Source organism: Pantoea cypripedii, from assembly GCF_011395035.1.
Lineage (GTDB): Bacteria > Pseudomonadota > Gammaproteobacteria > Enterobacterales > Enterobacteriaceae > Pantoea > Pantoea cypripedii_A.
This window is the reverse complement of record NZ_CP024768.1, coordinates 1,405,599-1,463,269: the sequence shown is the minus strand read 5'-3', so window position 1 is coordinate 1,463,269 and position 57,671 is coordinate 1,405,599. Positions and strand designations below refer to the sequence as shown.

Genomic DNA, 57,671 nt, shown 5'->3' with positions numbered 1-57,671 from the left:
CAATGGGTACAATCCAGACCGGCGACCAGCGTTTAATCTGATCGACGTTAGCAATGCCCTGATGATTGTCCGTCAAGACGCGGCTCCTTACGTTCGGTTTTCCGTACACGATCCCAGGTCAGACGCGGATCAAAAGTCAGCGCTGCAAACATGGTGAGAATCACCACCATGGCAAACAGCAGCGCGCCTGGCGCCGGGTAAACACTCATCAACCGTCCCATGCGCACCAGCGCGGAGAGAACGGCAATAACAAACACATCAATCATTGACCAGCGGCCAACAAACTCCACCACCTCATAAACCAGGTGCATCTTCTCGCTGTCATGCTGCCCGCGTCCACTGGCATCCCAGCACAGCCAGCCAATTGCCAGCATTTTGAGCGAAGGCACCATGATACTGGCGATAAAAATCACCAACGCCACCGGCCAGGATCCGTCACTCCACAGCAAAATCACCCCCGCCATGATGTTGGAGGGATACGCCGTGCCCAACGTCTCCGTCACCATGATCGGCATAATATTTGATGGGAGGTACAACATCAGGGAGGTCACCAGCAGCGCCAGCGTCCATTGCAGGCTATGAGGCCGTCGGGCATGAGCCACCACACCACAACGGCTGCACGCCTTTTGTTCGACGGGCATGATGGCAGTACAGCACGGGCAGCGGCGCATCCCCTGTTGGATACCGCTGATACCCGCCCTGGGTGCGTGCGGTAACGCAGGCAACGGCGCGATACGCTGCCAGACCCAACGCCGATCCACGCACTGGAAGGCGCGCAGTTGCAGCACGCAAAACAGGCACCACGCCCAGAAACTGCTGCCGAAACCAATCTCGCCATAGGCCATCAGTTTGACAAAACTGACCAGCACGCCCGCCATGAAGATTTCCGCCATGCCCCAGTTACGCAACTGGAACAAAATGCGCGCCAGCACCAACCGCAGGTGGTGTGGCATCCTGACCTTATTCACCATCAGAATGATGGTCACCATGCAAAACGCCGGAATGCCCTGCACAAACAACAGGAACAGGGTCGCGAGACTGCTGTAGTCCTCGCGTACCATGACATTCGGAATTTCCGGCAGTGAGATTTCACTGCTCAGGCCAGCAACATGCATGTTGACGAAAGGAAACAGATTGGCCAGCACCAGCATAAACAAAGCCGCGATCGCATAGCCGGTAGGCCGCTTACGCGGCTCATGCCAGTTAGCCGTTAATGTGGTGTGGCAGCGCGGGCAACGCGCCCGGCTGCCAACCGGGACAACGGGCAGTTTTACCGTTAAATCGCACTGTGGACAGAGTATCCACGACTGCGCATCATCCGCTGCACACATGCCGGTTTCCTTCTGCATTAAGCGCCGTTTTTCAGCGCTTCCAGTTCTTCCCAGCGTTCAAACGCCGTTTCCAGTTCCTGCTCGGTCTGCGCCAGCGCATCCAGCACCGGCTGCGTTTTGTCATGTGGCTGGCTGAAGAAATCCGGATGACTCATCTGCGCCTGCAACTCGCCAATACGCGTTTCCAGCTGTTCCAGTTTTTGCGGTAACTGCTCCAGCTCACGCGTCAGGTTAAAGCTTAGCTTGCCTGAACCACGTTTGTTGGCCTCATTTTTCTCAGCGGATTTTTCGGCTGACGCAGTGGTTTTCGCCACCGGCGCGCTTTTCTGCTGCTTATAGGCCGCACGCTGTTGCTGGGCATCATGATAACCGCCCACAAAGGCACCAATCTCACCGTTACCTTCAAAGATCCAGCATTCAGTGACCGTGTTATCCACGAACTGACGATCGTGGCTGACCAGCAGTACGGTGCCCTGATAGCCGTCAATCAACTCTTCCAGCAACTCCAGCGTTTCCACATCGAGGTCGTTGGTCGGTTCATCGAGAATCATCAGGTTACTGGGCTTGAGGAACAGCCGAGCCAGCAGCAGGCGGTTACGTTCACCGCCCGACAGCGCACGAACCGGTGTCATGGCGCGTTTCGGGTGGAACAGGAAGTCCTGCAAATAACCCAGCACATGGCGCGGCTTGCCGTTCACCAGCACTTCCTGCTTGCCTTCTGCCAGGTTATCCATCACGGTCCGGTCCGGATCGAGTTCCGCGCGGTGCTGGTCGAAGTAGGCCACTTCCAGCTTGGTACCTGAATGCACGCGACCACTGTCTGCTTTCAGTTGTTGCAGCATCAGGCGCAGCAGCGTGGTTTTGCCACAGCCGTTAGGGCCAATCAGCGCAATCTTGTCGCCACGCTGCACCTGCGAAGAGAAATCCTTCACCAGCACTTTGCCATCGACCGCGTAATCGACATTTTCCAGTTCGAAGACAATTTTGCCGGAACGCGAGGCTTCACCCACCTGCATATTGGCTTTGCCCATCACATCACGACGCTCGGAACGCTCACGACGCAACGCTTTCAGGGCGCGTACACGGCCTTCGTTACGGGTACGACGCGCTTTGATGCCCTGACGGATCCACACTTCTTCCTGCGCCAGTTTGCGGTCAAATTCGGCGTTTTGCATTTCTTCCACGCGCAACGCTTCTTCTTTGCCCAGCAGATACTGATCGTAATCTCCCGGCCACGAAACCAGCTTGCCACGGTCAAGATCGACAATGCGCGTCGCCATGTTACGAATGAAGGAACGGTCATGCGAAATAAACACGATGCTGCCGGTGAAGGTTTTGAGGAAGCCTTCCAGCCAGTCGATGGTTTCAATATCGAGGTGGTTGGTGGGTTCATCCAGCATCAGTACGCGCGGGTTGCTGACCAGCGCGCGACCCAGCGCCGCTTTACGCAGCCAGCCGCCGGACAGCGACGACAGTTCGGTATCGGCCTGCAAACCAATTTTTTCCAGCACATCGTTGATACGGCTTTCCAGCTGCCACAGGTTCTGGTGGTCAAGAATGCCCTGCAAACGCGCCATCTCGTTGAGGTTTTTCTCGCTGGGATCTTCCATCACAACATGGGAAATGGCGTGGTAAGCCTTCAGATGCTCGGCCTGTTCTTCCACCCCTTCTGCGACAAAGTCATATACCGAGCCGGTAATATTGCGCGGCGGATCCTGTTGCAAACGCGCCACCACCAGGTCGGTTTCATAAATAATGCGGCCATCATCCAGCGGTTGTTCACCGTTGATGATTTTCATCAGCGTGGATTTACCGGCGCCGTTGCGCCCCACCAGACAGACGCGCTCACCTTCTTCAATGTGCAGTTCGGTATTATCCAACAGCGGCGCATCGCTGAATGAAAGGTAAGCGCCATGGATACTGATCAGTGACATAAAACTTATTCCTTACCGGCGTGGCTTACCAGCCAGCAGTTGTGTATGTGACGGTTGCGGGCAAAATCCTGCGATTGGGTTTTTTGGGTAATATCCTGAGCCTGTAAGCCCAGACGTTGCAACCCGTCGAGATCCATTTTGAAGCCACGCTTGTTGTTAGAAAACATAATGGTACCGCCGCGACGCAGCAAACGCTTCAGGTTCTGCATCAACATCAAATGATCGCGCTGCACGTCAAAATCGTCTTCCATCCGTTTCGAGTTGGAGAAAGTGGGCGGATCAATAAAGATCAGGTCAAACTGTTCGTCGCTTTCGCGCAGCCAGCTCAGGCAATCCGCCTGCATCAGACGGTGCTGACGCCCCGTCAGGCCGTTGAGCCGCAAATTGCGCTCAGCCCACTCCAGATAGGTACGGGACATATCCACCGTGGTAGTGGATTTTGCCCCCCCCAGACCGGCATGTACACTGGCGCTTCCGGTGTAGGAGAACAGATTGAGGAAATCTTTACCCTGGCTCATTTTGCCCAGCATCTGACGAGCGATACGGTGATCGAGGAACAGACCCGTATCGAGGTAATCCGTCAGGTTAACCAGGAAGCGCGCGTTAAATTCCTGCACTTCGAAGAAGTCGCCCTTCTCACCCAGTTTCTGATACTGATTTTTGCCTTTCTGACGTTCGCGGGTTTTCAGCACCAGACGATTTGCCGGAATCTCCAGCACGCTGAGCGTGGCGCTGATTACATCGAACAGGCGCTGACGCGCTTTGTTCGCATCAACCGTTTTCGGCGGCGCATATTCCTGAATCACCACCCACTCGCCGTAGCGATCCACCGCAACGTTATATTCCGGCAGATCAGCATCGTACAGGCGATAGCAATCAATATTGGACTGACGCGCCCACTTCTCCAGTTTTTTCAGATTCTTGCGCAGGCGGTTGGCGTAGTCATCTGCAATCTGTGCTGCGCCTTCGCCACTGCTGGCAGCCAGTTGATAATTTTTCTGCACACATTCCAGCGGACCGTTTTTCGCTTTGAACTGACGATCGGCACGCAGCGACAGACAACTGAGCAGCTCTGGTGAGGCACTGAACAACGACAGATTCCAGCCGCCAAACTGCTGCTTCATGATGCGGCCCAGCTGGCTGTGCAGCGCAATCAGCGCAGGCTCGCTTTCCAGACGCTCGCCATACGGCGGGTTACTCAGCACCGTGCCAGTCACATCGCCAGACAGCGGATTTTGCAGCTTCAGCACGTCCTGCTGGGCAAAGGTAAAGAGATCGGCCACACCTGCGCGGCGCGCATTGGCCCGCGCCCACTCCAGCACGCGGCCGTCGTTATCGTAGCCAAAGAAACGGGCGCTGGTCGCTTCCGTTCCCAGACGCGCACGTTGCATCGCTTCGCTACGCAATTCCTGCCATAGCGTTTGATTGTGTTTTTTCCAGCGGTTAAAGCCCCAGCGTGAACGCAGCAGGCCAGGTGCGCGATCGCAGGCGATCAATGCCGCTTCAATCAACAAGGTACCGGAACCACACATCGGGTCGACAAGCGGGGTGCCATTTTGCCAGCCAGAACGCAGCACAATCGCCGCCGCCAGATTCTCTTTCAGCGGCGCCTGGCCGGTTTGCTGGCGATAACCACGCTGATGCAGGGCATCGCCACTGAGATCCAGTGCAATGCTGACGCGATCTTTATTCAGCCAGGCGTTAATACGAATCCCTGGCTGCTCGCGATCAACATTCGGACGCGGCAAATTCTGGCGGGTGAAGCTGTCCACGATGGCATCTTTAATACGCAGCGCACCAAACTGACTATTACGGATCACCTCGTTGGTGCCGCTGAAATGGATGGCGAAACTGGTATCGCTGTCAAAGATGTCGCACCACGGAATGCTCTGGGCGCCGACGTAAAGATCGAGATCGCTCCAGACGCCGAATTCTCCCAGCGGCAGTAAAATACGTGAAGCCAGGCGGCTCCACAGCAGGCTTTGGTACATCACGCGGTCGTCGGCCTCAAAATGGACACCGCCCTGCACCACCTGCAAATCCTGCGCACCCAGCGCGTCCAGCTCAGTTTTAAGCAGTTCTTCAAGCCCGCGCGCCGTACTGGCAAACAGAGAATTCATATCGTCACTTCTACTCCTGATAAAATTGTTGCGCATTATAGCGAATCAGCGTCCTATGTCATAAAGTTAGCTTCTTTTTGTCCTGTATGACGGCTTTCAGGGAGTGGTGATGATTACGTTGTCCCGTCTGTTTATCCATCCGGTAAAATCGATGCGCGGCCTGCAACTGTCGCATGCCCAGGTGCTGGAGAGTGGCCTGGCCTTCGACCGCATCTTTATGGTTACCGAAACCGATGGCACTTTTATCACTGCCCGGCAGTATCCCGAAATGGTGCGCTTCACCCCGGCGCTGCTGCCTGATGGCCTGTTTTTGCAGGCACCGGACGGCAGCCAGGCATTAATCCGTTTTGCTGATTTTGCTGCCGTTGACGCCCCCACCGAAGTCTGGGGTAACCACTTCACCTCACAGATCGCACCGGCCGCGATCAACCAATGGCTGAGTGGCTTTTTTCCTCGCCCGGTACAACTGCGCTGGACCGGATCGCAGCCGACCCGTCGGGTTAAACGTTTTGATCAGGTGCCGCTCGGTTTCGCCGATGGTTTTCCTTACCTGCTGGTCAATATGGCGTCCTTGCAGGATCTGCAACAACGTTGCCCCGCCAGCGTGCGCGTCGAACAGTTCCGCCCAAACCTGGTGGTCAGCGGTGCGCAGGCATGGGAAGAAGACAGCTGGAAGACATTAACCATTGGCGATATTACCTTCGAAATGCCGAAGCCCTGTAGCCGCTGCGTGTTTACCACCGTCGGCACGGAAAGCGGGCAGAAACATCCGCAGGGTGAACCGCTGGCCACGCTGCAACGCTTCCGTAGCGCCCAGGATGGCAGTGGCGATATTGATTTTGGCCTGAACCTGATCGCCCTGAACAGTGGGGTGATCCGCGTGGGCGATCAGGTCACGATCGTCGAAAAACAACCCGCGCGTGCCTACGGTGCCGGTCAGGTTGTGGAAACCCTGGCCCCCGCCAGCAGTAGCCTGAGCAATGTCACTATCGGCTATCAGGGAAGCGAATTTACCGGGGATAATCAGCAGGTACTGCTGGAGCAGCTTGAAATGCAGGGGTTTCGCATCCCCTACTCCTGCCGCGCGGGTATCTGTGGCAGTTGTAAGATGACGCTGATATCAGGTGAAGTGAAAGCCTTAAAGAAAAGCGCAGTACGCCAGGATGGCACCATCCTGAGCTGTAGTTGTATTCCGGCTGGCGATATCGAGCTGGCGTAACGCGTTATACCGCCCGGGCAAACTGGGCGGAAGATTCGGGCTGACAAGGTTGCAGACGATCGTTCATCACTTTGATCGCATCCCCCAGCACCATTCCTTTACCTGCTACGGTCAGCGCATATTGTGCCAGCAAACAAAGCGCGGCATTTTCTCCGCTTTCAACCACCAGCAATTGCGCCTGTTCGCCGCTATCTGCCAGGGTCACCGCCACCATATCACCCGCGACCGGTTGCCAGCTGTGGGCATGGCTGGTGAAGTGCCAGCTTTTCGGCATCAGTGGTTTGAGGAAACGGCTGGCGACCAGCGCATTTAATACCAGCTCAGCGCGTTGATCGCTTTTTAATCCACTCTGGCGACAACGTTCTTCAAAGGTAAAATAAAGCGCGGCGTCATCAACGCAAAAACCGCTTTCACTAAAGGCATCCGGAGTAAGCATTTTGCGTGAGAAGCGCGAGCGAAATAACATGCCATCAGCCAGATCAAGCATCATCCGGTCATGCTCCGCGTCAAAATACCAACGCCAGTTGTCATCGGGTTTGATTTTCATGATGTGCCCTGTGGTTTATCGCTGCGCAAAATTACGCTTCACAGCAAAAGGAAAATAACGCTACGGAAAAAGCTGAAAAAGTCACCAGCAGGACAAAATATAAACGAGCCAGAGGGATAAATAAACCCCCTGGCGCGGGAATGTGGGAAATGTCTTAGAGATGGGTCACGATATCTTTAATTAAGCCAGGTCCTTTATATATAAATCCGGAGTATATCTGGACCAGCGTGGCACCTGCGGCAATTTTTTCCCGTGCCGCCACCAGCGAATCAATCCCCCCCACACCAATAATGGGCAGACGTCCCTGCAACTCCTGTGACAGGCGGCGGATGATTTCGGTGCTGCGATTCTGCACCGGACGGCCACTTAAGCCACCTGCTTCTTCGCCGTATTTCAGACCGCTGACCAGCGAACGATCCAGCGTGGTATTGGTGGCGATCACGCCATCAATTTCATGGCGAACTAAACTGTCCGCAATCTGCAGCAACTCTTCTTCAGAAAGATCCGGCGCGATCTTCACTGCCACGGGAACATATTTAAGGTGCCGTTCCTGCAACTCTTTTTGTTTTAATTTGATGGCTGCCAGCAGATCATCCAGCGCTTCACCATATTGTAAGGTGCGTAATCCTGGGGTGTTCGGTGAGGAAATATTGATGGCAATATAACCGGCATGGGCATACACCTTTTCCATACAGGTCAGATAATCATCTTTCCCCTGCTCGACCGGCGTATCTTTATTTTTGCCAATATTGATACCAAGGATTCCTTTAAAATGCGCCTTTTTAACGTTCTCCACCAGGTGATCGACACCCAGATTATTAAATCCCATACGGTTGATAATGCCTTCCGCTTCCACCAGGCGGAACATACGCGGCTTATCATTACCCGGTTGCGGGCGTGGCGTGACGGTGCCCACTTCGACAAAACCAAAACCCATCGCACCAAAGGCATTAATACATTCTGCATTTTTGTCGAGGCCGGCTGCCAGTCCCAGGGCATTAGGAAACGTCAGCCCCATGCAGTTTACCGGACGCGCGGGTAACGACTGGCGGATAAATCCTTCCAGCGGGGTGCCGCTGATAAAACGCAGTTGATGCAAGGTGAGTTCGTGCGCACGCTCTGGATCGAGCTTAAACAGCGCCGGCCGGACGATAGGATATAACATGCACTCTCCTGAATGGCGGAAGCTTCGTGAAAGTCGGGGTGCACGGGAAATTGTGCGCCAGAATGGTAATGGCCTCTGGCACAAAAGTAAATTGCGGTGCGAGGAAACGCAGGCCGAATTGACCTGCATCATCATTAGCTTGCGGCGTCTTTAATCGGCGTGGTGGTGGAAGAGGGATTACGCAGATACTCACGCAGAATACCGTGGCGTGCCATCACCCAGAAAATCCCGACACAGACGAGGAATTCAGCAATCACCATCGACCATGCCGCGCCAATGGCACCGTATTTCCAGGCCAGGAAGGCACAGACCGGAATATTAATGACGCCCGGACCGAGCATCACCAGCATGCGCTGACGCGCCAGGCCATGCGGGATCAACACCTGCAAACCTGCCGGGTAAGCAATGTTGCCAAACAGGAAACACAGCACAAATACGCGTAACACGTCAGCCGAGGCGACAAATTGCGGGCCGAGCAGAATACGCACCACTTCATCAGCGAAGAAATACGTGAAGATCACAATACCGAAGCTGAGCAGAAACGAGATCAGCAAGCTCTTACGCGTTGCCGCAATGGCCGCTGCTTTATCACGCGCAAACAGATAACTGACGCGCGGAAAAAACGCGTTGCCAATCTGTTCCGGCACCGAGTTGGCAGCCTTACGCAGACGGTCGGCCCCGTTATAGATCCCGATGGCATAATGCGAGGTAAAGGCGGCCAGAATCACCACGTTGACGCTGTTAAACAGGTTAGCACCGGCGATAGCGATAAATACGTGCACGCTGTCTTTCAGACGCTGCATGATTTCACTGGGTTCGAAGCGGTAGCGACCAATCACCTTCATCTTCAGCACAAACCGCAGGGTAATCAGCGCGCTGATAAGCGACACCACACCCGGAATCATCGCCGCCAGCCAGGTATCATTCGGCGTTCTCACCAGCAGAAACGTCAGTGGGATGGCGCAGAAATTGCCGAAGGTGGCAATGACGGCCGTTTTACCGAGCTTCTCAAAGCCCTGCATCAGCCAGCCAAAGGAGAACAACGATCCCAGCAGCGTGGTACAGTTCGCCAGTACTATCCAGAACAGGTAGTGCCAGGACGGATTTAACCAGGTGGCGAGTAACAGCACACCGCTGGTTGGAAGCATCAGCATCAATTTAGCATTGAAGGTTGACCAGAATATCTGCGTCACCCGGACTTTATCCTCACGGTGGTGAGCAATGTCCCTGGTGGTATAAACGTTAAAACCCCAGTCAGAGATGGTGCTGCAATAAAGCACGCAGGCGATGGCCAACGCCAGTACCCCCATTTGGTTGACGCCGAGTATCCGCGCCAGATAGGGTAAGGTGACTAAAGGAAAGAGAAATGACGCTCCCCGATAGGCCAGCAAAGATAAAATATTAATCACTAAACTCTTATCGAGTGTTTTTGCCATGACGCAACAACCTTAATGCTCATACCAGTAATGACTTTCGCACTTATCCCTGATGCAATCAAACCACCGGAACACTTTTCGGAATAAGGCGGTTTTTCTTCAACTCTTTAATCACTTTGTAATTTTGCATGCGGATAAAAAGTTCGGGTTGATTCAGCAGCAACCATTCCTTTAAACCGGAGGGTTTGATTTCACGACCCAGGTAACGAATAGCATTAATCACGTAACAGGGCACTGGCGTGCGGTTATAAAGCGAGAGGTAAATCATTAAGCGGAAAGAATGTAACAAATATTCCTTTTGTAACTGACTACGCCATTTATTTTTTACCAGCGTGGTCATGAGATCGTGATATGCCTGCATAAACGCATGGTAACGCTGCTGGAAATAATCACTATTTTTCTCTCCATTGGTTAATGACCCCTGGCGAACGCGTTGCTGATAATAGCTTTTCTCGCTGACCCAGGCGTGACGACTTTTGAGAAAAGCACCCAGACTGAAACAGTGATCTTCATGCACCCGGTGCTGGAAACGCAGTTGATATTTATCGATCACCGAGCGTTTCAACAGGTAGTTCCATGCGGCGGAAGTATAAGTACCATTACGTAATAAAGAGGAAAAAACAAGGAGTGGTGATTGCAGACCGGTCAGTTCATGTCTCACTTTTGCCACGACGCGCTGGGGCTGGTCATGGTCGAACGCCACTGAATTAAAGCAGAACAGCTCCACCTGCGGATGCATTTGCACCACCTGCTGTAACTCGTTGACCAGCCCTTGCACCACGCGATCGTCCGGGTCACAGAAGAACAAATATTCCCCCTGTGCCAGCTCAACACCTTTATCACGCGCTGACCCAGCTCCCCCATTGGGCACGGTAATGATCTGCACCTGTGGCAGGTTGGCGTAATGTTGGTTAAGAAGATACAAGGTGTCATCAGTAGAACTGTCGTTAATGATAATGATCTCATTGGGTGCGGATATTTGCTGCAATAGTGAATCCACACATTCAACAATATATTTTTCTACGTTATAAGCCGGAATGATAACGGAAAGTAGTTTCTCTGACATAAGCACTCTCTTTTTTGACAACCTGGTAAAAAGAAAAACAGCAATCACATCCATGTGCGCCAGAACGCACGGAATGCATCATCAAAAAAATCATTTAGCGTTAGCTTAATCAGCGTGTTGTCGTTTTGACAGTTTTGTTTTTTTAACCTCGACTGACAACACCAGATAAAAATATTATTGATCGTGAAGAATGGTTTCTTTATTTTTACTCTGTTGAGTTGTGGTTTATTTTCCGGCTCACGCCTGAATTTTACCATTTGTAATTTAAGACGAGTATACGTAAAAAACTGGCCAGCATGGCTTTCTCCTGCACGCTGAAAAAATAATAAATTTGATACCACAGGATACAAATGGACATAACTGCAGCGCAGACGCCACCGGTTTGATGATTGTTTTTACGGGGAATTATCGCCCGTATATTAACATTGTCTCTCTTCATTCCGGTATGGTACTGACATCTGATCTGGATTGCGCAGATACATTTTTTATCCTTCCACATACTAATAAAATCACCTGCGCATCTTTTATTGCATAAAGGGAATAAATCATTTCTATTTTGTGACATCCGGCTTTTCGGATTAGTCGTAACCCTCCCCCTGCCATCTTATTATTGACGGCCCCACCCATTTGCAGATTCCGGCTTAACATTGCCGGATAAATCATTTAAGCCCCGCCCCCCGCTCTGTCAGGATTAAGCCATCGGTTCTCAATATCAGATAATCAATAACTTTCAGTTATAAGGAGTGACTATGCGGGTTATTACGCTGGCAGGCAGCCCACGATTTCCTTCCCGTTCCACCGCGTTGCTGAGCCTGTGCCAGCACGCACTGGAAGCGCGCGGTGTCGAAGTGATCCCCTGGAATATTCACAACTTTCAACCGGAAGATCTGCTCTATGCGCGTTTCGATTCTCCGGCGCTTCAGGCATTAAAAGAGGATTTGGCCAGTGCCGATGGCCTGATCGTCGCCACACCGATTTATAAAGCCTCCTTTTCGGGAGCACTGAAGACGCTGCTCGACCTGCTGCCAGAGCGTGCGCTGGAGCACAAAGTAGTGTTACCCCTGGCAAGCGGCGGTAGCGTGGCACATATGCTGGCGGTGGATTACGCCCTGAAACCGGTGCTGAACGCCCTGAAAGCCCAGGAAGTGCTGCACGGTGTCTTCGCCGACGATAGCCAGATTAGCCATTATGACCGCCAGCCAGAACTGGATCAGTTGCTGGCCGCGCGCATTGATGAAGCGCTGGATACCTTCTGGTATGCGTTACACCGCCGCCATCAACTCTACGCTAAAGCCGTATAAAGGAAGATCGTGATGAAACGGACGCTATCGCGCTGGCTGGCTGCCCTTGCAACGGTGCTGACGCTGAATCTCAGCGTGCATGCCGCGCAGGCACCTGCACAGTTTCGTATCGGTTATCAAAAAGGTTCGGTCAGCATGGTGCTGGCTAAGTCACACCAGCTGCTGGAACAACGTTTTCCACACACGCAGATTCAATGGATTGAGTTTCCTGCTGGTCCGCAAATGCTGGAAGCATTGAATGTCGGCAGTATTGACCTTGGCAGCACCGGCGATATCCCGCCGATTTTTGCCCAGGCGGCAGGTGCTGATTTGCTGTATGTCGGTGCGGAACCGCCGAAGCCAAAAGCCGAGGTGATTCTGGTGCCAAAAGATAGCCCGATCCACAGCGTGGCCGACTTGAAAGGTCATAAGGTGGCGTTTCAGAAAGGCTCCAGCTCGCACAATCTTTTATTACGTGCGCTGGCGCAGGCCGGTCTGAGCTTTAAAGATATCCAGCCTGCTTATCTGACGCCCGCTGATGCGCGCGCCGCTTTTCAGCAGGGGGATGTCGATGCCTGGGCAATCTGGGATCCCTATTACTCTGCCGCGCTACTGCAGGGCAATGTGCGCGTGCTGGCGGATGGCAGCAAGCTGAATCAAACCGGCTCGTTCTATCTCGCTACCCGTAAATTTACCGAAGCTAATGGCAATTTTGTGCAGCAGGTGCTGCAAACCTTCAGTGACGCCGATGCCCTGACGCGTAGCCAGCGCGATCAAAGTATTGACCTGCTGGCGCAGGCGATGGGTTTGTCCAGGCCGGTCATTGCCAGCTATCTCGATCATCGTCCACCCACCACCATTACGCCGGTCAGCGCCCATACGGCGCAGGCCCAACAGCAAACCGCTGACCTGTTTTATGCCAATCATTTGATGCCGGTAAAAGTCAACATCGCCGATCGCATCTGGCAACCACAGTCCGCCCAGCCTTAAGGAGTCAACAATGAGCGTATCCGTATTCTGGTTTCTTCCTACTCACGGTGATGGCCGCTATCTCGGCACGGCCGAAGGGGCACGTGCGGTTGATCATGCTTATCTGCAACAGGTGGCGCAGGCTGCCGACCGCCTTGGTTTTGGTGGCGTCCTGATTCCGACCGGGCGCTCCTGTGAAGACGCCTGGCTGGTCGCGGCGTCACTGATTCCGGTCACGCAGCGTCTGCGTTTTCTGGTGGCACTGCGCCCAGGGGTGATTTCTCCCACCCAGGCCGCGCGTCAGGCAGCAACCCTCGATCGCCTCTCCAATGGTCGCGTGTTGTTTAACCTGGTGACCGGTGGCGACCCGGAAGAACTGGAGGGTGACGGCGTGTTTCATGATCACCGCGAGCGTTACGTTGAGTCCGCTGAGTTTACCCGTATCTGGCGTCGGGTACTGGAAGGCGAAACCGTCGATTATGACGGCAAGCACGTCAAAGTCCGCGGTGCTCGCCTGCTGTATAAACCGGTGCAACAACCGCGCCCACCGTTGTGGTTTGGTGGCTCCTCCGATGCCGCGCAGGATTTGGCCGCGGAACAGGTTGATGTCTATCTCACCTGGGGTGAACCACCGGCACTGGTGAAAGAGAAAATTGCCCAGGTACGTGCCAAAGCCGAGGCGCAGGGCCGCAAAGTACGTTTTGGCATTCGTTTGCACGTTATCGTGCGTGAAACCAACGAAGAAGCGTGGCGGGCAGCCGATCAGCTGATTTCTCATCTGGATGACGCCACCATCGCCAAAGCACAGGCAGGGTTCGCGCGTTACGATTCCGTCGGCCAGCAACGGATGGCGGCGCTGCACGGTGGCCGTCGTGACAAGCTGGAAGTCAGTCCGAATCTGTGGGCCGGGGTTGGCCTGGCGCGGACCGGTGCCGGTACGGCGTTAGTCGGTGATGGCCCGACAGTGGCCGCACGCATGCAGGAATATAGAGATCTCGGCATCGAGACCTTTATTCTCTCCGGCTATCCACATCTGGAGGAAGCGTACCGCGTAAGTGAATTGCTGTTCCCACATCTTGACCTCGACGTGCCGCAGATTCCCCAGCCGCGTAAGATTCAGCCGCACGGTGAAGTCGTAGGGAATGACTACATGCCGCAGAAAGTCGCGCAGAGTTGAGGAGCAAATAATGTCCAGGAAACAGCTCAGTAACGCCTTCCTGCCGTGGTTGCTGCCGGTGCTGTTGGTGGTGGTCTGGCAGCTGGCGTCACAAACCGGGTTGCTGTCGACGCGCATCCTGCCGTCGCCGGAGAATATCCTGATAACCTTCTGGCATCTCACCGCCAGCGGTGAGTTGTGGCAGAACCTCGCCATCAGCAGCTGGCGCGCGGCAATTGGTTTCGGGATTGGCGGATCCATTGGCCTGGTGCTGGGTCTGATTACCGGCACTTCACGTCTCGGCGAGCGCCTGCTCGATACCTCGGTGCAGATGCTGCGTAACGTGCCCCACCTGGCGCTGATCCCGCTGGTGATCCTGTGGTTCGGCATTGATGAGGCGGCAAAAATTTTTCTCGTCGCGCTCGGCACCATGTTCCCCATCTATCTCAACACTTATCACGGTATCCGCAATATCGATCGTGGTCTGGTGGAGATGGCGCGCAGCTATGGCCTTTCCGGCTGGAGCCTGTTTATTCAGGTGATTCTGCCCGGCGCGCTGCCGTCCATTATGGTGGGCGTGCGTTTTGCGCTGGGCCTGATGTGGCTGACGCTGATTGTGGCCGAAACGATTTCCGCCAACTCTGGCATTGGCTATCTGGCGATGAACGCCCGCGAATTTCTGCAAACCGATGTGGTGGTAGTCGCCATCATTTTGTATGCCCTGCTCGGCAAACTGGCCGATGTCGCGGCACAACTGCTGGAACGCGTATGGCTGCGCTGGCACCCGGCTTATCAACTGAAGGAGGCTAACGCATGAGCACTGCAACCCTCACCCCGGCGCGTCTGAACAGCGGCACACCGGTGGGCGTTAACGGCGTCGTCAAACAATATGGCGACCGCACCATCCTGAATAATATTGACCTGCATATCCCGGCAGGACAATTTGTCGCCGTCGTTGGCCGCAGCGGCTGTGGGAAAAGTACCCTGCTGCGCCTGCTGGCCGGGCTGGAATCCACCACCCGCGGTGAATTGCTGGCCGGGAATGCCCCACTGGCGGCAGCCCGCGAGGATACGCGTCTGATGTTCCAGGACGCCCGCCTGCTGCCGTGGAAAAAAGTGATTGATAACGTCGGCCTCGGATTGAAAGGCCGCGCCTGGCGTGAAAATGCACGGGAAGCGCTGGAGGCAGTCGGCCTGGCGGAACGCGCCAATGAATGGCCTGCGGCGCTCTCTGGTGGTCAGAAACAGCGTGTGGCGCTGGCACGTGCGTTGATTCACCGTCCCGGCCTGTTGTTGCTGGACGAACCGCTCGGGGCGCTTGATGCGCTGACGCGTATTGAGATGCAGGGACTGATTGAAGCGTTATGGCAGCAACATAACTTCACCGTGCTGTTAGTCACCCACGATGTCAGCGAAGCGGTCGCCATGGCGGACCGGGTGTTGCTGATTGAAGAAGGCCAGATTGGACTGGATTTAACGGTTGATCTGCCGCGCCCACGCCGTCGCGGTTCTGCCCGGCTGGCCGAGCTGGAAGCGGAAGTGCTGGATCGCGTGATGAAGCGGAGCGCCGCTGAGCAACCCCTTAAGTTTGCCCAACAACGATGACAGAACCCGTAGCGGCGCGATTTATCGCGCGTGTTTTGAAAAGATGCGCGATAAATCGCACCGCTACGGTTAATGCAAATTACTTACGCATTCAATGCCTTGGTGATCTTCTCGTACAGATCCCCGGACAGTTTATCCAGCCCTTTCAGCGTCTCCAGCGCCTGACGCATCAGCGCCTGGCGCCCTGCATCGTAACGTTTCAGACGAATCAGCGGCTCGATCATGCGCGCAGCAACCTGCGGGTTACGCGTGTTGAGGTCGGTCAGCATCTCCACCAGGAACTGATAACCACTGCCATCTTTGGCATGGAAGGCCGACGGATTGGCCGAGGCAAACGCACCAATCAGTGAACGGATGCGGTTCGGGTTCCCCATGGTGAAGGAACGATGATGCAATAGCTCCCGCACTTTGCTCAGGACGTCAGCCGCCGGGCTGGTGGCCTGCAACACGAACCATTTGTCCATCACCAGACCATCCTGATGCCAGCGTTCGTCATACGCCGCCAGCAACGCATCGCGACACGGCAACTGCGCAGCAACCGCCGCTGACAACGCGGCCAGCGCATCGGTCATGTTGGTGGCCTGCTGATACTGTTCCTGCACCAGTTTGTCCGCCTGTTCCGCATCGGCAAACGCCAGATAACCCAGACACACATTTTTCAGCGCACGCTTGCCAATTTCCGCATGCTCGATGTGGTAGACACTGCTCTGATTAGCACGATAAACCGCCAGCAACTCATCACTCAGTTCTTTGGCCAGGGTGCGTACCAGCGCTTCCCGGACTTCAGCAATCGCCTGCGGATCAATCACCTCGAACAACTCAGCGATTTCATTTTCTGACGGCAGTGACAGGATCAGCGCCATCAACGCCGGGTCGCCCTGCTCATCCAGCAGCACCGCACGGAAAGCATCGGCCACATGCAGCGGCAGCGACAGCGGCTGCCCCTGCTGATGACGTGCCACATTCAGACGGATATACGTCGCCAGCAGACTCTGCGCCGCATCCCAGCGTGAGAAATCGTTGCGCGCATGGCGCATCAGGAACGTCAGCTGTGCATCGCTCCATTTATAGTCGAGCTTCACCGGCGCAGAGAATTCACGCAGCAGTGAGGGCACCGGCTGAAAATAGACGTTATCAAACACGAAGCTCTGGAACTCTTCGGTCACGTTCAGCACATGGTGCACCGGATGGCCGTTATGTTGCAGCGGAATAACCTTGCCTTCACCATCGTAAAGTTCGATATCCAGCGGGATATGCAGCGGCAGTTTCTCTTTCTGCTCAGCGGTGGGCGGCGTGTGCTGGGTCACATGCAGCGTATATTGCTCCAGCTCCGGGTTGTAATCATCACGTACCGTCAGCACCGGCGTACCCGCCTGGCTATACCAGCGGCGGAACTGCGACAGATCAACATTGGAAGCATCTTCCATCGCCTGAACAAAATCGTCGCAGGTGGCGGCGCTGCCATCGTGACGCTCAAAGTAAAGCTGCATCCCCTTCTGGAAATTCTCTTCGCCCAACAGGGTATGCATCATACGGATCACTTCAGAACCTTTTTCATACACCGTCAGGGTGTAGAAATTGTTCATCTCAATCACCTGATCCGGACGGATGGGATGTGCCATCGGGCTGGCATCTTCAGCAAACTGCGCACCACGCATTACGCGGACGTTATCGATACGATTGACGGCGCGCGAGCCAAGGTCCGAGCTGAATTCCTGATCGCGGAACACCGTCAGGCCCTCTTTCAGGCTGAGCTGGAACCAGTCGCGGCAGGTGACACGGTTGCCGGTCCAGTTATGGAAATATTCGTGGCCGATCACCGCTTCGATGCCGAGATAATCTTTGTCGGTGGCGGTTTCCGCTTTCGCCAGTACATATTTTGAGTTAAAGACGTTGAGGCCTTTATTCTCCATTGCGCCCATATTGAAGAAATCGACCGCGACGATCATAAAGATATCGAGGTCGTATTCGAGACCAAAGCGTTCTTCATCCCACGCCATGCTGTTTTTCAGCGAGGTCATCGCCCAGTCAGCACGATCCAGGTTGCCGCGATCGACGAAGATCTCCAGCGCGACATCACGCCCTGAACGGGTGGTGAAGCTGTCACGCAGCACGTCAAAATCACCGGCCACCAGCGCAAACAGATAACAGGGTTTCGGGAACGGATCCTGCCATTTTACCCAATGACGGCCATCTTCATGACGACCGCTCTCCAGCTTGTTACCGTTGGAGAGCAGGAACGGATAGCGCGCCGCATCAGCAATAATGGTGGTGGTAAAGCGCGCCAGCACGTCCGGGCGATCCAGATACCAGGTGATGTGCCGGAAACCTTCCGCTTCGCACTGGGTGCACAGCGCTTCACCCGACTGGTACAACCCTTCCAGGGCGGTATTTTTATCCGGATGGATATCATTAATGATGGTCAGGGTGAAGTTGTCCGGCAACTGGCTCAGCACCAGCGCACCGTCTTCCTCGCGATAATGCGACCAGGCATTGCCATCGACCGCCAGTGACACCAGCGTGAGGTCTTCGCCATCCAGACGCAGTTCTGCCTGGCCAGCCCCTAAACGCTTCACCTGGCTGACTGCGGTGACACGCGTGGTGGCCGCATCAAGATCAAACGTCAGATCGATATCGGTGATGGTGAAATCAGGCGCACGGTAGTCGTGACGATATTTAATTTGCGGCTGTTGCGTCATAAATCCTTCTCGCATCGTTAAAATGTTTACCCGTCAAAGTCTAAGCGGGTTGGGCCTCAGTTGCCACGCACAATGCGTGCCTTAGCAGAAAATGCTACAATTTATTAACAATGGCACAAATGACCCTCGACCCGACACCCGCAAATATGGTGTGATCGCCGTCTATTACTGTTTTATACTCCTGCGTCTTTATGACTTTGTTGAACACCGGGCTATGCTCCGCGGAAGAGGATGCTGAAACGCACCATGACAGGACACGCTTCCCCGATTTTGACCACGCTGCTTGATACCGATGCCTACAAGCTTCATATGCAGCAGGCCGTATATCATCGTTATTACGATGTCCCGGTCACGGCGGAGTTTCGCTGCCGTGGCGCTGAGTTGCTCGGCGTCTACGCGGACGAACTCCGTACCCATATCGATGCGATGCAATCCCTCGCCCTGAGCGAAGAGGAATATCGTTACCTTTCAGCCCTGCCCTTCTTTGACGCCGACTACCTCAGCTGGCTGCGCGGTTTCCGCTTCAATCCGCAGCAGGTCGTCGTCCGTAATGACCACGGTAAACTCGCCATTCAGATTAGCGGCCCGTGGCGTGAAGTGATTTTGTGGGAAGTGCCACTGCTGGCGTTGATTAGCGAGCTGGTACACCGTCATCGCACGCCGAACATTGGTGTGGAACAGGCGGTGGCGCATCTGCAGCATAAGCTGGTGGATTTTCGCCAGAAAGTGGGCGATCTGGATATGTCCCGCTTTCATCTGATGGACTTTGGCACCCGTCGCCGCTTTTCACAACCGGTGCAGGAAGCGATTGTCAGCACGCTGAAACAGGATTTCCCGTGGCTGGTTGGCACCAGTAACTATGACCTGGCGCGGCGTCTGCAACTCAACCCGGTCGGCACCCAGGCACATGAATGGTTCCAGGCGCATCAGCAGATTAGCCCGGTGCTGGCCAACAGCCAGCGCGCGGCGCTGCAATCCTGGCTGGACGAGTATGATGACCAGCTCGGCATCGCCCTCACCGATTGCATTACGATGGATGCGTTCCTGCGTGATTTTGGCCCCGGCTTTGCTCACCGCTATCAGGGCTTACGTCATGATTCGGGTGACCCGGTGGAATGGGGTGAGAAAGCCATTGCCCATTATCAGCGGCTGGATATCGATCCACTCAGCAAGACGCTGGTGTTCTCGGACAATCTCGACCTGGATAAAGCGCTGGGGCTGTACCGTCATTTTGGCCAGCGCGCCAATGTGGTGTTTGGTATCGGCACGCGTCTGACCTGCGATATCCCTGGAGTCACGCCGCTGAATATCGTGATCAAACTGGTGAGCTGCAACGGCAAACCGGTAGCAAAACTTTCCGACAGCCCCGGCAAAACCATCTGCCAGGATAAAGCCTTCGTGCGGGCACTGCGTAAAGCCTTTGACCTGCCGTTGGTGAAAAGAGCCAGCTAACCTTTCTACAGCAGGGTGTCAGCACCCTGCTGTTCTGCAACAAATCTCCCCCTGACCAGGCAATTTTGCTTGTTTCCTGATGGCTCGCAAGTAACATAGCAAAACCCCAAATGGGGGATTACATTACTTCATCTATATAAAGAGAGAAATTTATGAGCGTAGTGCCTGTAGCGGATGTACTACACGGCCGTGTCGCGGTTGACAGTGAAGTCACCGTACGTGGTTGGGTGCGTACCCGAAGAGATTCCAAAGCCGGTCTTTCCTTTATCGCCGTTTATGACGGTTCCTGCTTTAATCCCGTTCAGGCTGTCGTCAATAATTCTCTGAATAATTATCAGGACGAAGTGCTGCGTCTGACCACGGGTTGCTCGGTCATCATTACCGGCAAAGTGGTGGAATCACCGGGTGAAGGCCAGGCATTTGAATTGCAGGCCACCAGCGTGGAAGTGGTTGGCTGGGTTGACGATCCGGATACCTATCCGATGGCGGCGAAACGCCACAGCATCGAATACCTGCGTGAAGTGGCGCACCTGCGTCCGCGTACCAACCTGATTGGCGCAGTTGCACGTGTCCGCCATACCCTGGCCCAGGCACTGCATCGCTTTTTCCATGAAAATGGTTATTTCTGGGTTTCCACGCCGCTGATCACCGCTTCCGATACCGAAGGTGCCGGTGAAATGTTCCGCGTTTCGACGCTGGATCTGGAAAACCTGCCGCGCGATCCGCAGGGCAAAATTGACTTCGATAAAGACTTCTTCGGTAAAGAAGCTTTCCTGACGGTATCCGGCCAGCTCAACGGTGAAACCTACGCCTGTGCGCTGTCGAAGGTCTACACCTTTGGCCCAACCTTCCGTGCGGAAAACTCCAACACCAGCCGCCATCTGGCCGAGTTCTGGATGCTGGAGCCGGAAGTGGCGTTTGCCACCCTCGATGACGCCGCAGCACTGGCTGAAGCCATGCTGAAATACGTGTTTAAAGCCGTGCTGGAAGAACGCGCAGACGATCTGGCGTTCTTTGCTGAACGCGTAGACAAAGATGCGATTTCTCGCCTGGAACGTTTTGTTAAAGCAGATTTCGCGCAGGTGGACTACACCGATGCGATCGAAATTCTGCTGAAAAGCGGCCAGAGTTTCGAAAATCCGGTCTCCTGGGGCGTGGATTTGTCATCCGAACACGAGCGTTATCTTGCCGAGCAGCACTTCAAGGCACCGGTGGTGGTGAAAAACTATCCGAAAGATATCAAAGCCTTCTACATGCGCATGAACGAAGATGGCAAAACCGTGGCGGCGATGGACGTGCTGGCGCCAGGCATTGGCGAAATCATCGGTGGTTCACAGCGTGAAGAACGTCTGGATGTGCTGGATGCGCGCCTTGCTGAGATGGGTCTGAATAAAGAAGATTACTGGTGGTACCGTGACTTACGTCGTTACGGCACCGTGCCGCACTCCGGTTTCGGTTTAGGTTTCGAACGGTTAATCGCCTATGTCACCGGCGTACAAAATGTAAGGGATGTTATCCCCTTCCCACGTACACCGCGCAACGCCAATTTCTAAAATCCGCGATTAATTATAAGTAATTCATATATATAACGAGGTCGGCTTAGCCGGCCTTTTTTTATTTTTGTAAATTTAGAGTTCTCTCACAAAGTTCCCGATATTTTACATTTTGTAATACATATTTTCTTTTTGATACCCAATTGCGAGATTAGTAGCATTTTCGGGGTAGAATTACCAACCATGGGATGGAAAGATGCGTGCAGACACAGGAGACACCAAACTTCTTTCAAGGTTCCCGTAAAGGTTTCTTGACGGCAGTGGCAGGTGTCCAAATAACTCCAATGAGGGTAATAAAAAATGATGAAGCGCAACATTCTTGCAGTGGTTATCCCTGCTCTGTTAGCTGCTGGTGCAGCAAACGCAGCAGAAATCTACAACAAAGATGGCAACAAATTAGACCTGTACGGTAAAGTTGATGGTCTGCATTACTTCTCTGACGACTCAGGCAACGACGGCGACCAGTCTTACGTGCGCTTCGGCTTCAAAGGTGAAACTCAGATCACCGACCAGCTGACCGGTTACGGCCAGTGGGAATACAACATCCAGGCTAACAACTCTGAAGGCACTGCAGACGCACAAACTGGCAACAAAACCCGTCTGGGCTTTGCTGGTTTGAAATTCGCTGACGCGGGTTCTTTCGACTACGGCCGTAACTACGGCGTTGTTTACGATGCAATCGGCTGGACCGACATGCTGCCAGAATTTGGTGGCGATTCTGGTTACTCTGATAACTTCCTGGCTGGCCGTTCTACCGGTCTGGCAACCTACCGTAACACCAACTTCTTCGGTCTGGTTGATGGTCTGAACTTCGCTCTGCAGTACCAGGGCAAAAATGACCGTACTGACGACATCCGTCGTGCGAACGGTGACGGCTGGGGTACTTCAATCTCCTATACCTCTCCGATCGGTGTAGGCATCGTAGGTGCATATGGTTCCAGCGATCGTACCAACGCGCAGAACACAGCCACCTATGGTCGCGGCGACAAAGCTCAGCAGTGGGCAACTGCGCTGAAATATGACGCGAACAACGTTTACCTGGCAGCAATGTACAGTGAAACCCGCAACGCGACCTACATCAGCGACGCTAATGGTGCTGATGGTTTTGCTAACAAATCTCAGGTTATCGAATTCGTAGCACAGTATCAGTTCGACTTCGGCCTGCGTCCGTCTATCGCCTACGTTCAGTCTAAAGGCAAAGACATCGAAGGTATCGGCGATGCTGACCTGTACAAATATATCGATGTGGGCGCAACCTACTACTTCAACAAAAACATGTCTACCTATGTTGATTACAAAATCAACCAGCTGGATGACAACAACCCGCTGGGTCTGAACACCGACGATATCGTAGCAGTTGGTCTGGTTTACCAGTTCTAATCTGTCGATTAGCACCGCGTAATACCTTAAAAACGGAGCCTTATGGCTCCGTTTTGCATTTCAGTGATCCGCTTCAAAATAAGCTGCATTAATCCCTGCGTCGGTATTATTTCTTTTTCGTCTCAGCGGTTGGCAAGCGTGCCATCTGACGCTAACCTGATAGCTCATTTTGCTAAAGTTCACGCAACTGGACCTCACTCATGTTTGAATCGATCTCTGCCGCACCCGCCGATCCTATCCTTGGTCTGGCCGACCTGTTTCGCGCCGACGACCGCCCGAATAAAATCAACCTTGGCATTGGTGTTTATAAAGATGAAACCGGTAAAACTCCGGTACTCACCAGTGTAAAAAAAGCTGAGCAATATTTGCTGGAAAACGAAACCACCAAAAATTACCTCAGCATTGATGGCCTGGCTGATTTCGCGCGTTGTACCCAGGAACTGTTGTTTGGCAAAGAGAGCACGCTGGTGACCGCCGGACGCGCCTGCACGGCTCAAACACCGGGTGGTACGGGGGCGTTGCGTGTAGCCGCAGATTTCCTCGCTAATCAGACCAGCGTGAAGCGTGTATGGGTGAGTAATCCAAGCTGGCCGAACCACAAAAATGTGTTTAACGCGGCGGGCCTCGAAGTCTGTGATTATCAGTACTACGATGCGGCAAACCATACGCTGGATTTTGATGGCATGGTGGCGTCACTGCGTGAAGCGAAAGCGGGTGATGTGGTGCTGTTCCACGGCTGCTGCCACAACCCAACCGGTATCGATCCGACTGCGGAACAATGGCAGCAACTGGCAGAGCTCTCTCAGGCGAATGGCTGGCTGCCACTGTTTGACTTTGCCTACCAGGGCTTTGCCCGTGGTCTGGATGAAGATGCAGAAGGCCTGCGTATTTTTGCTGCTTCACATCAGGAGCTGATTGTTGCCAGCTCTTACTCGAAAAACTTTGGCCTGTATAACGAACGCGTTGGTGCGCTGACGCTGGTCGCCGCCAGCAGCGATGTGGCAAAAACCGCCTTCAGCCAGGTGAAATACAGCATTCGCGCCAACTACTCAAACCCGCCTGCTCACGGCGCTGCGGTAGTCGCGACCATTCTCGGCAACGATGCCCTGCGTACTATCTGGCAACAGGAACTGACCGATATGCGCCAGCGTATTCAGCGCATGCGTCAGCTGTTCGTCAACACGCTGGCTTCGAGCGGCGCGCAACAGGACTTCAGCTTTATCATTAAACAGAACGGCATGTTCTCGTTCAGCGGCCTGACAAAAGATCAGGTGATCCGTTTGCGTGAAGAGTTCGGCGTGTATGCGGTGAATTCCGGTCGCGTTAACGTTGCCGGGATGACGCCAGACAATATGTCGGCGCTGTGCGAAGCGATTGTCGCAGTGCTGTAAGGATTAACCCGTAGCGGCGCAATTTATCGCGCATTCCGTGCACGATGCCGGAAAACCCGCGCGATAAATCGCGCCGCTACGGACACGGATTACAGGAAAGGATTACTGATACGTTCGCGGCCCAGCGTGGAGATCGGTCCATGCCCCGGAACGAAGGTCACATCATCGCCCAGCGGCAGGAGCTTGGTTTTAATCGCCGCGATCAAATCGCTGTGGCTTCCCTGGGGAAAATCGGTCCGGCCAACACCGCCGTTAAAGATGACATCCCCGGAGATCAGCAGACGACCGGCACGGTCGAAAAACACGATATGGCCCGGCGTATGGCCAGGGCAATGCAACACTTCCAGCGTCACCTCACCGACCTGCACCGTTTCCCCCTCTTCCAGCCAGCGATCTGGCGTCAGTGGTGCGCATTCCGGCAAACCAAACATTTGGCTCTGCACCGGCAATCCATCCAGCCAGTATTTATCGCGTAACTGTGGTCCGATAATCGGTACCTGAAAATGGGCCGCCAGCTCGGCCGCCGCGCCGACATGGTCGAGATGTCCATGTGTCAGCAGAATCTGTTGCGGGGTAATGCCACGCTCAGCCAGCACCGCGATGATGGTGGCAGCATCGCCACCCGGATCCACCAGCGCGGCCTGCTGGGTATCATCCCCCCAGATAACTGAACAGTTCTGGGAAAATGCCGTGACCGGAATAATGAGGTAGTTCATAGCGCTCCATGACCGACACACGCAGCGCTGCCGGTATCAGGACCAGTGCCTTACAGGACCAGTGTCAATGTGAACAAAGTTGCTGCGCGGGTAATATCCTACACCACCTGCACGCAGAGATAACGCCGCTTTGCGAACATTGTTCAGGGCAATGCCTTCGATATGAAAATCCATCGCCTGGCCTTTGGTGTGATAACTGTGTTTCGCCACACCCGGGCCCGACTCGCGCAGCATATTGTTGGTGGCGATGGTGCGGTAACCCGACACCAGCTGAATCGGTTTACGCGTGCCCAGCAACGCCTGCAGGCGATAAATCTGGTCAAACAGATGGGGATCGATCTTTCTCATCTGATTGGCACGGTAGTCGCGGAAAAAGTGATTTAAGCGAGCTAACTCATCCTTGTCATAACTCTTGCCGTTAAAAAACTCCGTTTTAAGGGTTTCACCGGTGTGAAGGTTATTGAGCGTCAAAATTCGCGGACGGGAGGTGGAAAGCGAGGCCAGTGCTGAGCCAGGAAGCAGTGACAGACCTGCGGCTGCCCCTCCGATCAGGAGCAATTTACGACGCTGAGAATCAAAATTAGCCATTTAGCGGGTTTACCTGAGATTAATGCGATAAAAAATGTGTAAAAAGCACACAAGGCGGAACATTAACCGCAGCCATACACTCAGTCAACCCGTGGCCGGGAACAGAAAGGCCAAAACCAGCCCGACATCACTTATTCGGCACTGGTTTTGGGATTTTTAAATAGCGGGGAGTATCGATAAATCAATCACTAGAGCAGCAACTGTCCGGCTTTCACCAATACCTGACTGCCCGAACGCGCTGTATTATCATAATTGTAAATATCTGTACGATATTGCGGCTGACCATCATCTGCCACCCAGGCCGTCAGATAGTAAAGGTTAACCGGGATCCGGTGACGAATCGGCACATACCGCGTGTTGCCCTCCTTCAGCGTGTCGGAGATCCGGCTGTCATTCCAGCCCGCGTCCTGCAACAACAAATCAGCCAGTTCCGACGCCTTATTCACGCGAACGCAGCCGGAACTGAGGGCGCGAATATCACGCTGGAACAAATTATGATTCGGTGTATCGTGCAGATAAATCGCATCCGAACTGGGCATATTGAATTTGTAGCGCCCCAGCGAATTCATCGCCCCAGGTGCCTGCCGCACGCGATACGGGAAGCTGGCGGCCGATACCATTCTCCAGTCAATCATCGACGGATCGATGACTTCCGCATCCTCACTCCAGCCGGAAAGCAAGGTAAAACCATGCTTGTAAAGATAGCCCGGGTCCTGTTTCACCTTCGGCACAATGTCCTGACGCACCAGTGATGTTGGCACATTCCACGGCGGATTCAGCACTACGTTGTTCAGCGCGCTGCGCATCAGTGGCGTTTTGCGATCGGGACGACCGACAATCACCCGTGACGACAGGATGGTGGCACCGTTGTTGTAGTAGGTCAGCGAATAGTTGGGGATATTGACCATGATGCCGTTATGCATATCATCCGGCAGCAGACGCAAACGCTGGATATTCAGCGCCAGCAGTGCCGCGCGGATTTGCGGCGATACATTGAGCCATTCGCGGGTACGTGGACCAATTGCCCCATCGTCAGCCAGCCCCTGCCAATGCTGGAAACGTTTTACGCCATCCACCAGCGCCGCATCATAGACATTGTTGGTAGACTGGCCTGGGTTCGCCGCGACATTTCCCATCGACTGCGGTGCCTGAGCGGGCAAATCATTAACGCTGGTGGCCGAAGGACTGACGGCAACGGGCTGCTCGCTCTGGCTCACCGGCACCGGGGCCGTGGGCACAGCATCATCCGCTGGCGTTGGTGTCGCACTATGGCCAGTCAGCATACCGGTCCGTTGCAAAATCTCGCGCAGCGCGGGGATATCATTGCTGATCTGACCGGGGCGCAGCGTGCCGCTGTCGCGCAACTGTGGCCACGGACGATTATCCGTGAGCAGGGTTTTCAGCGCGGCATGCATCGGCCTGTATTGCGGATGTTGCGGCTCCAGTGACGTCACAAAGCTGCGGCTTCCACCGCCGTTCACTGCGTTCTGCCACTGATTAATCACCGCAACCGTCGGCATGGTCATTTTATAAGGTACGTTGCTGTACAACCAGGTCTCGCCCTGGGTCGGTACATTCGAGACAAATTGCAGATAGCCCAGCATGGCATCGCTTAACACAATATCACGCGCCAGCCCTTTGATTTCCGGGTTGGTTAACAGCCCCACCCAGCGGGTAAACTGCGGCTGCACCCCGGAAAGCGCCACTTCCGCCAGTTGCTGCTGGAACGCCTGCACGGCAGCACGGTCCTGCCACAGCGGCGCCATATTACGGGCGGCATAAATGCCTGCCAGACCGGGCAGATAGAACGGTTGTTCGCTGGGGCTGAAAGCCTGCTGGATCTGATGCTGACTGGCCGCGACGGTCATGGTGCGATGTGTCGTGCCAGGCAGCGCCGCAATAATCGCCGCATGGCTGGCAGCCAGTGGCGACAATACCAGTGACAAACTGAGTGCTATTGCAGCACGATTTAATCTGCTTTTATTATTCAGCAACATCCCTGCCCCCTTCTCGCCTAAGACACAGCCGACTCGCTTATGCTGTGTACTACCTTAACCATATTTTTGAGTATACAAATAAAAACGGCATTTGCATCAGGCTGCAAATGCCGTTTACACATTAACCGTAGCGATAAAATTTAACCAGATTCACCGCTATGAATTTTCTGTTTCCAGGTCGATATCACTATTCTCGCGTTTTACCGGTGACGGGTCAGCGGAGAAGCCGCGCAGGCCCACCACATGGACGTGTTCGGTGTTGTTGAACACCTTACGTACCAGTTTATAGGTGGTCCCTTTTTCCGGGCTGATATTTTCCGGGGCAGCGATCACCAGCTGCATCTCCAGACGCTCACACAACTCAAACAGAGTGGCGATAGAACGCGCATCAAGACGCGCTGCTTCATCAAGGAACAGCAGACGACAAGGCGAGATATCTTTACCGCGCAGACGACGTGATTCCTCTTCCCAGCTCTGCACCACCATCACCAGAATCGACATCCCGGTACCGATCGCTTCACCGGTAGAAAGCGCGCCACTTTCTGCACGCAACCAGCCATCGGAGCCGCGGTTAACTTCAACCTCCATCTCCAGATAGTTGCGGTAGTCGAGCAGCTCTTCACCGATGGTTTGCGGGGTACGCTGACCCATATCGATCTGCGGATTCAGGCGCTGATACAGCTTCGCCAGCGCTTCCGAGAAGGTCAGACGATTGCTGTTAAACAGATCCTGATGCTGTTCGTGTTCTTCCGACAGCGTATCCAGCAGCATGGAATGGGTTTCCCGCACGTTAACGTTCAGACGCACGCTGCGCACCTGGCCGAAACTTACCGCCTGCAGGCCCTGGTTAAGCTGACGAATACGGTTTTGTTCACGCTGAATGGTTTTACGGATGATATTGGAGACGCTGCGCGAACTGATCGCCAGCGTCTGCTCACGCGCCATCAGTTCTTCCGTCAGACGGTTCAGCTCAATCTCCATCTGCTCGATGGCTTCCACCGGATCATCGGTACGGATGATGTCCTGACGAATACGCTCGCGCAGATGCTGATATACCGCAATAAAGAACTGGATTTTACGTTCCGGACGTTTGGGATCTTCCGACATACGCAACACATCGCGCAGATGCTCGTTATCCGCCACCGCCAGACGCAATGCCCCCAACGCTTTATCCGACATAGAACGCAGCTCATCACCGCTGAAGTAGGCCAGTTCACGGCGATGCAGACGGCGCTCGACACCATTTTCTTTCACCAGACGCAATACGGTACACCAGCCCGCTTTAGCGCTAACCACCTGCTCGCGCATCTGATGATAATCGCGTTCCAGCTTACGCAGTTTCTTCTGCAGGCTGTCCATTTCGGCTTCGCAGAAGGTCAGCTGTTTTTCCAGCTGATTGCGGCGTGCACGGTTATGGCTCAGCGCGGTATAGAGTTCATCGCGGCGGGCGCGGGCGCGTTCTTCCGCGCTGGCATCCGCATGCACACCGATGTCCTGCATCTCCTGCTGCAACTCTTTCAGCATGTCGCGTTTGGCGTCATAAGAGCTTTTCAGTGATGCCAGCACCTGAGAGTACTGAGTCAGCTGCGCCTGATGCTCACGCAGACGTTCACGGGCGCGACTACGCTCGCCTTCCGCCTGCTCAAGACGCTGACGCAATTTCTCGTTCAGGTCGCTGTTACCGGTCAGCATGCCCGCTGAATCGACATAACTGAAGTGAGCACGACGCTGCACCACTTCAGTCAGTGCAAATGCCTGCTGGCGCGTTTCGCGCTGCAGCTGCTGCGCCTGCTGATAATCACGTTCCAGCTGATCGTGTTGCTGCGGATCGCTCTGCAACACCGCCACCAGCGGTTCCAGCTTCGCCAGTTTATTGCCGTGCTGATGCAGGAAACGTGCGGCTTCCTGAGCTTCATCCACGCGTTCACGAATCTCTTCACAGCGGTCGGCCAGCGTATCGTCCAGCAACAGCGTCACGCGTGGCAACAGGCGGTTCAGCTGGGCCACACCCTCGCGCGCCTGCTCATACTGCATCCGTTGCTGCTGGTTGTCGTTTTCATGCTGACTCAGCGCGCGTTCCAGTTCGCCACGACGGCTATTCAGCTGGCGGATCAGCGCTTCCGGATCTTCATCAAACGCCACAGCCAGATGGCTGCCGATAAAGCGGCTGAAGGATTGATGCAGACGCTGGGTTTTCTGCACGTCAAACGACAGCGTGGCGTAGCGTTCCGCCAGCTGATCGCGTTCGTTATTCAGCAGCTCCAGCTGGTTTTCACGCGCGGCGCGGCCAAATAACGGCACTTTCGGGAAACGAGAGTAGCGCCACTGACGCTCCGCTACTTTCACCACCACCGCGTTTTCCAGCTCATCAACGCCGAATACGCTGTCATCAAATGACTGCGGGTCCCCTTCGATCAGATAGAGATCTTCCGGGCAATCTTCCAGACCATTCAGCAACTCGCGTACCAGCGACAAATCCGGCACCACGATGGCATGACGTGACGGACCGTATAGCGCCGAGAAATAAGGCGCATCATCCAGCGTCACATCATCATAAATTTCTGACAGCAACACGCCGCCAAAACGCTCGGCCAGCTGGGTCAGTCGCGCATCTTCCGCACCGCCAGGCTGGCTTAAGCGTTCGATTTGTTTCTCGATTTCACGTTTACGCGCCGCCACTTCATCACGTTCGACGGTGGTTTCACGCTCGCGCTCCAGCAATTGCTGCATAAATTCGGTGATTTGCTGGCTGCTGGTCAGCTGCTGGCCGGTTTGTTCGCTGAGCTGGGTCAGGATCTCCTGCGCAGCCAGCCAGTGCGGCGCACGCGCGGTCAGCGCGGTGATGCGTTCACGCAGTTGCTCCAGCTCCTGACGCATCAGCATCCGGCGTTCACCGGCATCGGCGACGCTGGCGCTCAGCTGTTCAATCTGCGCTTCCAGCTCACGCTGCAAACCTTCCAGCGCATCAGCATCATATTGCTGGCCCTGACGCTTGCAGAATTCCGCCAGCAAACGCTCCGCTTCATTCTGCTCACGCAGGCGCTGCTCCAGTTCATTGAGGCGTAAACGCAGCGACGACAGTTGTTCCGCATGGTGGCGCTGGTTGGCGGCATCACGCAGCAATTCACGGCCAACCTGCCAGGCATCCTGGCGGTTTACCTCACCGGCAATGCTGGTGACCAGCATCAGCGCCTGCTCAAACTGGCTGTGCGCTGCTTCGGCAACGCTTAGCTTCTGTTCCAGACGCAGCAGTTGTTCTGTCGCTTCTTCCTCACGCGCCTGGAAGGTTTCCTGCCATTCAGCGGCATTGTCGATGGTCAAATCGGCAAGCTGGCATTGCGCACGCGCTTTTTCCAGCGCCTGCAAGGCCTGCTGATACTGAATCGCGCGGGTTTGCTGCACATCGAGCGCCTGCTGGAAATCGGCCAGCTGACTTTTCAGCTCATCGACTTCCACTTCCGCCGCTTCGGTACGCGCTTCATTTTCTTCATGCACTTCACGTGCTTCGGCCACCACCTCATTCTGTTCTTCAAGGCGGTAAGTCAGCTCTTCCAGATCGACATCGTAGCGCTCGATCTTCTCCTGCTGACGCATCGCCGTCTGTACCAGATTCAGGTGATCGCTGGCGGCCTGATAATCGGTTTCCAGATCGCTTTCAGCACCCGCGTGTTCCGACAGCTCGCGCGCCATTTCAATGTGGCGATACTGTTCCGACGCCAGCTGGTTACGGCTGGTAAACAACTCGTTACGCAGCTGCAAGGCACCATCAAGATGGATGCGACGTTCGTTGGCGTGACGCATGTAGTCCGCGGAAACGTAGCTGGTGGCTTCCGAAATCAGATGCTTAAACAGGTCGCGGTCAGATTGGGTGACGCGAATCGCTTCCAGCGTCATGCGGTTTTCACGCAGTGCGGCTTCCATATCCTGGAAGGCTTTACGCACCCCGCTGTTTTCCGGCAGCAGGTAATCGCGCAGTGAGCGGGTAATCGCACTGGAGATACCACCGTACAGCGAGGCTTCAATCAGACGATAGAACTTGCTGCGATCACCGGCGGTACGCAGGCGACGCGGTACCACACCCAACTCAAACAGCGTGGCATGGTAATCGGTCACCGAATTGTACTGACGGAACTGCACGCCTTCCTGCGCTTCGACGCGATCTTTCACTTCCGCCAGCGGCAGGACGCGCGCCTGGCGGCTGCCGAGGATCTCGGTGAGCATATCGGTCGGTTGCGTATCGGTGGGCAGGCCGTGAATACTGAACGGCTTGATATCCACCTTCTTGTCACGCCCGGCCACCTGTTGCAGGCGCACCCCCACCACTACGCGCTGATGGCGTGAGTTGACCACATCCAGCACCGCATAGCAGACACCGGCCCGCAACTTACCGTGCAGACCTTTGTCTCGCGAACCGGAGGTTGCACCGGCCTCGGTGGTGTTACGGAAATGCAGCAGCGTCAGGTCCGGGATCAACGCCGTGACAAACGCCGCCATGGTGGTTGATTTACCGGCACCGTTACCGCCCGACAGGGTGGTCACCAGCTCATCAAGATCAAAGGTACGGGCAAAGAAGCCGTTCCAGTTAATCAGGGTTAGCGAACGAAATTTACCGCGTTCAATCATGACTGTTCCTCCGCGTTATCACTCGCTTCGCTCTCGATGTCGTTATCATTTTCATCGCTGTCCGGGGTCGCAGTGGCGTTTTCCAACGTCATGGCTTCGCCATCGCGAATCAGACGCAGCTGCGCTTCGCGGGCATCATCACCACTACGCACATCCGCACCGAAGCGAAACACCGATTCGGTGATGCGAAATTTGCTGCTGTCATTGCCCATAAACCACACCATGCCCAGACGACGCAGGCGGTTGAGCGATGCACGCATCTTCTCCTGCAATTTGGCACGGTCAAGGTCGGAACCGGTGGAGCGCTGGTTAACCAGCTTGAGCAATTTGCTCTCGTCCGCCAGTGACAGCAGTTCGTCGTACAATTCCTGCTGGGTAAAGATGCCTTCATTCGCCAGACGTTCCGGGCTGAGATAGAGGAAACAGAGGATTTTCCCTACCATCATATCCAGCTCGGAGAGCACCGAACGCGGGATCAGCGTGGTCGAACGCGGACGCAGGTAGAAAAATCCTTCCGGCGCACGAATCAGTTCCACGTTATAACGCGCGTAAAACTCTTCCAGATATTCCTGGTAATCCATCAGGAATGCGTGATTATCCAGTTCTTCGATGCCAATGTGGCGTCCCGCGCGTAACTGGCTATCGAGCGCGGGGAAAATGGGGTTTGCCAGTGCCTGCGCCAGCTTAACTGGCATCACTTGTTCAATATTTGTCGATGACATGTGCCTGCACCTTGGCTCCGTATTCATTAATGGTCTGCCATTCCGCAGGCAGACCGGCTAAATCGGCTTCGGCCACGCCGAGGCGAACCGCCTGATCAATCACGATGCGCGCCAGATCAAAGTGGCGGGCACGCGGATATTGCGACAGATAGTCGCGCATCACCGTGGCGAGGTTGAGCGGCCGCTGCTCCTGCCGGTACACCTGCAGAGCTTCTTCAATCATTGCGGCCAGTTGCTCACGAATTTCGTTAAACTCTTCGTATTCCAGCTCGGGCGGCAGCTCACCCATCACCTCGTCGTTGCGCAGCGTCATCTCTTCATCACGCATATCAAACAGACGGTCGGCGTTGGCGTAGGTCAGCGCCCACGGCTGGTCGAAATAGTTCTGCACCGACAGACGCAAACGCTGCGCAAACACGCGGTTTTTGTCCATGTCGATGGCGGTACGAATGAATTTATGGACGTGGCGATCATAGCCAATCCACAGGTCGATGGCCTGCTGACCCCAGCTGATAATGCGGTCCAGCTTGCTTTGCAGATCAAACACCAGCTTATCGACAAAGCCCAGATCCGGGCTGCTCAGGGTCGCGTCCTGAATACGCAACAGATTGGCCTGTAACTTATCGCCGGCCGCTTCCAGCGTATCCTGCAATTCACGCAGCGTGCCGGAGGTTTCTGACAGCAGCATTTCACAGCTGGAAATCGCCGCACGCCAGTCTTTGTTCAGCAGATCGGCGATATCGGTCTTCACCGCCTGTTGCTGTTCATCCATCAGACGTTGCGTCATATCGATGCTGTCGAAAATTTCCGCCACGGAGTATTTCAGCGGCGCAAACACGTTACGGTGCCAGTGAAACTCATCGCCATCTTCTTCCGCCGCATCGGCGGCGCGTTTCAGCTCCTGCGCCACAATCGACAGCTGCATCGAAAGACGCAGGGTCGAAAATTCGCGCTGGCGGATGTAATAGTCGGTGATGCCGATGGCCAGCGGTGTCAGACGGTAGATCGCATGGCCTTCCGTCAGTTCGCTGGTAAAACGGTTAAGCAGACGCTGCCGCACCATATCGTTGATGGCGTTGTTGGCACGCACCTGTACGGTTTCGTGGGTTTGTTCGAACGCTTTGCTGACATGACGAAATGCGTCAATCAACTCACCTTCACTCATTTCGCCATCCATCCGCTCACCGTTTAAGGTGGCGATAGCCAGCAAAAAAGCCAGACGTTCTACCGGCAACGCAAGCGAAAAATCGTTCTTGCGCGCCCATGCCACCAGTTCGGGCACCGTCTGGGAAAATTCGCTCATAGTTGGTCCTTCTACCTGGGTTTGCGCGCGGTCACGTGGATATAGCGCCCTAAACTCAAAAAGGGCTCCTGGCGACAGTAGCGCCGTTCCATCTCAATAATGGACTCAACGTCTTTCAGGGCGGCAGCCTGCTCTTTCATGTAATCACAAAAGACGCGAATGCCCGCGCGCTGTTCAATCTCAAAGCCGCAGTCAGCCAGCCAGCGATACACTTCTTCGGGATCGCGCGGGTAATCAGGCGACAACGTGCGCTTTTTGCGTTTGGACATATTGGCCTGCAGATAGCCAAAATTACCGAGGGTTAGCAGACGCAGGGTTAAGGCATGACGATTAAAAAACATCAGCGACAATACTCCACCCGGCTTCAGGGTGCGCCATAACGCCTGCAATACTTCCTCGGGCTGCGCGACCCATTCCAGCACAGCGTGAAACAATACCAGATCAACCGGCTTATCCAAATGTTCGCCGACCTGTTGCGCGCTAATTTGTTTGAATTGCATGTTGTGGCTCACACCTTCAGCCAGCGCGTGCGCCTCAGCCAGCTTCAGCATCTCCGCAGACAAGTCGCACAGGACAACCTGATGCCCGCGCGCGGCCAGGCCGCTGGAGATTTGCCCTACACCACCACCCGCATCCAGCACCGACAGCGGCCCGGCGGGCAGCGTCGGCAGTAGCGCATCCAGCTCATCCCACAGGATCGCCTGGCGCACCATGCCTTTTTTGGTGCCATAAATGTTCTTTGAAAATCTCTCCGCGAGATCGTCAAAGTTACGATCCTGCATGCTGGTCGCTCCGCTCTGCTGCATTCAACTTGTGCTATTTTGTCACAGGCTCAACAAGAATGAACCTTTCATCCCGTGGTTAGTGTCTGGCTGCTGTTTTTTCGGCCAAAAGGAGCAATTTTCGATGTTTTTCACGTTAAAAAAAGTGATCGGTGGGATGTTACTGCCCTTGCCGCTGCTGCTGTCATTAATGGCAGCCGGACTTTTGTTGCTCTGGTTCAGCCGCTGGCAGAAAAGCGGCAAAATCCTGATATCAATCAGCTGGCTTCTGCTGCTGTTACTCAGCCTGCAACCCGTGGCCGATCGTCTGTTGCTGCCACTGGAAAACCAGTATCCGACCTGGAACCGCAGCGAACGCGTCGATTATATCGTGGTGTTGGGCGGCGGATACACCTTTAATCCTGCATGGGCACCCAGTTCGAACCTGATTGGGAATAGTCTGCCTCGTGTGGCCGAAGGCGTACGCCAGTGGCGACGTTACCCGCAGGCGAAGATGATCTTTACCGGCGCGGCGGCAGGAAATAATCCGATGAGCAACGCCCGCGTCGCGTCGCAGGTGGCGGAGAGTCTCGGTGTTCCGGCTGACGCTATTATGGTGCTGGATCACCCCAAAGACACCCGCGAGGAAGCGCAAGCGGTAAAAATCGCCGTGGGTCAGCATCCGTTCCTGTTGGTCACTTCCGCTAATCATCTGCCACGCGCCATGCATTTCTTCCAGAGCGCCGGGCTAAATCCATTGGCAGCACCGGCTAACCAGCTGGCTATCACCTCACCCCTAAATTGGTGGGAGCGAGCCATCCCCTCTCCCTTATGGTTAAGCCATAGCGAACGGGCGATTTATGAAACGCTGGGGCAGGCGTGGCAGGCAGTCCACGGAGATGATATGACCTCACCCCAGCCAGGGGAGTAGCTGTTCCCGTGCATGATCAAAACGCGGGCGATCAAATTGCCCGGTATTCACCAGCGTATCGATGCAGTCCCATAATTGATACAGCCAGCGCCGCCAGAGGAAACCTTCCGCCACTGGCGCGCGCTGTAAATAGTGTTGCAGCAGTGACGCCTCAGCACCGTTATCCCCCAGCCGCATCAGCTCAAACTCACGTGGTGCCCACAGCACATTGCCGGGCTGGGTCATCGCCACCAATAGATCGTTGCGTGCGTCCTTCATGATGCTCGCGAGGCGCAGGTTGCCATGAATCAGCACACAGGGATCGTCAAATCCCTCCAGCAGGCGGGGCAGCTGTTGACGGCTGCGGAACAGAATTTGCCGATCGTCGAGGGTGAAACCAGGCGGTGACAGATAGCCTAAGGTTGACCACAGCACTTCAACCCGCTGCTGATACCACGCCGGCCAGCTGTTTTCCTGAATGCTATCGATGCTCCCCACCAGACCGTGGCTATCAATACGATGCCATGCCAGTAAGCCCTCAATGACCTGCTCACACAACTGCTCCCAGCGCGCCGCAGTACGCGCCGGAGCTTCGGCGGAAACCCCATTGAGGCGAGCCATCAGTAACATTTCATGCACCGGCTTTTGCTGGCTCAGCACCAGACCAAATACCGCAGGAACAGCAATCAAACCATCACGGCCCAGCATCGCCAGCTTTTTGGCTTCCAGCGCTGCGCGCCCCTGATGACGGAAATACTTCGCCACCACCGGCATCGGTTTATCGGCGGCATCGTACAGGGCATAAAGCCGCGACTGTGATTGTTCACTAATGGTTTCGAGACGGCCGACGCTTTCTCCAAGCACCAGCGTCAGTTCTGAACGGAGCTGTTCCATGCGTCATCCTCCCGATTAAAGTGACTTGATTATCCTGGAGGTCACGGCAGCGCAGAGTGATGCGCCAGATCAAAGAACAGCAGAGCCAGCTCACAACAAGCTGGCCTCTGCAGGATTAGCCCTGCATCGCTACGCGCACGCGTTGCAGGTCTTCCGGGGTGTCAACACCCACGCCTGGCACAGTTTCAGCAACCGCAACGTGGATTTTTTCGCCGTACCACAACACACGCAGCTGTTCGAGCAACTCAATCTGCTCCAGCGGACAAGGTGCCCAGGCAATGTAACGACGCACAAAACCCGCACGATAAGCATAGATGCCAATATGGCGCAGCAGCGTATCGCCAGCCTGTTCACGCGATTTCGCGTAACGTTCACGATCCCAGGGAATGGTGGCGCGTGAGAAATAAAGCGCATAACCCCGCGCATCGGTCACCACTTTTACCGCGTTGGGATTGAAGGCTTCTTCTGCATCGTGAATCGGCACGGCGAGGGTCGCCATCCCCGCATCAGCCTGAGCGAGATTTGCCGCGACCTGACGCACAATGGCAGGCGGTATCATCGGCTCATCGCCCTGGACATTGACGATAATGGTGTCATCCGGGAACTGATATTTTTCAATTACTTCTGCCAGACGCTCGGTACCGGAATGATGGTCGGGACTGGTCATACAGACCTCACCACCGGCCGCTTCGACGGCGGCTGCCACGTCTGGATGGTCGGTAGCAACAATGATGCGATCAGCACCCGATTCGCGGGCACGTTCCATAACATGCACCACCATCGGTTTACCGAGGATATCCACCAGCGGTTTACCCGGCAGACGCGTTGAAGCATAACGCGCCGGAATAATGGCGACGAAACTCATGGATGAATCTCTTCAACAGACAAGGTGCGTGCTTCGGTTTCCAGTAACACCGGAATGCCATCCCGCACCGGGAACGCCAGTCCATCAGGTTTGCAGATCAACTCCTGCTGTTCTTTGTTGTAGTACAGTTTTCCATTGCAAACCGGGCAAGCCACAATCTCAAGTAAACGGTGATCCATAATATCCTCCAGTGGATCGATTCGTCAGGCGGTTAGCATACCATAGCCCAGGGCCAGGCAACGTGCCGCAATCCACTACTCGGTTAATATCCAGCGATCTGACCAGGCGGCGCGTAACGCTGCCGGAGCCTGCTCGATCACCACTTCACTGGCACCCTGCCAGTGCGCAAACCGCGAGATGGCGCGCTGTACATCGCTGATAAAGCCAGACGTCACGCGCACCCCCTCTTCCAGCCAAAATGATCGAATCACCAGCTGCTGCGCCTGGCGATCCATTTTTGCGTCCAGCCGCCCTTTCAGGCTGCCACGGTGCAAAACAGGAAGGACAAAATAGCCATATTTACGCTTTTCTGCCGGGGTATAGCATTCGATACGGTAGTCAAAATTGAACAGTTCCAGCGCCCGGCGGCGATCCCATACCACCGGATCAAACGGCGAAAGCAGAGCTGTATGGGTCGCAGGTTGCGGTTTCTCCAGTAGCGGCAACCGATCGCGATGCAGCCACATCTCACCCAGTTGCTCAACCTGCACGGGTACGATGTCACCCCGCTCTTTAGCCTCAGCCAGCCAGGGTTGTAGCGCTACGCGTTTCAGACGGTAATAATCTGCCAGCCAGGCGGGACGGAAAATCCCCAGGCTGCGCGCGCTCTGGTTCAGCATACTGACCACTGCATCGTCTTCACTTAGCGCGTGCTGCCCATCATCCCAGTCCGGCATGACGCGCTGTTGCAGGTCATACACTCGCTGGAAATTACGCCGTTCCACCACCATCAGCTCACCCGCGCTGAACAGATTTTCCAGATGACGTTTATGCGGCTTCCACGCCCACCAGCCCGGTTTGCTCTGTTTATCCGCCACAAAATCGGCAGCGCGGACGGGTCCATTGGCATTGATATGCTCCAGCAAGTCCGCGATTTCCTGCTGATGATCCGCCACCCATTGTGCATTGTATTTCCAGCCCAGACGTGAAGGGTCCAGCATACGATGGCGTAACAACGGATAGTCTTCGCGTGGTATAAAGCAGGCTTCATGCGCCCAGTATTCAAACAGCGCCCCCGCAGCCAGCGTCTCTTCCAGCCAGTTAATCGGGTAATCACCCAGCCGACTAAACAGGACCAGGTACGGGCTGCGCGCCACTACATTGATGGTATCGATTTGCAGTAGCGACATCTGACGAATGGTGGCATGAATATCGGCAAAACGCGCCCGACGTTTTGGCGGCCTGAGCAGGCCCTGGGCGGCGAGATGGAGGTGACGGGCAGTGGCTAAAGAAAGGGATTCCGCGTGGGCCATAACTCAGTTTCCCTCCAGAAACTAGCGCGGCTGTGAATCGCGCGCAGTGAGACAAAGTTGCGTGATGTCATCGAGCAGCGCGGGCAGTGCCGCCCCGGACAGATGTGCATCCACGGGTAAATACCACCAGTTATCACCGGCAAAAGCCCGGCACTTAACGGCATCTTTTTCCGTCATCAACAGACATTGCCCCTTCTGGATCAGGCTGTTCAGTTCCGCCTGGCTATAGGCGTGATGATCGGCAAAGGCCACTTCGGCCACCGGTTGCAGCCCTTGTTGTTTCAGGGTCGTGAAGAAGCGCGGTGGATGTCCGATACCGGCCATCGCGACCGCCGGGGGCAATTGATCCAGCGTGGTGCTTTGTCCGGTTACCAGGTTAATGACCCTGCCTGGTTGCAGCGTCATGGCAATTTCCCGGCCAGAGGCCTCTCCACCATTGACGATAACCGCATCGACCCGCTCAAGACGCGAGGCACGCTCACGCATCGGCCCAGCCGGTAACCACCAGCCGTTACCAAAGCGACGCACACCATCAACCACCACCACTTCACGATCGCGCTGTAACGCGTAGTGCTGCAAACCATCGTCGGTGATGATCACATCCAGCGGTTGCTGGGCCAGTAAAGCCTCAACGGCAGCACGCCGCTGCGGGGCTACCGCGACCGGGACCTGAGTGCGTTGCGCAATCAATACCGGTTCATCGCCCGCCAGCTCGGTGGCAGTGTCTCCACTCACTAACAACGGATAGCGTTCTGCTTTACCACCGTAGCCACGGGAGACCACGCCAGGGCGTAAGCCACGTTGTTGCAGCGCCTGCACCAGCCAGATAACCACCGGGGTTTTGCCGTTACCCCCTGCCGTCAGGTTACCAACCACAATCACCGGACAAGGCGCGCGCCAGCTTTTACGCCAACCGCGCTGAAAACTGAGGCGAATCAGCCAGCTGATTGCCCCATATAGCAGACTGAGCGGCCATAGCAGCAGCCATAGCGGTGATCGCCCACTCCAGATACGTTCAATCATTGGCCAAACTGGAGTTTGTGAAGTTGGAAATAAGCACCCCTCGACGCCAGCAGCACCTCGTGCGTACCACGTTCAACAATACGGCCATCTTCAACCACAACGATTTCATCGGCTTTTTCGATGGTCGAAAGGCGGTGCGCAATCACCAGTGAAGTGCGGTTTTTCTGCAATTCATCCAGTGCAGATTGAATAGCGCGTTCGGACTCGGTATCCAGTGCCGAGGTAGCTTCATCGAGGATCAGAATCGGACAATCACGCAACAAGGCACGGGCAATGGCGATACGCTGACGCTGACCACCGGAAAGCAGCACCCCATTTTCGCCGATAACCGTATCGAGACCGTTATCCATTTTCTTAATGAAATCCATGGCATGTGCCATCGTCGCCGCACGCTCAATCTCTTCACGGCTGTATTGTTCATTGCGCGCGTAAGCAATATTGTTGGCAATAGTGTCATTAAACAAATGCACGTTTTGCGACACCAGCGCCACCTGATTGCGTAATGTACTCAGGGTGTATTCACGCAAATCGTAACCATCCAGCAGAATTTCACCTTGCTGGATATCGTAAAAACGGGTCAGCAGGCTTGCCATGGTGGATTTACCAGAACCAGAGCGCCCAACCAGCGCTACCGTTTTGCCTGCTGGCAGCGACAGATTAATATCGCGTAAAGCGGGAATATCACGACCTGGGTAGGTAAAGGTGACATTGCGAAACTCGACATCGCCCTTAGCACGAGCCAGTTCACGCTTACCATTATCGCTTTCCTGCTCACTATCGAGAATGCTGAATAACGTCTGGCAGGCTGCCATACCGCGCTGAAACTGCGCGTTAACGTTGGTCAGGGATTTCAGCGGACGCATCAGCGCGATCATCGAGGAGAACACCACGGTGATGGTACCGGCGGTTAATGTCGCCATGACGCTCGGGAAGCTGGCGGCATACAGCACGAATGCCAGAGCCAGTGAAGCGATCAGCTGAATAACCGGGTCAGAAATAGACGAAGCAGACACCAGCTTCATACCCTGCTGACGCATCTTATTGCTGACACGTGCGAAACGCTCCGACTCCACTTCCTGGCCACCAAAAATCAGGACTTCCTTATGCCCTTTGAGCATCTGTTCTGCACTGGTGGTCACCTGCCCCATGGTGTTCTGCATGGTTTTGCTGATATTACGGAAGCGTTTTGAGACGTTACGAATCGCGAATGACACAATCGGTGCCAGCAGAATGAGGATCAAAGACAGCTGCCAGCTGTAGTAGAACATCATAATGAACAGGCCAATGATTGACGCCCCTTCACGCACCACCGTGACCAACGCACTGGATGATGAGGAAGCGACCTGCTCAGAATCATAGGTAATACGGGACAACAGCGTACCGGTAGATTGCTGGTCGAAGAAGGCAACCGGCATCCCCATCATATGGCTAAACAGGCGGCGGCGCATATTCATCACCACATTGCCAGAAACCCATGAAATACAATAACTTGAAATATAGCTGGTCACGCCACGAACGAGCATTAAGCCAATAACAGCCAGCGGCATCCACAACAGTACGGATTTGTCAGCTTTACCGAAACCATCATCCAGTAAAGGTTTCAACAGGGAGAGCATTAACGTATCGCCTGCCGCATTGAGTATCAGCGCCACAGCAGACACGAATAAGCCAGCTTTGTGGGGCGCAATCATCGGCCAGAGTCGGCGAAATGTCTGCCACGTTGAGAGATCTTTGTCTTGATGCATCATTTATTCACGCTGTTTGAAATAGCCGCTCATTCTACCTGGATTCACGTTTGACGCCAAACCACTGATGATACCAGCGGGGCATTATTTGCTCTCTTAACCCCTTAATCTGCCAATGGCCTGCATTAATCGCGATGTTAATTTGCCCTGATTGCGCAGTGTCATACCAGTGATACCCATTTTGCCGATAAGCATCGACGACCGTTTTTGCTGGCATACGCCAGGCGTTATAGCGCGCTACCGAGGCGATCGCCACCTTACCGGCAACATTGCGTAACAGCAATGCACTGGAGGAGGTCCGGCTGCCATGATGGGGCACCTGCAGGATTGTCGAGGCCAGCACCTTTTTTTGCTGCGTAACCAATTTTCTTTCCGCTTCCAGCTCAATATCGCCGGTTAACAACAGGCTGACTTTGCCATCATCAACACGTATGACGCAGGAGTCATTATTTTCCCCCTGTGTCGCTCCCCGGGGTGGCCATAATACGCTAAAGCGTAGCCGACCCCAGTGCCACTCCTCGCCCTGATAGCAGGGCAGATGCTGAGGCTCCGGCAGCGCGCTGCGTACCGGTATGTCTGGTATAGCTGCAACGATAGAGCCAAGACCGCCACGATGATCCAAATGTTTGTGGCTCAACATCACCGCGCGGAGCGTTCTGTTTTTGTGCTGCAGCCAGGGCAGTATGACGCGATTACCGGCATCTCCCTGGTTCCAGCGTGGCCCGGTGTCATACAGCACCGCTTCATCTCCCTGGGTGATAACCACTGCCAACCCATGACCCACATCGATCATGTCAATTTGCCACTCATCACGCGGTGTATTGCTACGCCAGATCAATAGAGCAACCGCGATGCTGCAACACTGTACAGGGGCGCGATAAAGAATCCCGCTGCGCCAGGCAAAGATCCCGCCCCACAGTAGCCCCAGTGCGGGTAAGGCATCACCATATGCCAGCCAGCCGGGAGGAAGCCACGCCAGCCCCTGCATCACCTTATGAACCGACTGGTCAGCCAGCCACCATAAGCCACCAGACAAGGATGCAACAGGTACCAGCATCGCCAGTAATATTAGCGGCACGGAGATAAAAGAGATGACGGGCACCGCCAGCAGATTTGCCAGCAATGCGCTGATACTGATGCCCTGAAACAGAAAGATTTGCAGTGGTGCCATCAGCAGCATCATGCCCAACTGCAGATGCAACAGTTGTAATAATATCCAGCGGCGTCGGGTACGAAAACGCTCCGGCAACGCAAACCATTGATACCAGATGAGCAATATCGCCACCGCCAGGGCTGAAAGCCAAAAACTTTCTGATAAGACGGTAAGAGGATCTACAAAGAGCAACAGCCCAACGCATAATGTCCATACCTGCCAGCCAGTTAACTGCCAGCCTGCAATTCGTATCAACATCCAAAGTGTCAGAGCCAGCATCGCCCGTTGCGCAGGTGGATGGCCGCCAGAAACCCAACAGTAAATTGCCGCTGTAAACCAACTCGCTATCAGAGGAAACAGATAATTAATGTGCCTGGCGGGAAATACCCCCTGCAATATTCTTGCAAGTAACCAACCGACACTGGCCGCCAGTGCGATATGCATACCTGAAATGGCCATCAGGTGCGCAGTTCCCGTCTCGCGTAACAATCGCCGCTGTTCTTGTGTCATCGCATCACGCATGCCAAATGCCAGCGCCTGAACAATCGCTGGTGATGCCATCTGAGTGAACGCGGGAAGGTGATAATGAATCAGACGCGCACGCCAGCTACATGCCTTATTTATCGCCTGGCGGTTAATGATGGTTCCCTGCAAAGGGGTGTGTTGTGCTAACGCAAAACGTTGTAAATCAAACTCGCCCTCATTGAGCCGGGCATGAACAGGACGTAACCGAAGCTGCATCTGCCAGCGTTGTCCGGCGCAGAATGGCTCTCCTTCGCCATTGTCGTTAAGCGTGGCGAATAAGGGAGGAAACTGATAGCGCCCATCAATTTGCAGCAGTTGGATCTTCAGTTGCTTATTGTCTTCACGCACATCGCTAACCCGCACAATCGCGTTCACCGGAGCCTTTGCCAAAAGCTCAATACTGGCTGTTATCTGCCGGGCTTCGGACAAAGCCCACAGCATCAGTAGCAAAGCAGGTGCGAGAACGCGCAATGAAGTGAGCGGCTGCAACCTTAGCAGCAGTGCGGCGGCGGCAATCATCGCCAGGGTGCCATTACCTGGCAACTGTGACAGAAAACCTAAAGGCAACACAGCAAGGATCATTAATCCTGCCAGCACGGTCCATGTGGTTGGCATCTTTCTTCTCCATGAAAGGAGAAAACAGTGTGCCAGAGTTGGCGGTTATTCTTTTGCACTGAATGGATGATTTCTGCGGTAGCTTCCGGTAAATCGTCGCTTTTGCAGCGGTATTACATCTTTTCTGGAGCGCGCTCGTGGGGTGACCATCAGGCAAAAAAAAACGACACCAGAAGGTGTCGTTTTCAATGTTCGGTAACGGCTTAACCGTAAATGTTCGCACGGTCACGCAATTCTTTACCCGGCTTGAAGTGGGGAACGTATTTACCTTCCAGATCCACTTTGTCACCCGTTTTCGGGTTACGTCCGGTGCGCGGTGCGCGGTAGTGCAAAGAAAAGCTGCCGAATCCCCGGATTTCAATGCGCTCGCCTTGTGCCAACGTTGTGGCCATATGCTCGAGCATCTCTTTGACCGCATCCTCAACGACTTTCGCCGGAATATGAGTATGCTGGCCAGCAAGTCTTTCAATCAGTTCTGACTTGGTCATGTAACCTCCGGTTAATCCCTGTTTGGAAAGGTATGACAGCTTTTACCGAAACCGGGCAGCTTACGCCACCCGGTGCCTCGGGTCGATTACTCGCCTTTAGCCGCTTTGAACGCTTCAGCCATAGCGTTAGAGAAGTTGCCTTCTTCCTGTTTGGTGTTAACAGTGTTGATAGCTTCTTTCTCATCAGCCTGGTCTTTCGCACGCACAGACAGACTTACAACGCGGTTCTTACGGTCAACGCCAGTGAATTTAGCTTCAACGTCGTCACCAACACTCAGAACCAGAGTTGCGTCTTCGATACGGTCCAGTGAAGCTTCAGAAGCGCGCAGGTAACCTTCTACGCCATCAGCTAATTCTACTGTAGCACCTTTCGCGTCAACTGCAGTGACTTTACCAGTCACGATAGCGCCTTTCTTGTTCAGGGTGATGTAGTTGTTGAACGGATCTTCAGCCAACTGTTTCACGCCCAAAGAGATGCGCTCACGCTCTGCATCAACCTGCAGTACAACGGCAGCGATTTCGTCGCCTTTTTTGTACTCACGAACGGCTTCTTCGCCAGTCGCGTTCCAGGAGATGTCAGACAGGTGAACCAGACCGTCGATGCCGCCGTCCAGGCCGATGAAGATACCGAAGTCAGTGATTGACTTGATTTTACCTTCAACGCGGTCACCCTTGTTGTGGGTCTCAGCGAACTGCTGCCATGGGTTAGATTTGCACTGCTTCAGACCCAGGGAGATACGACGACGCTCTTCGTCGATGTCCAGAACCATAACTTCAACCACGTCGCCCACGTTAACAACTTTAGACGGGTGGATGTTTTTGTTGGTCCAGTCCATTTCAGATACGTGTACCAGACCCTCAACACCTTCTTCGATTTCTACGAAGCAGCCGTAATCAGTCAGGTTGGTTACACGACCGGTCAGCTTGGTGCCTTCCGGATAGCGCTTAGCGATAGCTACCCACGGATCTTCGCCCAGCTGTTTCAGGCCCAGAGATACACGGGTACGCTCGCGGTCGAACTTCAGCACTTTAACAGTGATTTCGTCGCCCACGTTGACGATTTCGCTCGGATGCTTAACGCGTTTCCAGGCCATGTCAGTGATGTGCAGCAGGCCGTCAACGCCGCCCAGGTCCACGAATGCGCCGTAGTCAGTGAGGTTCTTAACGATACCTTTGACTTCCATGCCTTCCTGCAGGTTTTCCAGCAGCTGATCACGTTCAGCGCTGTTTTCAGACTCGATAACTGCGCGGCGAGAAACCACGACGTTATTACGTTTCTGATCAAGCTTGATTACTTTGAATTCAAGCTCTTTGCCTTCCAGGTGCAGGGTGTCGCGAACCGGACGCACGTCTACCAGTGAACCTGGCAGGAACGCACGAATACCATTCAGCTCAACAGTGAAGCCACCTTTAACTTTGCCGTTGATAACACCGGTAACAGTTTCAGCGTCTTCGTAAGCTTTTTCCAGCGTGATCCAAGCTTCATGACGTTTAGCTTTTTCACGGGACAGCAGGGTTTCACCGAAGCCGTCTTCTACTGCGTCCAGAGCAACGTCAACTTCGTCGCCCACCTGGATTTCCAGTTCGCCAGCTGCGTTCTTGAACTGTTCTGCAGGGATTGCAGACTCAGATTTCAGACCCGCATCAACCAGAACTACGTCTTTGTCGATAGAAACAACGACGCCACGAACGATGGAACCCGGACGGGTTTCGATTTCTTTCAGGGACTCTTCAAAGAGTTGAGCAAAAGATTCAGTCATATTGATAATCTTCAGGATTCTTCAATTTAACGTCCACCTGACGTCATTGTCGGATGGGGTTGTTTCACATGCCCGGCACCGGATCCGTGGTACAGGGTTATAACAATTCGGTTGCCGAAAATATTAAATGCCCAGCTTCTGTCGGGCATAATCAAGTGCCTTTTCAATCACTTGCTCGATGGACATACTGGTTGAATCCAGCACCAGAGCATCATTTGCAGGCACTAAAGGCGCGATGGCGCGGTTACGATCGCGGTCGTCGCGTTCTTTTATCTCGGCTAAAAGGCGATCAAAGTTAACACTAAAGCCCTTCTCCTGCAACTGTAGCATACGGCGGTGAGCACGCTCTTCGGAACTGGCATCAAGAAAGATTTTTACTGGTGCATCCGGGAAGACGACCGTTCCCATATCGCGACCATCAGCAATTAATCCCGGTTCCTCACGGAACGCCCGCTGGCGACGCAACAGGGCCTCACGAACACGCGGAAAAGCAGCCACACGCGATGCGGTGTTGCTTACTTCCTGAGTGCGGATTTCGCCGGTGACATCTTCCCCTTCAAGGATCACCTGCATCTCACCTTCAACGGAGAGAAAGCGCACATCGAGATGCGCTGCCATCGGTACCAGCGCTTCTTCGGACTCGATATCCACCTGGTGGTGGAGTGCCGCCAATGCCAGTACGCGGTAAATAGCGCCAGAATCCAGCAAGTGCCACTGCAACGACTCTGCCATCGCTTTGCACAAGGTCCCCTTCCCTGCACCGCTTGGCCCATCGATGGTAATAACCGAGGCGATTGCCGTCATTGTCTTCTCCTGTTGCTGGATGCGTATTTTCAGCCTGCACGGCTGTCTGGATTGCGCGGCATTATACGCTGCCCGCGCCAGGTTCGTTACCCCTTAGCGCAGACAGTGTTATAAATTTGGACAGAATCGGAGGAATTTGCGGCAACCGGACCAGTGGAAAACAGAGTTTCCCGGTACGGAGTGTACCGGGTTGTTACACATCAGGCCTGGTGACTGATTTTCGCCAGCTGCTGAAAATAATCGGGGAAGGTTTTCGCCGTACATCCCGGATCCAGGATAGTCACTGGCGTGTCCGACAGCGCCACCAGCGAGAAACACATCGCCATACGGTGATCGTTGTAGGTCCCGATGTCCGCGTGCTGCAACTGAGACGGCGGCGTGATACGAATAAAATCATGACCTTCTTCAACTTCAGCGCCGACTTTACGCAATTCAGTCGCCATCGCTGCCAGACGATCCGTCTCTTTCACTCGCCAGTTATAGATGTTGCGCATCAGGGTGGTGCCCTGCGCAAACAATGCCGTGGTGGCGATAGTCATGGCGGCATCAGGGATATGGTTCATATCCATATCAATGGCATTTAATACGCCACGCGTGCAGGCGATGTAATCATCACCCCACTCAACCACCGCACCCATTTTCTCCAGCACATCAGCAAAACGAATATCGCCCTGCACGCTATTACGGCCAATACCGGTGACGCGAACAGTGCCACCTTTAATCGCTGCCGCCGCCAGGAAATAAGACGCGGATGATGCATCGCCTTCCACCAGGTAATCACCCGGTGACTGATACTGCTGCTGACCTTTGACGACGAAACGCTGGTAATTCTGGTTATCGACCTCAACACCAAAACAACGCATCAGATGTAAGGTGATGTCGATATACGGCTTCGATACCAGATCGCCTTTGATGGTAATCGTGGTGTCTTGCTGTGCCAGCGGTGCGGTCATCAATAACGCCGTCAGGAACTGGCTGGAAACACTGCCATCGACACTGACTTCACCGCCATTGAAACCACCATTAAGACGTAAAGGTGGATAATCGGTCTGCTCCAGATAATCAATTTTTGCACCGCCCTGACGCAGCGCATCAACCAGGTGTCCAATCGGACGTTCCTTCATGCGCGGTTCACCGGTCAGCACAATAGATTGCTGGCCCAGGCACAATGCAGCCGCCAGTGGACGCATGGCCGTGCCCGCATTGCCCAGAAACAGTTCCAGCGGTTGATCTGCATGCAAAGGACCAGCATTGCCGGTAACGGTGCAGACCGTGCGATCCGCAGACAGCGTGTAGCTCACACCCAGCGCTTTCAGCGCGTTGAGCATATGCTTCACATCGTCGCTATCCAGCAGGTTGGTAAGGCGCGTGGTGCCTTTAGCCAGCGCAGCCAGCAGCAGTGCGCGGTTAGAAACGCTTTTTGAACCCGGTAAGTTTACCGTGCCATCAACGCGGGCAATCGGTTGTAAAGTCAGGGAGTCCTGCATGTGAAACCAAATCTCCAGAAAAGACGAAACCCCGTTCGAAAAAAACGGGGTCTGAAACCAGTCAGACTGGTACTAATAAACTATCAGCCGTGGCGACGTTCAAAATCGACCATAAAGTCGGTCAGAACTTTAACACCTTCCAGCGGCATCGCATTGTAGATGGAGGCACGCATACCGCCAACCACGCGGTGGCCTTTCAGCGCGTGCAGGCCAGCTTTCAGTGACTCTTCAAGAAACACTTTGTCCAGCGCCGCATCCGCCAGCTGGAAAGGGACGTTCATACGTGAACGGTTTTCAGCGGCAACCTCGTTACGGTAGAAGTTGCTGTTATCGATCACGCCGTACAGCAGGTCCGCTTTGGCCTGGTTCAGCTTGTCCATTTCCGCAACGCCGCCCTTCTCTTTCAGCCATTTGAACACCAGGCCGGAGAGATACCACGCGAAGGTCGGTGGGGTGTTAAACATGGAATCGTTTTCTGCCAGCACCTTGTAATCCAGGATGGAAGGGACATAGCTGTGGGCTTTACCCAGTAAATCCTCACGCACGATAACCAGAGTCAGGCCTGCCGGGCCGATATTTTTCTGCGCGCCCGCATAAATCACGCCATAACGGCTGACATCAATCGGACGCGACAGGATGGTTGACGAGTAGTCAGCCACAACAACTTTGTCACCAAAGTCCGGCTGCTCATCAATCGCGATACCGTCAATGGTCTCGTTCGGGCAGAAGTGGACATATGCCGCATCATCGCTTAACTGCCATTCACGCATCGGCAGAATCGCACGTTTACCGTCTCGGGTCGTTTTAACATCGATGGTATTCGGCGAGCAGAATTTCTCAGCCTCTTTAATCGCGCTGTGCGCCCAGTAACCACCATCGATGTAATCTGCGCTTTTCGCTGCACCAAGCAGGTTGCCGGGGATGGCCGCAAACTGCGCACGCGCACCGCCATGACAGAATAAAACTTTGTAGTTGGCGGGGATTTTCAGCAGATCGCGAAAGTCCTTCTCAGCCTCTTCCGCTACCTGAATAAACTCTTTACTACGGTGACTGATTTCCATCACCGAGGTGCCTAACCCGTGCCAGTTTGTCAGTTCTTGTTCTGCACGACGGAGCACTTCAACCGGCAGCATCGCTGGACCGGAGCTAAAATTGTAAACCTGCGTCATTTCCCCTCACCACTGTCATATCGAACGGTTATGAATACCTTATCGGTTTTATCATTGCCTCCGGATGGCTGCAATCACTAATCCATCCGGGATCACATTTCCAGAGCCAGCCCGGCCACAGCTTATGTCATAAATGCAATCGGCAATGGAATATTGTGAGGTTTCCCGGCGAAGTAAAAATCGGATGATAACCCGCGCACCGGTAGTCTGTACTATGACGGGTATAGCGCTGGCCGCACAAAACCCGTACTATTGCGCGCTTTACGCCCACCTCATTGACTTAGAGAGCGCCATCATGACGCAAACTTTTATTCCAGGTAAAGACGCCGCACTGGAAGACTCCATTTCACGCTTCCAGCACAAATTGCAGGATTTAGGATTCAACATTGAAGAAGCTTCGTGGCTGAACCCGGTTCCGCATGTATGGTCAGTACATATTCGCGATCGTGACTGCCCACTGTGCTTTACCAACGGTAAAGGTGCCAGTAAAAAGGCAGCGCTGGCTTCCGCGCTGGGCGAATACTTCGAGCGCCTCTCAACCAACTACTTTTTTGCTGACTTCTGGCTGGGTGAATCCATCGCGAATGGCGATTTTGTTCACTACCCCAATGAGAAGTGGTTCGCGCTGACAGATGACGATAGCCTGCCAGAAGGCATTCTCGACGCCCGTCTGCGCAAATTCTATGATCCTGACGATAGCCTGGGCGCCAGCGAACTGATCGATCTGCAATCCGGTAATGCGGAACGGGGGATTTGTGGCCTGCCATTTACCCGTCAGTCAGATCAGCAAACGGTCTATATCCCGATGAATATCATCGGCAACCTGTATGTTTCGAACGGCATGTCAGCGGGAAATACCGCTAACGAAGCCCGCGTGCAGGGTTTGTCCGAAGTTTTCGAACGCCATATCAAAAACCGCATCATTGCTGAATCCATCAGCCTGCCGGAAATTCCCGAGGCGGTGATGCAGCGCTATCCTGGCGTGGTCGAGGCTATCGCGCGCCTCGAAGCGGAAGGCTTCCCGATCTTTGCCTATGATGCGTCACTCGGCGGCAACTATCCGGTTATTTGTGTCGTGCTTTTCAATCCGGAAAATGGCACCTGTTTCGCTTCTTTTGGTGCACATCCTGATTTTGGTGTCGCGCTGGAGCGTACCGTTACCGAACTGTTGCAGGGCCGCAGCCTGAAGGATCTCGACGTCTTTACTCCGCCGACCTTTGATGACGAAGAAGTGGCGGAACATGCCAACCTGGAAACTCACTTTATCGATTCAAGTGGCCTGATCTCCTGGGATATGTTCAAAGACGATGCGGATTACCCGTTTGTTGACTGGAGCTTTGCAGGCAGCACGCAGGAAGAGTTTGACACTCTGATGGCGATTTTCCGCGCTGAAGATAAAGAAGTGTACATCGCGGACTACGAACATCTTAGCATCTATGCCTGCCGCATCATTGTACCAGGTATGTCAGATATCTATCCGGCGGAAGACCTGCTGCTGGCCAACAACAGCATGGGCGCTCCGCTGCGTGAAACGCTGCTGGCACTGCCGGAAAGCCAATGGGAACCTGAAGCCTATCTGGAGCTGATTTCCCAGCTGGATGAAGAAGGCCACGATGACTTTACCCGTGTGCGTGAGCTGCTGGGCCTGGCGACCGGCAAAGATAACGGCTGGTTTACGCTGCGTATTGGTGAACTGAAAGCCATGCTGGCACTGGCCGGTGGTGACCTGGATCAGGCGCTGATCTGGACGGAATGGACGATGGAATTCAACCAATCCATCTTCAGCGCGGAGCGTGCTAACTACTACCGTTGCCTGCAAACCCTGCTGCTGCTGGCGATGGAAGATGAACGCGATCCTGTGCAATATCATCGTGCCTTCATTCGTATGTATGGCGAAGCAGCGGTGGATGCCGCTTCTGCTGCCATCAGCGGTGAAGCGCCTTTCTATGGCCTGCAGGCGGTAGATCTGGATTTGAAAGCCTTCCCGGCGCATCAATCGCTGCTTGCTGCTTATGAAAAATTGCAGGCTGCCAAACGTCGTTACTGGTCAGCAAAATAAATATCATTATTTTGCAATAAACACCGGCTAGCGGAGAAAAAGACACTGAGTGAAATCAGTGTCTTTTTTTTGACCGCCTGCCTCTGTTAATTTCAGGCCATGACTGAGTCACAACCCCGCATCCCTTCAGCGGCTCAGCGATAACAATTTCGTATCATTCCAGACGCACCATTCAACAATAGTTGTATATTTTAAAAAATATTTAATTAAATAAATTCAACAAGTTATCTTAATTTTCCTCGTTAAAAATCACTTCAAACTGCCTGGTCTCCAGGCAAATATGATCCACATCAATTCCTGACCTATACTCCTTTGTTAGTATTAATCCCAGATAATTCCTGGAGAGCGTTAGTGTGAAAACTGACAACCCGTTTAATTCATTATTACCGGCTGCAATGGCAAAGGTTGCTGAAGATGCCGGGGTCTACAAAGCAACAAAACACCCCCTAACCACCTTCTTCCTTGCCATTACTGCTGGTGTATTCATTTCTATCGCTTTTGTGTTCTATATCACCGCCACCACCGGCAGTAGTGCTATGCCTTATGGCATGGCAAAACTGATTGGTGGTATCTGCTTCTCTCTGGGATTGATGTTGGTGGTGGTGTGTGGGGCTGACCTCTTCACCTCAACCGTGTTGATTGTGGTAGCAAAAGCCAGCGGTCGCATCACCTGGGGTCAACTGGCACGCAACTGGCTGAATGTGTATGTCGGCAACTTATTCGGTGCGATATTTTTTGTCGTGCTTATCTGGCTCTCCGGCGAGCATATGGTCGCTAACGGTGCCTGGGGTTTAAACGTTCTGCAAACTGCCGATCATAAAATGCACCATACCTTTATTGAAGCAGTCAGCCTCGGCACCCTTGCCAACCTGATGGTGTGCCTGGCCGTGTGGATGAGTTATTCCGGCCGCAGCCTGCTGGACAAAATGGTCGCGATGATTTTGCCGGTCGCCATGTTTGTTGCCAGTGGCTTTGAGCACAGTATCGCTAACATGTTTTTAATTCCGATGGCTATCGTCATTCGTGATTTCGCCAGCCCTGAGTTCTGGCAGATGGCGGGAGCCAGTGCATCACAATTTCCGGCGCTCAGTGTCGGTAACTTTATTGTCGACAACCTCATTCCTGTAACCATAGGCAACATCATTGGTGGAGGGTTGTTAGTCGGTTTGACCTACTGGGTTATCTATCTGCGTGGTGATGACCCGGTGCATTAAGCAAGAAATTAGTACGGGCGCGCGTTACCGCGTGCCAAACGTGAAAGTTTCCCTAAATAAAGGCAGGTATATCATGACCGAACTGAATGAAAAATTGGCGGCAGCCTGGGAAGGATTTAGCGCGGGCGAATGGCAGAACAGTGTCAACGTACGCGATTTCATCCAGAAAAATTACACCCCTTATGAAGGCGACGAGTCATTCCTCGCAGGTGCTACTCCGGCAACCACTAAACTGTGGGATAGCGTGCTGGAAGGCATCAAAATCGAAAACCGCACTCACGCACCTGTCGACTTTGATACCGACCTCGCTTCAACCATCACTGCGCACGATGCCGGTTACATCAACAAGTCACTGGAAAAAATCGTTGGTCTGCAAACTGAAGCGCCGCTGAAACGTGCCATTATCCCGTTTGGCGGCATCAAAATGGTGGAAGGCTCCTGTAAGGTTTATGGCCGCGAGCTGGATCCGTCACTGAAAAAAATCTTCACTGACTACCGCAAAACCCATAACCAGGGCGTGTTTGATGTCTATACCCCCGACATCCTGCGCTGCCGTAAATCGGGTGTGCTGACCGGTCTGCCTGATGCCTATGGCCGTGGTCGTATCATTGGTGACTATCGTCGTGTCGCACTTTACGGCATCGACTATCTGATGAAAGACAAAGTTGCACAGTTCAACTCTCTGCAAAGCGATATGGAAAACGGCGTCAATCTGGAAGCCACTATCCGTCTGCGTGAAGAGATTTCTGAGCAGCACCGTGCGCTGGGCCAGATTAAAGAGATGGCAGCGAAATACGGTTGCGACATCTCTGTGCCTGCCACTAACGCGCAGGAAGCCGTACAGTGGACCTACTTTGGCTACCTGGCTGCGGTGAAATCACAGAACGGTGCGGCCATGTCGTTTGGTCGTGTGTCAACCTTCCTTGATGTGTACATTGAACGTGATATCAAAGCAGGCAAACTGACCGAAGAAGCGGCTCAGGAACTGATTGACCATCTGGTGATGAAACTGCGTATGGTGCGTTTCCTGCGTACCCCGGAATACGATGAGCTGTTCTCTGGCGACCCGATCTGGGCGACTGAGTCTCTGGCAGGTATGGGCGTTGATGGCCGTACCCTGGTGACAAAAAACAGCTTCCGTTTCCTGAATACCCTGTACACCATGGGCCCGTCACCGGAACCTAACATGACCATTCTGTGGTCAGAAAAACTGCCGATTAACTTTAAAAAATACGCGGCCAAAGTTTCCATCGATACCTCATCACTGCAGTATGAAAACGATGACCTGATGCGTCCTGACTTCAACAACGATGACTATGCCATCGCCTGTTGTGTTAGCCCGATGGTGGTTGGTAAACAAATGCAGTTCTTCGGTGCCCGTGCTAACCTGGCGAAAACCATGTTGTACGCCATCAACGGCGGCGTTGATGAAAAACTGAAAATGCAGGTTGGCCCGAAAGAAGCACCGATCACTGATGACGTTCTGGAGTTCGACACTGTCATGGCACGTATGGACCACTTCATGGACTGGCTGGCAAAACAGTATGTCACCGCCCTGAATATCATCCATTACATGCACGACAAATACAGCTACGAAGCCTCACTGATGGCACTGCATGACCGTGATGTTTACCGTACTATGGCCTGTGGTATCGCCGGTCTGTCTGTGGCAGCTGACTCCCTGTCTGCCATCAAATACGCCAAAGTGAAACCGGTACGTGATGCGGACGGCCTGGCTGTTGATTTCGAAATTGAGGGTGAATATCCGCAATTCGGTAACAACGATGCCCGCGTCGATGACCTGGCCTGTGACCTGGTTGAACGTTTCATGAAAAAAATTCAGAAACTGGCAACCTACCGCAATGCTGTGCCGACTCAGTCTGTGCTGACCATTACCTCTAACGTGGTTTATGGTAAGAAAACCGGCAACACCCCGGATGGTCGTCGTGCCGGTGCACCGTTTGGCCCAGGTGCTAACCCGATGCACGGACGTGACCAGAAAGGTGCCGTGGCTTCACTGACTTCCGTCGCAAAACTGCCGTTCGCCTACGCCAAAGATGGTATCTCCTATACCTTCTCTATCGTGCCGAATGCGCTGGGTAAAGACGATAACGTGCGTAAAGCTAACCTTGCTGGCCTGATGGATGGTTACTTCCATCATGAAGCCAGTAACATTGAAGGCGGTCAGCACCTGAACGTGAACGTGATGAACCGTGAAATGTTGCTGGATGCGATGGATCACCCGGAAAAATATCCGCAGCTGACCATCCGCGTTTCCGGTTACGCAGTACGTTTTAACTCGCTGACTAAAGAGCAGCAACAGGATGTGATTACCCGTACTTTCACCAAGTCTCTGTAATTCATCCCGGTAATAAAAGGCTCCTGCGGGAGCCTTTTCTCCAGGTCGTTTTGCCAGCAGGCTTATCCAGGCGTTCTGGCAAAACCGACTTAAACCTCAGAGCACAACACAGATTGTGCCGCCTGATTTCAGGCTAACCGGAGAACTCATCGCAATGTCAGTCATCGGTCGTATTCACTCCTTCGAATCCTGCGGCACCGTTGATGGCCCAGGAATCCGCTTCATTACCTTTTTTCAGGGCTGCCTGATGCGCTGCCTCTACTGCCACAACCGCGATACCTGGGATACCCATGGCGGCAAAGAGGTCACCGTTGAGGATCTGATGAAAGATGTGGTGGCTTACCGCCACTTTATGAATGCCTCAGGCGGTGGCGTCACAGCATCCGGTGGTGAGGCCATCCTGCAGGCTGAGTTTGTGCGTGACTGGTTCCGCGCCTGCCATGCCGAGGGAATTAATACCTGCCTTGATACCAATGGGTTTGTGCGCCGCTATGATCCGGTCATCGACGAGTTGCTCGAAGTGACCGATCTGGTGATGCTCGACCTCAAGCAAATCAATGACGATATTCATCAGATTCTGGTCGGCGTATCCAACCATCGCACGCTGGATTTTGCCCGCTATTTGCAGAAGAAAGGTATCCGCACCTGGATTCGATTTGTGGTGGTTCCCGGCTATTCCGATGATGATGACTCGGTCCATCGGCTGGGAGAATTTACTCAGGACATGGACAACATTGAGAAAATCGAACTGTTGCCTTACCACGAATTAGGTAAGCACAAATGGATTGCTATGGGTGAAGAGTACAAGCTGGAAGGGGTAAAACCGCCCACCAAAGAAACCATGGAGCGGGTGAAAAATATTCTTGCTGGTTACGGACATCAGGTGATGTATTAAGTCGTAATGGCGCGATCCATCGCGCCGTTACAGTAAAGCGTTCTGCGTCAGGCGTGAGCCACCGGTGTGGCATGATGATCGGCCTTGCGCAGCAGCATCACCAGATAAACCAGCGCCACCACAGCAATCATCACAAACAGCAGACGGTCAGAGTAGCTTTGCATCAGCATCGCCGTCATACCTGGCCCCACCAGGCTGCCAATGGTGTAGCTGAACAACAGCGCCTGGTTCATCGCCACCAGTTCATGATGCGGGACAGTCTCACACGCCCATGACATTGCCACCGGATACAGCGTAAACCCAGCCAGACCCAGTACAAACAACGCCGGAGCCATGGCGGCATCGCTGAGCATGGCAATCGCGCCCAGAATCACCACAAACACCTGAACACGCAGCACCAGCAAGCGACCAAAACGATCGGCCAGGCGGCCAACCGGCCACTGACCCACAATGCCAGAGCTCACCAGCAGAGCCATCCAGTAGCCTACGGTCGCATCGCTCATGCCCTGATGGGCAAGATACAGCGGCATCAAGCCATACAGGGAACCCAGCACGATACCGGAAATAATGCAGCCGTTAATACCAAGGCGGGAACTCCGGCGACGCAGCATTGGCCAGATGCGACCCGGTGAAGCGTCTTCACTGGCTGCTCCGGCATTCACGCGTACAAACACCACCGGCAGCACGGCACACAACACCAGCGCGGTAACCCACGGAATAACATGCAACAGTTCGGTTGATACCCGGCTGACCAGCAATTGTCCGGCCACGGTGCCGAGATAATAAATAATCATATATGCAGCCAGCAGCTGGCCACGATTGCGCACCGTGCCGCTGCACAGCAAGGCGCTTTCCACCACTACCCACATCAGCGCACAACCAACACCGGCGACAAAACGCAGCAGAGTCCAGCTGTAGAAACCATCCAGCAGTACCATCCCCACCGTCGCAACGGCAAACAGCACGGTAGCCAGATAGTAACAACGGTTAAAACCGTAATGCGTGATCAACCAACCAGCCAGCAAAGTACCGGCCAGGTTGCCGGTATAATACGATGAGCTGACCATCCCCACCTGCCAGGTCGGCAGTTGATCATGCGTCAGCCATAACGGCACCAGCGTATTAAGCACAGCAATAGACACCGTCAGGAGCAGCAAACCGCAAAGCAGCAGCAGGACGGGGCGCGACCAGGTTGACATAGGGATAAAAACCAAAGAATTG

At 54.2% G+C, this 57,671-nt stretch carries 44 protein-coding genes (1 of these 44 only partly in view); 15 read left to right on the top strand and 29 right to left on the bottom strand.

Annotated features, from left to right (window positions below; translation table 11 throughout):
* The 4 genes in view from pqiB to rlmKL are tightly spaced (at most 17 nt apart) and all read right to left on the bottom strand, a layout consistent with a single transcriptional unit that may run on beyond the window.
* Positions 1-76: the beginning of an intermembrane transport protein PqiB gene (gene pqiB / locus CUN67_RS06730; protein ID WP_208714542.1), read on the bottom strand. Its footprint begins 1,568 nt before the window's first position; only the first 76 of its 1,644 coding nucleotides appear in the window; it begins with the start codon at positions 74-76; the stop codon falls past the left edge of the window.
* Complete coding sequence (gene pqiA / locus CUN67_RS06725) at positions 48-1,331, bottom strand: membrane integrity-associated transporter subunit PqiA (RefSeq protein WP_208717088.1); 1,284 nt, start codon at positions 1,329-1,331, stop codon at positions 48-50. The genes pqiB and pqiA overlap by 29 nt, the downstream gene beginning before the upstream one ends.
* Before the next feature lie 17 nt (positions 1,332-1,348).
* Positions 1,349-3,265: an ABC transporter ATP-binding protein gene (locus tag CUN67_RS06720; protein WP_208714541.1), complete on the bottom strand. Its 1,917-nt coding sequence runs from the start codon at positions 3,263-3,265 to the stop codon at positions 1,349-1,351.
* Between the two features lie 5 nt (positions 3,266-3,270).
* On the bottom strand, positions 3,271-5,385 hold the full coding sequence (gene rlmKL, locus CUN67_RS06715; protein ID WP_208714540.1) for a bifunctional 23S rRNA (guanine(2069)-N(7))-methyltransferase RlmK/23S rRNA (guanine(2445)-N(2))-methyltransferase RlmL: 2,115 nt from the start codon (positions 5,383-5,385) through the stop codon (positions 3,271-3,273).
* Between the two features lie 109 nt (positions 5,386-5,494).
* On the opposite strand from rlmKL, the gene CUN67_RS06710 reads away from it, so the two are divergent.
* The gene (locus CUN67_RS06710; protein ID WP_208714539.1) at positions 5,495-6,604 is read left to right on the top strand and encodes a YcbX family protein; all 1,110 of its coding nucleotides are present in this window, start codon (positions 5,495-5,497) and stop codon (positions 6,602-6,604) included.
* 4 nt (positions 6,605-6,608) lie between these two features.
* Here CUN67_RS06710 and CUN67_RS06705 read toward each other — a convergent pair whose 3' ends face one another.
* The 4 genes from CUN67_RS06705 to CUN67_RS06690 all read right to left on the bottom strand — a co-directional run bounded on the left by CUN67_RS06705 (position 6,609) and on the right by CUN67_RS06690 (position 10,818).
* Complete coding sequence (locus tag CUN67_RS06705; RefSeq protein WP_208714538.1) at positions 6,609-7,151, bottom strand: cell division protein ZapC; 543 nt, start codon at positions 7,149-7,151, stop codon at positions 6,609-6,611.
* 154 nt (positions 7,152-7,305) lie between these two features.
* Positions 7,306-8,316: a quinone-dependent dihydroorotate dehydrogenase gene (gene pyrD, locus CUN67_RS06700; protein WP_208714537.1), complete on the bottom strand. Its 1,011-nt coding sequence runs from the start codon at positions 8,314-8,316 to the stop codon at positions 7,306-7,308.
* Between the two features lie 134 nt (positions 8,317-8,450).
* Positions 8,451-9,752 (bottom strand): flippase, encoded by a 1,302-nt coding sequence (locus CUN67_RS06695; RefSeq protein WP_208714536.1) that lies wholly within the window; start codon positions 9,750-9,752, stop codon positions 8,451-8,453.
* A 58-nt stretch (positions 9,753-9,810) separates the two neighbouring features.
* Complete coding sequence (locus CUN67_RS06690) at positions 9,811-10,818, bottom strand: glycosyltransferase family 2 protein (RefSeq protein WP_208714535.1); 1,008 nt, start codon at positions 10,816-10,818, stop codon at positions 9,811-9,813.
* A gap of 749 nt (positions 10,819-11,567) precedes the next feature.
* Here CUN67_RS06690 and ssuE point away from each other — a divergent pair.
* Genes ssuE through ssuB form a run of 5 tightly spaced genes read left to right on the top strand, consistent with a single transcriptional unit; the run spans position 11,568 to position 15,828 of the window.
* The gene (ssuE, locus tag CUN67_RS06685; RefSeq protein WP_208714534.1) at positions 11,568-12,119 is read left to right on the top strand and encodes an NADPH-dependent FMN reductase; all 552 of its coding nucleotides are present in this window, start codon (positions 11,568-11,570) and stop codon (positions 12,117-12,119) included.
* A gap of 12 nt (positions 12,120-12,131) precedes the next feature.
* Entirely contained in the window at positions 12,132-13,088 is a 957-nt protein-coding gene (locus tag CUN67_RS06680; protein WP_208714533.1) for a sulfonate ABC transporter substrate-binding protein, read from the top strand.
* 10 nt (positions 13,089-13,098) lie between these two features.
* Positions 13,099-14,244, top strand: coding sequence for an FMNH2-dependent alkanesulfonate monooxygenase (gene ssuD / locus CUN67_RS06675; protein ID WP_208714532.1), 1,146 nt, complete (start codon positions 13,099-13,101; stop codon positions 14,242-14,244).
* A gap of 10 nt (positions 14,245-14,254) precedes the next feature.
* The gene (gene ssuC, locus CUN67_RS06670; protein ID WP_208714531.1) at positions 14,255-15,040 is read left to right on the top strand and encodes an aliphatic sulfonate ABC transporter permease SsuC; all 786 of its coding nucleotides are present in this window, start codon (positions 14,255-14,257) and stop codon (positions 15,038-15,040) included.
* A complete protein-coding gene (gene ssuB, locus CUN67_RS06665) occupies positions 15,037-15,828 on the top strand; it encodes an aliphatic sulfonates ABC transporter ATP-binding protein (protein WP_208714530.1) in 792 nt (263 codons plus the stop codon). Before ssuC ends, ssuB begins: the two co-directional genes overlap by 4 nt.
* Before the next feature lie 83 nt (positions 15,829-15,911).
* On the opposite strand, the gene pepN is transcribed toward ssuB, so the two are convergent.
* Positions 15,912-18,527 carry an aminopeptidase N gene (pepN, locus tag CUN67_RS06660; protein WP_208714529.1) on the bottom strand — a complete coding sequence of 872 codons (2,616 nt, stop codon included), beginning with the start codon at positions 18,525-18,527 and terminating at the stop codon, positions 15,912-15,914.
* Positions 18,528-18,773: 246 nt separating this feature from the next.
* Between pepN and pncB the strand changes: the two genes are divergently transcribed.
* The 4 genes from pncB to CUN67_RS06640 all read left to right on the top strand — a co-directional run bounded on the left by pncB (position 18,774) and on the right by CUN67_RS06640 (position 24,303).
* Positions 18,774-19,979, top strand: coding sequence for a nicotinate phosphoribosyltransferase (gene pncB, locus CUN67_RS06655; RefSeq protein ID WP_208714528.1), 1,206 nt, complete (start codon positions 18,774-18,776; stop codon positions 19,977-19,979).
* Between the two features lie 152 nt (positions 19,980-20,131).
* Positions 20,132-21,532: an asparagine--tRNA ligase gene (asnS, locus tag CUN67_RS06650; RefSeq protein WP_208714527.1), complete on the top strand. Its 1,401-nt coding sequence runs from the start codon at positions 20,132-20,134 to the stop codon at positions 21,530-21,532.
* A gap of 300 nt (positions 21,533-21,832) precedes the next feature.
* Complete coding sequence (gene ompF / locus CUN67_RS06645) at positions 21,833-22,912, top strand: porin OmpF (protein WP_302882400.1); 1,080 nt, start codon at positions 21,833-21,835, stop codon at positions 22,910-22,912.
* 200 nt (positions 22,913-23,112) lie between these two features.
* A complete protein-coding gene (locus tag CUN67_RS06640; protein ID WP_208714526.1) occupies positions 23,113-24,303 on the top strand; it encodes an amino acid aminotransferase in 1,191 nt (396 codons plus the stop codon).
* 89 nt (positions 24,304-24,392) lie between these two features.
* On the opposite strand, the gene CUN67_RS06635 is transcribed toward CUN67_RS06640, so the two are convergent.
* The 7 genes from CUN67_RS06635 to cmoM all read right to left on the bottom strand — a co-directional run bounded on the left by CUN67_RS06635 (position 24,393) and on the right by cmoM (position 35,034).
* Positions 24,393-25,019, bottom strand: coding sequence for an MBL fold metallo-hydrolase (locus CUN67_RS06635; protein ID WP_208714525.1), 627 nt, complete (start codon positions 25,017-25,019; stop codon positions 24,393-24,395).
* Positions 25,020-25,055: 36 nt separating this feature from the next.
* The gene (locus tag CUN67_RS06630; protein WP_208714524.1) at positions 25,056-25,607 is read right to left on the bottom strand and encodes a YcbK family protein; all 552 of its coding nucleotides are present in this window, start codon (positions 25,605-25,607) and stop codon (positions 25,056-25,058) included.
* A gap of 188 nt (positions 25,608-25,795) precedes the next feature.
* Entirely contained in the window at positions 25,796-27,604 is a 1,809-nt protein-coding gene (gene ldtD, locus CUN67_RS06625) for a L,D-transpeptidase (protein WP_208714523.1), read from the bottom strand.
* A gap of 156 nt (positions 27,605-27,760) precedes the next feature.
* Positions 27,761-32,227: a chromosome partition protein MukB gene (gene mukB, locus CUN67_RS06620; RefSeq protein ID WP_208714522.1), complete on the bottom strand. Its 4,467-nt coding sequence runs from the start codon at positions 32,225-32,227 to the stop codon at positions 27,761-27,763.
* A complete protein-coding gene (gene mukE, locus CUN67_RS06615; RefSeq protein ID WP_208714521.1) occupies positions 32,224-32,949 on the bottom strand; it encodes a chromosome partition protein MukE in 726 nt (241 codons plus the stop codon). Before mukE ends, mukB begins: the two co-directional genes overlap by 4 nt.
* Positions 32,930-34,252 carry a chromosome partition protein MukF gene (mukF, locus tag CUN67_RS06610; RefSeq protein ID WP_208714520.1) on the bottom strand — a complete coding sequence of 441 codons (1,323 nt, stop codon included), beginning with the start codon at positions 34,250-34,252 and terminating at the stop codon, positions 32,930-32,932. Before mukF ends, mukE begins: the two co-directional genes overlap by 20 nt.
* Before the next feature lie 11 nt (positions 34,253-34,263).
* Positions 34,264-35,034: a tRNA uridine 5-oxyacetic acid(34) methyltransferase CmoM gene (gene cmoM, locus CUN67_RS06605; RefSeq protein ID WP_208714519.1), complete on the bottom strand. Its 771-nt coding sequence runs from the start codon at positions 35,032-35,034 to the stop codon at positions 34,264-34,266.
* Positions 35,035-35,158: 124 nt separating this feature from the next.
* Here cmoM and elyC point away from each other — a divergent pair, with 124 nt between their 5' ends.
* Positions 35,159-35,944 carry an envelope biogenesis factor ElyC gene (gene elyC / locus CUN67_RS06600; protein ID WP_208714518.1) on the top strand — a complete coding sequence of 262 codons (786 nt, stop codon included), beginning with the start codon at positions 35,159-35,161 and terminating at the stop codon, positions 35,942-35,944.
* Here the strand turns inward: elyC and CUN67_RS06595 are convergent.
* From CUN67_RS06595 to serC, 12 genes are all read right to left on the bottom strand, one after another.
* The gene (locus CUN67_RS06595) at positions 35,924-36,817 is read right to left on the bottom strand and encodes a YcbJ family phosphotransferase (protein ID WP_208714517.1); all 894 of its coding nucleotides are present in this window, start codon (positions 36,815-36,817) and stop codon (positions 35,924-35,926) included. The genes elyC and CUN67_RS06595 overlap by 21 nt on opposite strands.
* A gap of 115 nt (positions 36,818-36,932) precedes the next feature.
* Complete coding sequence (gene kdsB, locus CUN67_RS06590; protein ID WP_208714516.1) at positions 36,933-37,682, bottom strand: 3-deoxy-manno-octulosonate cytidylyltransferase; 750 nt, start codon at positions 37,680-37,682, stop codon at positions 36,933-36,935.
* Positions 37,679-37,861 (bottom strand): Trm112 family protein, encoded by a 183-nt coding sequence (locus tag CUN67_RS06585; protein ID WP_084873707.1) that lies wholly within the window; start codon positions 37,859-37,861, stop codon positions 37,679-37,681. Before CUN67_RS06585 ends, kdsB begins: the two co-directional genes overlap by 4 nt.
* Before the next feature lie 75 nt (positions 37,862-37,936).
* Complete coding sequence (locus CUN67_RS06580) at positions 37,937-39,154, bottom strand: winged helix-turn-helix domain-containing protein (protein ID WP_208714515.1); 1,218 nt, start codon at positions 39,152-39,154, stop codon at positions 37,937-37,939.
* Between the two features lie 21 nt (positions 39,155-39,175).
* Entirely contained in the window at positions 39,176-40,177 is a 1,002-nt protein-coding gene (gene lpxK / locus CUN67_RS06575; RefSeq protein ID WP_208714514.1) for a tetraacyldisaccharide 4'-kinase, read from the bottom strand.
* Positions 40,174-41,922: a lipid A ABC transporter ATP-binding protein/permease MsbA gene (gene msbA / locus CUN67_RS06570; RefSeq protein ID WP_208717086.1), complete on the bottom strand. Its 1,749-nt coding sequence runs from the start codon at positions 41,920-41,922 to the stop codon at positions 40,174-40,176. The genes lpxK and msbA overlap by 4 nt, the downstream gene beginning before the upstream one ends.
* A gap of 34 nt (positions 41,923-41,956) precedes the next feature.
* Positions 41,957-44,215, bottom strand: a complete 2,259-nt coding sequence (locus tag CUN67_RS06565; RefSeq protein WP_208714513.1) for a DNA internalization-related competence protein ComEC/Rec2 — start codon at positions 44,213-44,215, stop codon at positions 41,957-41,959.
* Positions 44,216-44,418: 203 nt separating this feature from the next.
* Positions 44,419-44,703, bottom strand: coding sequence for an integration host factor subunit beta (gene ihfB, locus CUN67_RS06560; RefSeq protein ID WP_003849360.1), 285 nt, complete (start codon positions 44,701-44,703; stop codon positions 44,419-44,421).
* 86 nt (positions 44,704-44,789) lie between these two features.
* Complete coding sequence (rpsA, locus tag CUN67_RS06555; RefSeq protein WP_208714512.1) at positions 44,790-46,463, bottom strand: 30S ribosomal protein S1; 1,674 nt, start codon at positions 46,461-46,463, stop codon at positions 44,790-44,792.
* Between the two features lie 123 nt (positions 46,464-46,586).
* Positions 46,587-47,267 carry a (d)CMP kinase gene (gene cmk / locus CUN67_RS06550; protein ID WP_208714511.1) on the bottom strand — a complete coding sequence of 227 codons (681 nt, stop codon included), beginning with the start codon at positions 47,265-47,267 and terminating at the stop codon, positions 46,587-46,589.
* Between the two features lie 200 nt (positions 47,268-47,467).
* On the bottom strand, positions 47,468-48,754 hold the full coding sequence (aroA, locus tag CUN67_RS06545) for a 3-phosphoshikimate 1-carboxyvinyltransferase (RefSeq protein WP_208714510.1): 1,287 nt from the start codon (positions 48,752-48,754) through the stop codon (positions 47,468-47,470).
* 83 nt (positions 48,755-48,837) lie between these two features.
* Positions 48,838-49,923: a 3-phosphoserine/phosphohydroxythreonine transaminase gene (serC, locus tag CUN67_RS06540; protein ID WP_208714509.1), complete on the bottom strand. Its 1,086-nt coding sequence runs from the start codon at positions 49,921-49,923 to the stop codon at positions 48,838-48,840.
* 295 nt (positions 49,924-50,218) lie between these two features.
* On the opposite strand from serC, the gene ycaO reads away from it, so the two are divergent.
* The 4 genes from ycaO to pflA all read left to right on the top strand — a co-directional run bounded on the left by ycaO (position 50,219) and on the right by pflA (position 56,450).
* Entirely contained in the window at positions 50,219-51,982 is a 1,764-nt protein-coding gene (ycaO, locus tag CUN67_RS06535) for a 30S ribosomal protein S12 methylthiotransferase accessory factor YcaO (RefSeq protein ID WP_208714508.1), read from the top strand.
* A gap of 353 nt (positions 51,983-52,335) precedes the next feature.
* Positions 52,336-53,196, top strand: a complete 861-nt coding sequence (gene focA, locus CUN67_RS06530) for a formate transporter FocA (RefSeq protein WP_208714507.1) — start codon at positions 52,336-52,338, stop codon at positions 53,194-53,196.
* A gap of 73 nt (positions 53,197-53,269) precedes the next feature.
* Positions 53,270-55,555, top strand: a complete 2,286-nt coding sequence (gene pflB / locus CUN67_RS06525) for a formate C-acetyltransferase (protein WP_208714506.1) — start codon at positions 53,270-53,272, stop codon at positions 55,553-55,555.
* A gap of 154 nt (positions 55,556-55,709) precedes the next feature.
* Entirely contained in the window at positions 55,710-56,450 is a 741-nt protein-coding gene (gene pflA, locus CUN67_RS06520) for a pyruvate formate lyase 1-activating protein (RefSeq protein ID WP_208714505.1), read from the top strand.
* 47 nt (positions 56,451-56,497) lie between these two features.
* Here the strand turns inward: pflA and CUN67_RS06515 are convergent, their stop codons facing one another.
* Positions 56,498-57,649, bottom strand: a complete 1,152-nt coding sequence (locus CUN67_RS06515; RefSeq protein ID WP_208714504.1) for an MFS transporter — start codon at positions 57,647-57,649, stop codon at positions 56,498-56,500.
* Positions 57,650-57,671 lie beyond the last annotated feature (22 nt).

Excerpts from the sequence above, each read along its gene's own strand:
- pqiA (WP_208717088.1), bottom strand. The coding sequence starts at position 1,331 with ATGTGTGCAGCGGATGATGCGCAGTCGTGGATACTCTGTCCACAGTGC.
- CUN67_RS06720 (WP_208714541.1), bottom strand. The coding sequence starts at position 3,265 with ATGTCACTGATCAGTATCCATGGCGCTTACCTTTCATTCAGCGATGCG.
- rlmKL (WP_208714540.1), bottom strand. The coding sequence starts at position 5,385 with ATGAATTCTCTGTTTGCCAGTACGGCGCGCGGGCTTGAAGAACTGCTT.
- CUN67_RS06710 (WP_208714539.1), top strand. The coding sequence starts at position 5,495 with ATGATTACGTTGTCCCGTCTGTTTATCCATCCGGTAAAATCGATGCGC.
- CUN67_RS06705 (WP_208714538.1), bottom strand. The coding sequence starts at position 7,151 with ATGAAAATCAAACCCGATGACAACTGGCGTTGGTATTTTGACGCGGAG.
- pyrD (WP_208714537.1), bottom strand. The coding sequence starts at position 8,316 with ATGTTATATCCTATCGTCCGGCCGGCGCTGTTTAAGCTCGATCCAGAG.
- CUN67_RS06695 (WP_208714536.1), bottom strand. The coding sequence starts at position 9,752 with ATGGCAAAAACACTCGATAAGAGTTTAGTGATTAATATTTTATCTTTG.
- CUN67_RS06690 (WP_208714535.1), bottom strand. The coding sequence starts at position 10,818 with ATGTCAGAGAAACTACTTTCCGTTATCATTCCGGCTTATAACGTAGAA.
- ssuE (WP_208714534.1), top strand. The coding sequence starts at position 11,568 with ATGCGGGTTATTACGCTGGCAGGCAGCCCACGATTTCCTTCCCGTTCC.
- CUN67_RS06680 (WP_208714533.1), top strand. The coding sequence starts at position 12,132 with ATGAAACGGACGCTATCGCGCTGGCTGGCTGCCCTTGCAACGGTGCTG.
- ssuD (WP_208714532.1), top strand. The coding sequence starts at position 13,099 with ATGAGCGTATCCGTATTCTGGTTTCTTCCTACTCACGGTGATGGCCGC.
- ssuC (WP_208714531.1), top strand. The coding sequence starts at position 14,255 with ATGTCCAGGAAACAGCTCAGTAACGCCTTCCTGCCGTGGTTGCTGCCG.
- ssuB (WP_208714530.1), top strand. The coding sequence starts at position 15,037 with ATGAGCACTGCAACCCTCACCCCGGCGCGTCTGAACAGCGGCACACCG.
- pepN (WP_208714529.1), bottom strand. The coding sequence starts at position 18,527 with ATGACGCAACAGCCGCAAATTAAATATCGTCACGACTACCGTGCGCCT.
- pncB (WP_208714528.1), top strand. The coding sequence starts at position 18,774 with ATGACAGGACACGCTTCCCCGATTTTGACCACGCTGCTTGATACCGAT.
- asnS (WP_208714527.1), top strand. The coding sequence starts at position 20,132 with ATGAGCGTAGTGCCTGTAGCGGATGTACTACACGGCCGTGTCGCGGTT.
- ompF (WP_302882400.1), top strand. The coding sequence starts at position 21,833 with ATGATGAAGCGCAACATTCTTGCAGTGGTTATCCCTGCTCTGTTAGCT.
- CUN67_RS06640 (WP_208714526.1), top strand. The coding sequence starts at position 23,113 with ATGTTTGAATCGATCTCTGCCGCACCCGCCGATCCTATCCTTGGTCTG.
- CUN67_RS06635 (WP_208714525.1), bottom strand. The coding sequence starts at position 25,019 with ATGAACTACCTCATTATTCCGGTCACGGCATTTTCCCAGAACTGTTCA.
- CUN67_RS06630 (WP_208714524.1), bottom strand. The coding sequence starts at position 25,607 with ATGGCTAATTTTGATTCTCAGCGTCGTAAATTGCTCCTGATCGGAGGG.
- ldtD (WP_208714523.1), bottom strand. The coding sequence starts at position 27,604 with ATGTTGCTGAATAATAAAAGCAGATTAAATCGTGCTGCAATAGCACTC.
- mukB (WP_208714522.1), bottom strand. The coding sequence starts at position 32,227 with ATGATTGAACGCGGTAAATTTCGTTCGCTAACCCTGATTAACTGGAAC.
- mukE (WP_208714521.1), bottom strand. The coding sequence starts at position 32,949 with ATGTCATCGACAAATATTGAACAAGTGATGCCAGTTAAGCTGGCGCAG.
- mukF (WP_208714520.1), bottom strand. The coding sequence starts at position 34,252 with ATGAGCGAATTTTCCCAGACGGTGCCCGAACTGGTGGCATGGGCGCGC.
- cmoM (WP_208714519.1), bottom strand. The coding sequence starts at position 35,034 with ATGCAGGATCGTAACTTTGACGATCTCGCGGAGAGATTTTCAAAGAAC.
- elyC (WP_208714518.1), top strand. The coding sequence starts at position 35,159 with ATGTTTTTCACGTTAAAAAAAGTGATCGGTGGGATGTTACTGCCCTTG.
- CUN67_RS06595 (WP_208714517.1), bottom strand. The coding sequence starts at position 36,817 with ATGGAACAGCTCCGTTCAGAACTGACGCTGGTGCTTGGAGAAAGCGTC.
- kdsB (WP_208714516.1), bottom strand. The coding sequence starts at position 37,682 with ATGAGTTTCGTCGCCATTATTCCGGCGCGTTATGCTTCAACGCGTCTG.
- CUN67_RS06585 (WP_084873707.1), bottom strand. The coding sequence starts at position 37,861 with ATGGATCACCGTTTACTTGAGATTGTGGCTTGCCCGGTTTGCAATGGA.
- CUN67_RS06580 (WP_208714515.1), bottom strand. The coding sequence starts at position 39,154 with ATGGCCCACGCGGAATCCCTTTCTTTAGCCACTGCCCGTCACCTCCAT.
- lpxK (WP_208714514.1), bottom strand. The coding sequence starts at position 40,177 with ATGATTGAACGTATCTGGAGTGGGCGATCACCGCTATGGCTGCTGCTA.
- msbA (WP_208717086.1), bottom strand. The coding sequence starts at position 41,922 with ATGCATCAAGACAAAGATCTCTCAACGTGGCAGACATTTCGCCGACTC.
- CUN67_RS06565 (WP_208714513.1), bottom strand. The coding sequence starts at position 44,215 with ATGCCAACCACATGGACCGTGCTGGCAGGATTAATGATCCTTGCTGTG.
- ihfB (WP_003849360.1), bottom strand. The coding sequence starts at position 44,703 with ATGACCAAGTCAGAACTGATTGAAAGACTTGCTGGCCAGCATACTCAT.
- rpsA (WP_208714512.1), bottom strand. The coding sequence starts at position 46,463 with ATGACTGAATCTTTTGCTCAACTCTTTGAAGAGTCCCTGAAAGAAATC.
- cmk (WP_208714511.1), bottom strand. The coding sequence starts at position 47,267 with ATGACGGCAATCGCCTCGGTTATTACCATCGATGGGCCAAGCGGTGCA.
- aroA (WP_208714510.1), bottom strand. The coding sequence starts at position 48,754 with ATGCAGGACTCCCTGACTTTACAACCGATTGCCCGCGTTGATGGCACG.
- serC (WP_208714509.1), bottom strand. The coding sequence starts at position 49,923 with ATGACGCAGGTTTACAATTTTAGCTCCGGTCCAGCGATGCTGCCGGTT.
- ycaO (WP_208714508.1), top strand. The coding sequence starts at position 50,219 with ATGACGCAAACTTTTATTCCAGGTAAAGACGCCGCACTGGAAGACTCC.
- pflB (WP_208714506.1), top strand. The coding sequence starts at position 53,270 with ATGACCGAACTGAATGAAAAATTGGCGGCAGCCTGGGAAGGATTTAGC.
- pflA (WP_208714505.1), top strand. The coding sequence starts at position 55,710 with ATGTCAGTCATCGGTCGTATTCACTCCTTCGAATCCTGCGGCACCGTT.
- CUN67_RS06515 (WP_208714504.1), bottom strand. The coding sequence starts at position 57,649 with ATGTCAACCTGGTCGCGCCCCGTCCTGCTGCTGCTTTGCGGTTTGCTG.